Annotated in this window: 51 protein-coding genes and 1 pseudogene (2 of these 52 only partly in view); 34 read left to right on the forward strand and 18 right to left on the reverse strand. The window is 63.7% G+C overall.

Annotated elements, in window-relative coordinates; genetic code table 11:
- The 4 genes in view from BLQ58_RS21510 to BLQ58_RS21525 are tightly spaced (at most 28 nt apart) and all read left to right on the forward strand, a layout consistent with a single transcriptional unit that may run on beyond the window.
- A protein-coding gene (locus BLQ58_RS21510; RefSeq protein WP_092601932.1) for an RraA family protein crosses the window boundary here: on the forward strand, positions 1-276 show its 3' portion. It extends 423 nt beyond the left edge of the window; the window shows 276 of its 699 coding nt (coding positions 424-699); the start codon falls outside the window, past its left edge; it ends in the stop codon at positions 274-276.
- Positions 273-1,205, forward strand: a complete 933-nt coding sequence (locus BLQ58_RS21515; protein WP_092601934.1) for an NAD(P)-dependent oxidoreductase — start codon at positions 273-275, stop codon at positions 1,203-1,205. The genes BLQ58_RS21510 and BLQ58_RS21515 overlap by 4 nt, the downstream gene beginning before the upstream one ends.
- A gap of 9 nt (positions 1,206-1,214) precedes the next feature.
- On the forward strand, positions 1,215-2,285 hold the full coding sequence (locus BLQ58_RS21520) for a cyclase family protein (protein ID WP_092601936.1): 1,071 nt from the start codon (positions 1,215-1,217) through the stop codon (positions 2,283-2,285).
- Between the two features lie 28 nt (positions 2,286-2,313).
- Positions 2,314-3,279: a tripartite tricarboxylate transporter substrate binding protein gene (locus BLQ58_RS21525; protein ID WP_092601938.1), complete on the forward strand. Its 966-nt coding sequence runs from the start codon at positions 2,314-2,316 to the stop codon at positions 3,277-3,279.
- Positions 3,280-3,577: 298 nt separating this feature from the next.
- On the opposite strand, the gene BLQ58_RS21530 is transcribed toward BLQ58_RS21525, so the two are convergent.
- From BLQ58_RS21530 to BLQ58_RS21545, 4 genes are all read right to left on the reverse strand, one after another.
- Entirely contained in the window at positions 3,578-3,868 is a 291-nt protein-coding gene (locus BLQ58_RS21530; protein WP_175459964.1) for a hypothetical protein, read from the reverse strand.
- Between the two features lie 274 nt (positions 3,869-4,142).
- Complete coding sequence (locus tag BLQ58_RS21535) at positions 4,143-4,925, reverse strand: molybdopterin-dependent oxidoreductase (protein ID WP_092601940.1); 783 nt, start codon at positions 4,923-4,925, stop codon at positions 4,143-4,145.
- Positions 4,926-4,938: 13 nt separating this feature from the next.
- The gene (locus tag BLQ58_RS21540; protein WP_092601942.1) at positions 4,939-5,565 is read right to left on the reverse strand and encodes a cytochrome b/b6 domain-containing protein; all 627 of its coding nucleotides are present in this window, start codon (positions 5,563-5,565) and stop codon (positions 4,939-4,941) included.
- An 81-nt stretch (positions 5,566-5,646) separates the two neighbouring features.
- Positions 5,647-5,886: a pentapeptide MXKDX repeat protein gene (locus BLQ58_RS21545; RefSeq protein WP_092601944.1), complete on the reverse strand. Its 240-nt coding sequence runs from the start codon at positions 5,884-5,886 to the stop codon at positions 5,647-5,649.
- A gap of 270 nt (positions 5,887-6,156) precedes the next feature.
- Here BLQ58_RS21545 and BLQ58_RS21550 point away from each other — a divergent pair, with 270 nt between their 5' ends.
- Positions 6,157-6,729 carry a sigma-70 family RNA polymerase sigma factor gene (locus tag BLQ58_RS21550; RefSeq protein ID WP_092601946.1) on the forward strand — a complete coding sequence of 191 codons (573 nt, stop codon included), beginning with the start codon at positions 6,157-6,159 and terminating at the stop codon, positions 6,727-6,729.
- The gene (locus tag BLQ58_RS21555) at positions 6,726-7,367 is read left to right on the forward strand and encodes a DUF1109 domain-containing protein (RefSeq protein ID WP_092601948.1); all 642 of its coding nucleotides are present in this window, start codon (positions 6,726-6,728) and stop codon (positions 7,365-7,367) included. The genes BLQ58_RS21550 and BLQ58_RS21555 overlap by 4 nt, the downstream gene beginning before the upstream one ends.
- 109 nt (positions 7,368-7,476) lie before the next feature.
- On the opposite strand, the gene BLQ58_RS21560 is transcribed toward BLQ58_RS21555, so the two are convergent.
- Complete coding sequence (locus BLQ58_RS21560) at positions 7,477-8,232, reverse strand: SDR family NAD(P)-dependent oxidoreductase (protein ID WP_092601950.1); 756 nt, start codon at positions 8,230-8,232, stop codon at positions 7,477-7,479.
- Positions 8,233-8,400: 168 nt separating this feature from the next.
- Here BLQ58_RS21560 and BLQ58_RS21565 point away from each other — a divergent pair, with 168 nt between their 5' ends.
- Positions 8,401-9,324 (forward strand): AraC family transcriptional regulator, encoded by a 924-nt coding sequence (locus BLQ58_RS21565; RefSeq protein ID WP_092601952.1) that lies wholly within the window; start codon positions 8,401-8,403, stop codon positions 9,322-9,324.
- A gap of 67 nt (positions 9,325-9,391) precedes the next feature.
- On the opposite strand, the gene BLQ58_RS21570 is transcribed toward BLQ58_RS21565, so the two are convergent.
- On the reverse strand, positions 9,392-10,297 hold the full coding sequence (locus BLQ58_RS21570; protein ID WP_092601954.1) for a LysR family transcriptional regulator: 906 nt from the start codon (positions 10,295-10,297) through the stop codon (positions 9,392-9,394).
- Between the two features lie 114 nt (positions 10,298-10,411).
- On the opposite strand from BLQ58_RS21570, the gene BLQ58_RS21575 reads away from it, so the two are divergent.
- Genes BLQ58_RS21575 through BLQ58_RS21585 form a run of 3 tightly spaced genes read left to right on the forward strand, consistent with a single transcriptional unit; the run spans position 10,412 to position 13,236 of the window.
- Positions 10,412-11,419: a Bug family tripartite tricarboxylate transporter substrate binding protein gene (locus BLQ58_RS21575; RefSeq protein ID WP_092601956.1), complete on the forward strand. Its 1,008-nt coding sequence runs from the start codon at positions 10,412-10,414 to the stop codon at positions 11,417-11,419.
- Positions 11,420-11,439: 20 nt separating this feature from the next.
- Entirely contained in the window at positions 11,440-12,483 is a 1,044-nt protein-coding gene (locus BLQ58_RS21580) for an Ldh family oxidoreductase (RefSeq protein ID WP_092601958.1), read from the forward strand.
- Between the two features lie 21 nt (positions 12,484-12,504).
- Positions 12,505-13,236: an ABC transporter substrate-binding protein gene (locus BLQ58_RS21585; RefSeq protein WP_092602032.1), complete on the forward strand. Its 732-nt coding sequence runs from the start codon at positions 12,505-12,507 to the stop codon at positions 13,234-13,236.
- Between the two features lie 302 nt (positions 13,237-13,538).
- Here BLQ58_RS21585 and BLQ58_RS21590 read toward each other — a convergent pair whose 3' ends face one another.
- From BLQ58_RS21590 to BLQ58_RS21605, 4 genes are all read right to left on the reverse strand, one after another.
- The gene (locus BLQ58_RS21590; RefSeq protein ID WP_092601960.1) at positions 13,539-14,987 is read right to left on the reverse strand and encodes an aldehyde dehydrogenase family protein; all 1,449 of its coding nucleotides are present in this window, start codon (positions 14,985-14,987) and stop codon (positions 13,539-13,541) included.
- Positions 14,988-15,011: 24 nt separating this feature from the next.
- Entirely contained in the window at positions 15,012-16,193 is a 1,182-nt protein-coding gene (locus BLQ58_RS21595; protein ID WP_092601962.1) for a fumarylacetoacetate hydrolase family protein, read from the reverse strand.
- Positions 16,194-16,233: 40 nt separating this feature from the next.
- Entirely contained in the window at positions 16,234-18,015 is a 1,782-nt protein-coding gene (locus BLQ58_RS21600) for an IlvD/Edd family dehydratase (RefSeq protein ID WP_092601964.1), read from the reverse strand.
- Positions 18,016-18,180: 165 nt separating this feature from the next.
- Entirely contained in the window at positions 18,181-19,218 is a 1,038-nt protein-coding gene (locus BLQ58_RS21605) for a LacI family DNA-binding transcriptional regulator (protein WP_092601966.1), read from the reverse strand.
- A gap of 292 nt (positions 19,219-19,510) precedes the next feature.
- On the opposite strand from BLQ58_RS21605, the gene BLQ58_RS21610 reads away from it, so the two are divergent.
- The gene (locus tag BLQ58_RS21610; RefSeq protein ID WP_092601968.1) at positions 19,511-20,857 is read left to right on the forward strand and encodes an MFS transporter; all 1,347 of its coding nucleotides are present in this window, start codon (positions 19,511-19,513) and stop codon (positions 20,855-20,857) included.
- 272 nt (positions 20,858-21,129) lie between these two features.
- Here BLQ58_RS21610 and BLQ58_RS21615 read toward each other — a convergent pair whose 3' ends face one another.
- On the reverse strand, positions 21,130-21,744 hold the full coding sequence (locus tag BLQ58_RS21615) for a TetR/AcrR family transcriptional regulator (protein ID WP_092601970.1): 615 nt from the start codon (positions 21,742-21,744) through the stop codon (positions 21,130-21,132).
- 111 nt (positions 21,745-21,855) lie between these two features.
- Between BLQ58_RS21615 and BLQ58_RS21620 the strand changes: the two genes are divergently transcribed.
- The 10 genes from BLQ58_RS21620 to BLQ58_RS21665 all read left to right on the forward strand — a co-directional run bounded on the left by BLQ58_RS21620 (position 21,856) and on the right by BLQ58_RS21665 (position 30,800).
- On the forward strand, positions 21,856-23,148 hold the full coding sequence (locus BLQ58_RS21620; protein ID WP_092601972.1) for an NAD(P)/FAD-dependent oxidoreductase: 1,293 nt from the start codon (positions 21,856-21,858) through the stop codon (positions 23,146-23,148).
- On the forward strand, positions 23,145-23,903 hold the full coding sequence (locus BLQ58_RS21625) for a DUF1365 domain-containing protein (protein WP_092601974.1): 759 nt from the start codon (positions 23,145-23,147) through the stop codon (positions 23,901-23,903). The genes BLQ58_RS21620 and BLQ58_RS21625 overlap by 4 nt, the downstream gene beginning before the upstream one ends.
- Positions 23,904-24,017: 114 nt before the next feature.
- Complete coding sequence (locus BLQ58_RS21630) at positions 24,018-25,175, forward strand: SAM-dependent methyltransferase (RefSeq protein WP_254776055.1); 1,158 nt, start codon at positions 24,018-24,020, stop codon at positions 25,173-25,175.
- A gap of 25 nt (positions 25,176-25,200) precedes the next feature.
- Positions 25,201-25,716, forward strand: coding sequence for a chalcone isomerase family protein (locus BLQ58_RS21635; protein ID WP_254776045.1), 516 nt, complete (start codon positions 25,201-25,203; stop codon positions 25,714-25,716).
- The gene (locus tag BLQ58_RS21640; RefSeq protein WP_217636051.1) at positions 25,713-27,011 is read left to right on the forward strand and encodes an MFS transporter; all 1,299 of its coding nucleotides are present in this window, start codon (positions 25,713-25,715) and stop codon (positions 27,009-27,011) included. Before BLQ58_RS21635 ends, BLQ58_RS21640 begins: the two co-directional genes overlap by 4 nt.
- Positions 27,008-27,544, forward strand: coding sequence for a DUF3833 domain-containing protein (locus tag BLQ58_RS21645; RefSeq protein ID WP_092601980.1), 537 nt, complete (start codon positions 27,008-27,010; stop codon positions 27,542-27,544). Before BLQ58_RS21640 ends, BLQ58_RS21645 begins: the two co-directional genes overlap by 4 nt.
- 10 nt (positions 27,545-27,554) lie before the next feature.
- On the forward strand, positions 27,555-28,343 hold the full coding sequence (locus BLQ58_RS21650; protein WP_092601982.1) for an SDR family NAD(P)-dependent oxidoreductase: 789 nt from the start codon (positions 27,555-27,557) through the stop codon (positions 28,341-28,343).
- Positions 28,340-28,801, forward strand: a complete 462-nt coding sequence (locus BLQ58_RS21655; RefSeq protein WP_092601984.1) for a nuclear transport factor 2 family protein — start codon at positions 28,340-28,342, stop codon at positions 28,799-28,801. The genes BLQ58_RS21650 and BLQ58_RS21655 overlap by 4 nt, the downstream gene beginning before the upstream one ends.
- A 154-nt stretch (positions 28,802-28,955) precedes the next feature.
- Positions 28,956-30,419, forward strand: a complete 1,464-nt coding sequence (locus BLQ58_RS21660) for an ATPase domain-containing protein (RefSeq protein ID WP_092601986.1) — start codon at positions 28,956-28,958, stop codon at positions 30,417-30,419.
- Positions 30,420-30,422: 3 nt separating this feature from the next.
- Positions 30,423-30,800: a response regulator gene (locus BLQ58_RS21665; RefSeq protein ID WP_092601988.1), complete on the forward strand. Its 378-nt coding sequence runs from the start codon at positions 30,423-30,425 to the stop codon at positions 30,798-30,800.
- A gap of 181 nt (positions 30,801-30,981) precedes the next feature.
- Here BLQ58_RS21665 and BLQ58_RS21670 read toward each other — a convergent pair whose 3' ends face one another.
- Positions 30,982-32,004 carry a GlxA family transcriptional regulator gene (locus BLQ58_RS21670; RefSeq protein ID WP_092601990.1) on the reverse strand — a complete coding sequence of 341 codons (1,023 nt, stop codon included), beginning with the start codon at positions 32,002-32,004 and terminating at the stop codon, positions 30,982-30,984.
- A 49-nt stretch (positions 32,005-32,053) separates the two neighbouring features.
- Between BLQ58_RS21670 and BLQ58_RS21675 the strand changes: the two genes are divergently transcribed.
- Positions 32,054-33,148, forward strand: coding sequence for a DJ-1/PfpI family protein (locus BLQ58_RS21675; RefSeq protein WP_092601992.1), 1,095 nt, complete (start codon positions 32,054-32,056; stop codon positions 33,146-33,148).
- A gap of 131 nt (positions 33,149-33,279) precedes the next feature.
- Positions 33,280-33,529 (forward strand): annotated as a pseudogene (locus tag BLQ58_RS29550) (TrmB family transcriptional regulator); the annotation flags it as partial.
- Between the two features lie 101 nt (positions 33,530-33,630).
- Here the strand turns inward: BLQ58_RS29550 and BLQ58_RS21685 are convergent.
- Entirely contained in the window at positions 33,631-34,611 is a 981-nt protein-coding gene (locus BLQ58_RS21685) for a LysR family transcriptional regulator (protein ID WP_092601994.1), read from the reverse strand.
- 110 nt (positions 34,612-34,721) lie between these two features.
- Here BLQ58_RS21685 and BLQ58_RS21690 point away from each other — a divergent pair, with 110 nt between their 5' ends.
- The 3 genes from BLQ58_RS21690 (at position 34,722) to BLQ58_RS21700 (ending at position 37,164) form a co-directional block, all read left to right on the forward strand.
- Entirely contained in the window at positions 34,722-35,270 is a 549-nt protein-coding gene (locus BLQ58_RS21690) for a 4-hydroxylaminobenzoate lyase (RefSeq protein WP_092601996.1), read from the forward strand.
- A 3-nt stretch (positions 35,271-35,273) separates the two neighbouring features.
- On the forward strand, positions 35,274-35,996 hold the full coding sequence (locus BLQ58_RS21695) for a nitroreductase (RefSeq protein ID WP_092601998.1): 723 nt from the start codon (positions 35,274-35,276) through the stop codon (positions 35,994-35,996).
- An 85-nt stretch (positions 35,997-36,081) separates the two neighbouring features.
- Complete coding sequence (locus BLQ58_RS21700; protein ID WP_092602000.1) at positions 36,082-37,164, forward strand: MBL fold metallo-hydrolase; 1,083 nt, start codon at positions 36,082-36,084, stop codon at positions 37,162-37,164.
- A 251-nt stretch (positions 37,165-37,415) separates the two neighbouring features.
- On the opposite strand, the gene BLQ58_RS21705 is transcribed toward BLQ58_RS21700, so the two are convergent.
- Complete coding sequence (locus tag BLQ58_RS21705; protein ID WP_092602036.1) at positions 37,416-38,975, reverse strand: methyl-accepting chemotaxis protein; 1,560 nt, start codon at positions 38,973-38,975, stop codon at positions 37,416-37,418.
- Positions 38,976-39,308: 333 nt separating this feature from the next.
- Positions 39,309-40,202: an NAD(P)/FAD-dependent oxidoreductase gene (locus tag BLQ58_RS21710; RefSeq protein WP_092602002.1), complete on the reverse strand. Its 894-nt coding sequence runs from the start codon at positions 40,200-40,202 to the stop codon at positions 39,309-39,311.
- 212 nt (positions 40,203-40,414) lie between these two features.
- Here BLQ58_RS21710 and BLQ58_RS21715 point away from each other — a divergent pair, with 212 nt between their 5' ends.
- On the forward strand, positions 40,415-41,068 hold the full coding sequence (locus BLQ58_RS21715) for a TetR/AcrR family transcriptional regulator (protein WP_092602004.1): 654 nt from the start codon (positions 40,415-40,417) through the stop codon (positions 41,066-41,068).
- Between the two features lie 320 nt (positions 41,069-41,388).
- Here BLQ58_RS21715 and ycaC read toward each other — a convergent pair whose 3' ends face one another.
- The gene (ycaC, locus tag BLQ58_RS21720; RefSeq protein ID WP_092602006.1) at positions 41,389-42,012 is read right to left on the reverse strand and encodes an isochorismate family cysteine hydrolase YcaC; all 624 of its coding nucleotides are present in this window, start codon (positions 42,010-42,012) and stop codon (positions 41,389-41,391) included.
- Positions 42,013-42,186: 174 nt separating this feature from the next.
- Here ycaC and BLQ58_RS21725 point away from each other — a divergent pair, with 174 nt between their 5' ends.
- Positions 42,187-43,080, forward strand: a complete 894-nt coding sequence (locus BLQ58_RS21725) for a LysR substrate-binding domain-containing protein (protein ID WP_092602008.1) — start codon at positions 42,187-42,189, stop codon at positions 43,078-43,080.
- Between the two features lie 468 nt (positions 43,081-43,548).
- Here the strand turns inward: BLQ58_RS21725 and BLQ58_RS21730 are convergent, their stop codons facing one another.
- On the reverse strand, positions 43,549-44,568 hold the full coding sequence (locus tag BLQ58_RS21730; RefSeq protein ID WP_092602010.1) for a GlxA family transcriptional regulator: 1,020 nt from the start codon (positions 44,566-44,568) through the stop codon (positions 43,549-43,551).
- 107 nt (positions 44,569-44,675) lie between these two features.
- Between BLQ58_RS21730 and BLQ58_RS21735 the strand changes: the two genes are divergently transcribed.
- Positions 44,676-45,209, forward strand: coding sequence for a tautomerase family protein (locus tag BLQ58_RS21735; RefSeq protein ID WP_092602012.1), 534 nt, complete (start codon positions 44,676-44,678; stop codon positions 45,207-45,209).
- A 440-nt stretch (positions 45,210-45,649) separates the two neighbouring features.
- On the opposite strand, the gene BLQ58_RS21740 is transcribed toward BLQ58_RS21735, so the two are convergent.
- A complete protein-coding gene (locus BLQ58_RS21740; RefSeq protein ID WP_254776047.1) occupies positions 45,650-46,372 on the reverse strand; it encodes a porin family protein in 723 nt (240 codons plus the stop codon).
- Positions 46,373-46,630: 258 nt separating this feature from the next.
- Between BLQ58_RS21740 and BLQ58_RS21745 the strand changes: the two genes are divergently transcribed.
- The 5 genes in view from BLQ58_RS21745 to BLQ58_RS21765 are tightly spaced (at most 55 nt apart) and all read left to right on the forward strand, a layout consistent with a single transcriptional unit that may run on beyond the window.
- Positions 46,631-46,852, forward strand: a complete 222-nt coding sequence (locus tag BLQ58_RS21745) for an MbtH family protein (protein ID WP_092602014.1) — start codon at positions 46,631-46,633, stop codon at positions 46,850-46,852.
- Positions 46,853-46,854: 2 nt separating this feature from the next.
- Positions 46,855-47,613 carry a thioesterase II family protein gene (locus tag BLQ58_RS21750; protein WP_092602016.1) on the forward strand — a complete coding sequence of 253 codons (759 nt, stop codon included), beginning with the start codon at positions 46,855-46,857 and terminating at the stop codon, positions 47,611-47,613.
- A gap of 55 nt (positions 47,614-47,668) precedes the next feature.
- Positions 47,669-52,240, forward strand: a complete 4,572-nt coding sequence (locus BLQ58_RS21755) for a condensation domain-containing protein (RefSeq protein WP_092602018.1) — start codon at positions 47,669-47,671, stop codon at positions 52,238-52,240.
- A 3-nt stretch (positions 52,241-52,243) separates the two neighbouring features.
- Positions 52,244-55,381, forward strand: a complete 3,138-nt coding sequence (locus BLQ58_RS21760) for a non-ribosomal peptide synthetase family protein (protein WP_092602020.1) — start codon at positions 52,244-52,246, stop codon at positions 55,379-55,381.
- A 22-nt stretch (positions 55,382-55,403) separates the two neighbouring features.
- Positions 55,404-57,054, forward strand: the 5' end (the start) of a protein-coding gene (locus BLQ58_RS21765) for a non-ribosomal peptide synthetase (RefSeq protein WP_092602022.1). The gene runs 6,257 nt beyond the window's last position; 1,651 of the gene's 7,908 nt are visible here — the first part of the coding sequence; it begins with the start codon at positions 55,404-55,406; the stop codon falls past the right edge of the window.

Genomic DNA, 57,054 nt, shown 5'->3' on the forward strand with positions numbered 1-57,054 from the left:
AACGGACCTACCAAGTTCGTACCGGGCCGCGTAAATCATCCGATCCAATGTGGTGGCGTTACGGTGCACCCGGGCGACCTGGTCATCGGCGATGCTGACGGTGTGGTCGTCATCGAGCGCGAAAAAGCGCCGGCTCTGATCGCGGAGGCTGCAAAGAAGGTAGCGGCCGAGCGCAAGCGCATCGAAGGTATCAAATCTGGCGACGCACTGCGGCCATCCTGGCTGGACGACGCGCTGCGTGCCGCCGGTGTACTGAAGGCTGGGGAAACGCTGTGAGCGCGCCGGACAAGCCCGTAATCGTTGTGACCGCGGCGAACATTGCGCCACAGGCGGTCGCACTGCTGTCCGACTTCGAACTGGTCTATGCAGGAAAAGCCGCAACCGAAGAAGAGACCGCAGAACTTTGCCGGCGTTACGCGCCTGTGGCGATCATCGTCCGCACAAGCAAGGTCGGCGCCATGGCGCTCGATGCGGCGCCGTCGATTCGCGTTCTGTCAAAGCACGGAAGTGGCATCGACAACATCGACCAGGACGCGGCGAAGGCCCGCGGCGTCAAAGTGGTGGCGGCGACAGGCGCAAATGCGGCAGCAGTGGCCGAACAAGCGCTGGCGCTTATGCTAGCCTGCGCGAAATCGGTGGTGACACTGGACCAGCGCACGCGCAAGGGCCATTGGGACAAATCGACGCACCAAAGTCTCGAACTGCAAGGGCGCACGCTTGGCCTTATTGGCCTGGGTGCGATCGGCCGCCGCTTCGCGCGGATCGCCTGCGCCATGGATATGAAGGTTATCGGATACGACCCATATGCCGCCGACCTGCCGACGGGCATCGAGCCCGTCAGCCTTGACGAAATCTGGGAAAACTCGGATGTCATATCGTTCCATTGCCCACTGACTGCCGAGAATCGAGGACTGCTCAACCAGGCGAGCCTGGCCAAATGCAGGGACGGCGTTATCGTCGTCAATACCGCACGCGGCGGGCTCATCGAAGAAGACGCGCTTCTGGCAGCCGTTGAAAGCGGAAAAGTGGCCGCAGCAGGCCTGGATTCATTGCAGCAAGAGCCGCCACCTGCCGATCATCCCTTCTTCATAAACAGCAAGTTCATCATCAGTCCGCACATCGGCGGCGTCACGAGCGATGCCTTCGTCAACATGGGTGTAGCCGCCGCGACGAACGTGCTGGCCGAACTTGCGAAGCTGCAGTAAGGAGCCGACATGAGTGAAGCACCAAGGCGGTGGCAGCGTAAGCCGGACGGCAGCAATTGGGGGGAATTTGGTCCAAACGATCAGCGTGGGCGCATGAACCTCGTGGATCGCACCAAGGTACTGCAAGGCGTCGCGGAAGTTCGCGAAGGCATTACGTTCTGCCTTTCGCTTCCCCTCGATTATCCCGGCGGCCAAACCATGAACGCGCGTCGGCAGCCACCCCGGCGCTTCGCCGTCCTTCGGGATGGAAAGAGCGCCGGGCAGCAGGGTTTCTGCTGGTCGTATCGTTCCGAGGATCCCGATCTGACAGACGTGGTCAATGACGATGTCGTGCTCATGAGCCTGCAGTATTCAACGCAGTGGGACAGCCTGGCACACGTGGGCAGTCATTTCGATGCCGACGGAGACGGCAGCGACGAAGCCGTCTTCTACAACGGCTTTCGCGCTGGCGAGGACATCAGAGCCGGTGTCGAGACTCAAGCGCCCGAGGCGTGGGCAAGATACGAGAACCCGGAAGCGCGCGCGTTGAGTATCGCCGTCCTTGCCGAGCACGGTGCCCAAGGGCGCGGCGTCATGATCGACATCGAGCGCCACATCGGACGCAAACGACAAGCTGTGGGCTACGAACAGCTCATGCGCATTCTGGAAGCAGATAACGTCACCGTCGAGCCGGGCGATATGGTCTGTCTCCATACCGGGTTCGCTGACACGTTGCTATCGATGAACAAGTCGCCCGATCTCAAGGTACTTCACGAATCCGGAACCGGACTGGACGGCTACGACGCGAAGCTGCTCAATTGGATCACCGACTCGCGCCTGGCATGCCTGCTGGCAGACAATCCCGCCGTGGAGCTGGTTGTGCCGAAACCGCTAACGCCCTCCCCGATTCGCGGGCCACGACTGCCGCTGCACGAACATTGCCTGTTCAAGAATGGCATTCACCTCGGCGAGCTGTGGCATTTGACACCATTGGCCTACTGGCTGCGCGAGAACAATCGTAGCCGCTTCCTGCTGACAGCACCGCCTCTGCGCCTTCCCGGTGCAGTCGGGTCGCCCGCGACGCCGATCGCAACCGTCTAATACAAAACTACGGACTCCGGAGACAAGAATGTTCAAGCCAGTTATCGGCGCCATTGCCAGCCTGACACTGCTGTGTGCCACCACCTGCGCCAGCGCCGCCTATCCCGATCATCCCATTCGCCTTGTCGTCCCATATCCGGCAGGCGGGGCGGCTGATACGGTCGCCCGGATTATCGCTGCCCCTCTGGGTACCAAGCTGGGCCAAACCATTGTCGTCGACAACCGCCCCGGCGCAAGTGGAGTGATTGGTGCCGGCGCTGTCGCCAAGGCCGCGCCGGACGGTTATACCCTGCTGCTGGACGCTACCGCTCATTCGGTCAACCCTAGTCTGCAACCGAAGCTTCCTTACGATACCGCGAAGGACTTCGCTCCCATCTCACTCGTGGTACTAGTGCCCAACCTTCTGGTGGTGCCACCGAATTCTCCGTTCAACTCGCCCAAGGACATCGTGGCGCGTGCGAAGGCTACGCCTGGGAAGCTCACCTATGCGTCCGCGGGCTCGGGCACCGCTCAGCACCTGGCCGCAGAACTGTTCCGTCAACAGTCCGGGCTGAATATGCTGCACGTACCCTACAAGGGCGGTGCACCAGCGTTGAGCGACCTGATGGGCGGTCAGGTAGATATGATGTTCAGCAACATGGCGGCGTCTTACCCACTGGTCTCCGGCAAGAAGCTGAAGGTACTGGCGACCACAGGCGCGAAGCGGTCTCCCGCGCTCCCAGATGTCCCGACCATCGCTGAATCCGGGCTGCCGGGCTACCAGGTCTATGAGTGGAACGGCTTGTTCGCGCCTGCCGGCACTTCCGTCGATATCATCGACAAGATCAACAAGGCAACCATCGAGGTCCTGACACAACCCGCCGTCAAGGAACGTCTCGCGGCAATCGGCGCGGAAGCTTCTGGCGATAAGCCCCAGGAATTCCGAAAGTTCCTTGATGCGGAGCGCGAAAAATGGGCGACAGTCATTAAACAGGGCAATATTCGCGCGGAATGATGTCGGATCTGCGAAGGGCACTGCGCGGATCGCCGATGGCCGGTACGCCAGTCGTCAGGGCCATTGGGATCGTCGCTTCTTTCGCCCCGATGACATGACGCACGGATCCGGGATGAATTGACCGCGCACGCGAGCGACGTGTTTGGGGCGATGGCGTTCAGGACAGACCGCGCGGATCACGACAGCCGGAAGCAAAACAGCCGACCAATCGGTCGGCTGTTTTCTTGAGAAGCCGCGGAAGGCTTGCGGAAAGTTCGGCTCGAATGACTACCCTTCCGCCCGCCTTGCTCACGCCGCCTTACTGCTTCGTGGCGGTGGAGGCCGGCGCCACCTTCTCAGTTGCGACGGGGCTGGCCTTCGCACCGGCAGGAGCAGCAGCCTTCGCCGGGCTTGCCTTGGTGGCCTTGGCGTGCGCGGTAGCGTGCTTGTGGGTAGCGGTCTTGGCAGGAGCCTTCACAGCGGGAGCCGTAGCGGCTTGCGCAGCCGGAGCGGCAGGTGCCGGGGCCGCAGCGGGAGCCGGGGCAGCGCCTTGAGCAAAGGCGGCGCCGGTGATGGCGAGGGAGGCGATGGCGGCGGACAGCTTCTTCATGATGAATCCTTCTCTCAGGTTAGAGGCACAGCAAGTTGCCGTGCTCGCCCGTAAAAACGACCCGCGTTGATTTAGCGTTGACCAGGAGGTTGTGACAAACCGTAAGGGATGTTTCCGCAAACCCTAACCCGGGGTCGTCTGTCTCGACCCGAGAAGCATGCCGGCGTGCTGGCTTCGAAGGCGCTGCAGGGTGGCAAGATCTTGCGCGCGAAGCGCGTCCGGATAGTTCACTGTCCCTAGGGCCGGCACACCGCTGCACCGGCTGACCAGAGCGTCAGGAGCCTCCAAACCAGTTGTAACCTTGGTCTACCCAATAGCCGCCCGGAAAGGTGTTGGTCACGAACAGTTCCATGATGTGCTTGGGATTCTTGTATCCGAGCTTGGTCGGCATCCGGAGCTTCATCGGGAAGCCGTACTTTGGCGGCAGGCGCTCACCGTCGTACGTAAACGTCAGCAAAGTCTGGGGATGCAGCGCCGTGGCCATGTCGATGCTTTCGTAGTAATCATCGGCGCAGCGGAACCCTACGTACTTTGCCGTGGTATCGGCGCCGATGCGCTGCAGGAAGCCGGAAAACGGCGTGCCGCCCCAGCGCCCGATGGCGCTCCAGCCTTCCACGCAGATATGGCGCGTGATCTGTTCGGCCTGGGGCAGCGCGTAAAGCTCCTCCAGGGTCCAGCTCTTCTTGTCCTGCACCATCCCGCCGATCTTCAACCGGAAGTCGTCGCCGTTCACCACGGTAACTTCATCGATCCCGTAGAACGCGTTGAACGGGAAAGGTCGCGTGATATCAGATTCGGTATAGGTCGGCGCCAGGCGGTTGGGATCGAAGAGCCACGCCTGCACGCGGTCGTTCATGCGCGACACCCGCGACAGAAACGTTTCTACCGAGGCTTCGTCGGTCAGGCTGCAGCCAGTCAGCATGGCCAGCCCGCCAAGCGTAAGGATGCGCTTGCCGAACAGGCGCCGCGCCGGAGCGTCGAGTTCGCGCCGCACATCGATAACAAGCGACTCGCGGTCGATGGCCATGGGTCTGGAAGACTTGGGGTTCACGTTCATGCTCCAGGTTGGATCAGCGTCCGCGGATCATCGTCAGCAGGCTGCGCGGCACCAGCGCCACCATGACCATGTGCAGCACCACAAAGGCGGCAAGCAGCGCCATGGCGCAAAAATGGACCACGCGCGCGAAGTCGTAGCCGCCCATCATCTCGCGCAGCAGGGGAAACTGCACGGGCTTCCAGATCGCAATGCCCGACAGCACGAGCACCAGCAGCACCACCATCACCAGGAGATAGGCGAGCTTCTGCACCGCGTTGTAGTGGCTGAGGTCGGCGTGAGACAGGCGCCCGCGCAACGCGGCGCTCAGGTCCTCCAGCACTGCACGCGGCCCCAGTGGAAAGAACTTGCGGGCAAAGCGGCCCGTGGCGAGGTTCATCGCCAGATAAAAGATGCCGTTGAAGAACAGCAGCCACATGGCCGCGAAATGCCATTGCAGCGCGCCGCCCAGCCATCCGCCCAGCGTGATGTCGCCCGGAAAGCGAAACGGTGGGAACACCGGCGAAGCGTTGTAGATGCGCCAGCCGGACAGCATCATGACCAGGGCCGCCAGCGCATTGAGCCAGTGCGTGATACGCACCCAGCCCGGCTGGATCTTGCGTGGGGCGACGCGAGCGTTGACTGCGTCATGCGAGAGTGCCATTTCGCCCTCCTCCAGAACCTGAAACCGGGCACCGTGGGCGACTGCTTGCCGCCACCGGCGCCTGGCCGAAATTGCCCAGCGTTACTTGCCCATCTTGTCGTGCGACTTCGGCTTGGCCATCTTGTCCTTGGACATGTTGTCCTTCGCCATGCCGTCCTTGGACATCGCATCCTTCGACATTGCATCCTTCGACGTACTCTCCTTGGCCATCGAATCCTTCGACATGGCGTCCTTGGACATGGCCCCACCGGTCTGGGCGAATGCTGCCGTGCCACCCAGCATGAGCATTGCGGAAACAACGGCGATTGCGATCCTGTTCATGTTCGACTCCTCGTTACCTTGCGTTTGGACCGGGAGCGCCCCGGTTGACGAAACTCCGCGCCGCGCCGTGACCAGCGGGCACCAGATTCACACGGGATGTGTGCGTCTGGTGAGAAATTCGACGCAGTGGCGCATCCGGTTACAGCGCCCTGGAAATTTTTTCTGGCCGGGTTGGACATGACAGTGCCGAAGCGACTCGCAACACACACAAAGGCCGCCGCAGCGTAGAATTCGCGCAACTCAACGTAGCCCGTGTAACCAACGCGACCGATGGAGCGAACTGTCGAACAGGATCTGTTAAAACGGCGGGAGTCTCGCCTGCTCGACCTGTTTACAGGTGGACTGGCGGGCAACCAAGGGGCATACGCGCAATTTCTCACCGAGCTGTCCGCAATGCTGCGCGGCTATTTCCGTAATCGGCTGCCGCAGCAGGCGGGGGATGTCGAAGACCTGACCCAGGAAGTGCTGCTGGCTGTCCACAACGCGCGCCACACTTACCTGCCGGGACAGCCCCTGACGGCCTGGGTGCACGCGATTGCCCGGTACAAGCTCGCGGATCATTTTCGTGCGCATGGGCGTCAAGATGCGCTGAACGACCCGCTGGACGCAGCGCAGGACATCGCAGCGGCACCCGACCTGGAGCCGGCGCAGGCGAAGCGCGATTTGAGCCTGCTGCTGGACCAGCTGCCGGATCGTCAGCGCCTGCCGATCGTGCACGTCAAGCTGGAAGGGCTATCGGTCAGCGAAACCGCGCGGTTGACCGGCATGTCGGAATCGGCGGTAAAGGTGGGCGTGCATCGCGGGCTGAAGGCGCTCGCGGCAAAGATTCGAGGAACACGATGAACACGGACGACCTGATTTCCATGCTGGCCACCGGCGTCGCGCCAGTCGACCGACACGCGGTCGGCCGCCGTTTCGGCATCGCCCTCGCTGTAGGGGCAGCCATGGCGCTATTGCTGCTGTCCATCACGCTGCATTTCCGTGCCGACCTGGCCGAAGTCGCCGGCACGCCGCTTTTCTGGGCCAAGGTGGCACTGCCGCTGTCGCTGCTGCTGGGCGCATTGTGGATGGTGACGCGGCTCGCGCGTCCCGGCATGGGCACCGCCGCCGGCTGGCCCGGCATTTCATTGCCGTTCGCCGCGGTGTGGCTTGGTGCGGCCTATGTGCTGGCCGGCACGCCGGCTGGCGAACGCACTGCGGCAATACTCGGACAAACCTGGCGCGTCTGCCCGTTCGCGATTGCCATGCTGTCCGTGCCCGTGTTCATCGCCATCTTCTGGGCATTGCGCGGGCTGGCGCCCACGCGGCTGCGGCTGGCCGGCGCGGTGGGCGGCCTGCTGTCTGGCGCGCTCGCCACGCTGGTCTACTGCCTGCACTGCCCTGAGATGGGCGTGGCGTTCTGGGGCGTGTGGTACGTCCTCGGCATGCTGGTGCCCACCGCCATCGGCGCGTTGTTTGGGGAGCGTCTGCTTCGGTGGTAATGGAAGCTGTCGGTTCACCCAGAAACCCTGATCCCTATCCGGGCGCCCCACGCCGAGGGCCAGACGGCCATCCGATGCGCGCGCATCGCCAGGGGCGCTAGCTTGCCGCTCAGATTCCCTGTCCGCCAGACACTTCAATCCGCTGCGCATTGACCCAGCGGTTGTCCTCCGACAGCAGGCTGGCGATCATCGGACCAATGTCTTCGGCCACTCCGACGCGTCCCAACGCCGTCATCCCGGCGAAGAACTGGTTGAATGCCGGAGTGTCGCGCACTGCACCGCCGAAGAAGTCCGTTTCAATCGCACCCGGCGCTACTGCGTTGACCGTGATCCTGCGCGGGCCAAGCTCCTTCGCCATGTAGACGGTGAGCACTTCCACGGCGCCCTTGACCGCGGCGTAGGCCGACCAACCTTCGGCGGATACGCGCGTCAGCCCCGTCGAGAGATTGACAATGTGGCCGCCATCTGCAAGCAGCGGCAGCATCGTCTGCGTGAGAAAGAACACCCCCTTGAAATGCACATTGACGAGCATGTCGAACGCCGCCTCGCGCATTTCGGCGATCGGCGCTACGTCGCCATGTCCCGCGTTGTTGACAAGGTGGTCGAAGCTGTCGCGCTGCCAGGTGTGGCGCAGCACGGATCTCAGCCGTTCCGCGAAATCAGGGAACGTGGCGATATCGCCGGCATCGAGTTGCAGAGCCACCGCCTTGCGGCCCAGCTTCCCGATCTCCGTGACGACCGCGCTGGCCTCCGCTTCCCGGCTCCGGTAGGTGAGGATGACGTCCCCGCCCTTGCGGGCGATCGACAGGGCGGTGTTGCGGCCGAGGCCACGGCTGGCGCCGGTGACGAGAGAGATCGTGGTCATGAGTACACTCCTTGGCGTGTGAGGGAAACCGGTGTCCATTCTGTTGTCTGGCACGCCTGAATCGCTTGCCTGAATCTCTTTGTTCCTTGCCTTTTCCTCCAAACGTGGTGTCCCAGTCGGTGGGAACCCGCTACGATGGCAGGTGATGAATCGCCACCCTGCCCAAAGATGAGTGACCTGTTGCTTGATGCCGTGCGCCGCTATGCGGAGGTGCATGCCGGGCCCACCGGCATTGCCCCGACTCCCATTCCGGGCCTGACAGCCATCCGGGCGACGGCCCCCAGCGGCATTGACTATGCAATCTCCAGACCGCTCGCGTGCCTTGTCCTGCAAGGCAGCAAGCGGGTGGCCATGGGCAGCCAGACGTTCGACTTCAGCGCTGGCGAGTCGCTGCTGATTACCTCGGACGTGCCGACGATCAGCCAGATCACGCGCGCCAGCACTGACGCGCCGTACTATTCCCTCGTGTTGGATCTCGATGTGGCAGCTGTCGCCGAACTGGCAGCCGAGATAAAGCTCGGGCCGGTCCCCCAAGAGTCGCCTGTACAGGTCGAACCGTCGGATGCCGATGTCGCGGATGCGGCGCTGCGGCTGATGCGGCTGATTTCGCGTCCGGCGGCAATACCAGTGCTGCAGGCACAGCTCGTGCGCGAAATCCACTACTGGTTGCTGGTGGGCAAGCATGGCCCGGTGATTCGGCAGATCGGCCGTCCGCAGAGTCACGCTCAACGTCTGGCCCGCGCCGTCGCTTTGCTGCGCGCTGAGTTCGCTCAACCGCTTCCGGTTGAACGCCTCGCGTCAACCGCTGGCATGAGCGTGTCGTCCTTTTACCAGCACTTCCGCGCAGCCACATCGCTGTCGCCGCTACAGTTCCAGAAGCAGTTGCGCCTCATCGAGGCACGCCGACTCATGACGTCCGAAGGCATTTCGGCAAGCGATGCTGCGTTTTCCGTGGGTTATGAAAGTGTCCAGCAGTTTACGCGTGAGTACCGCCGGATGTTCGGTCTGCCGCCGGGAAAGGACAGGGAGGCGGCAATGCAAGGGGCCCAGCCCGACCGATCTGCAGCGCGGGGTGAGGGAATACGCGCTTAGGTGATATGTCGAAGTGCGCGCGTAGTGTCGATGGCAGTTCAAATGCGCGCATGCGCGGTATGGGGTGTCATGCGCCCGGGGATTTCGCTACGCCTCTGCGGACGAGCATGTCAAATAGCAGCTGCGCGGCCGGCGCCAACGGGCGCCCTCGGCGCGAGATCAATCCCAAGGTTCGGGTGATCGCCGGTTCGGTCAGTGGTATCGCGAGTAGCCCACTGCTGGACTTTGGCGGCAACGCCATGCGCGGTACGACACCGATTCCCAGCCCCGCCTCGACCAGGCTTACCAAGGCGGGAACATGATTGACCTCGCAGTACCAACGCGGTCTCACCTGCTGTCGCGCCAGGGCCTGGTCGATCAGTAGGCGATTGCCGCTGCCTTGCGCGAGCGTGATGTAGTCGAAATCCCCAAGGTCTTTCCAATGGACGCTTTTACGCGTGGCTAGCGGATGCCCTTTGCGACAGGCGACGACAAACGCCTCCTCAATCAACGGGCAGAATTCGATGTCAGGCTCCTGTGTCCCGATATAGGTAAGACCAAAATCCGCATCGCCTCGCGTGACGGCGAGCAGCACATCCCCAGAAGACTCATCAATGATGCGCAGGCGTATCCCCGGATATCGCTCGTGATACGGCCCCACGACAGAAGGCAGGAAATGGCCTACCGCGGAAGGCACGCAGGCTAGCGTCACCTCGCCCGACAGCCGCTCGGAAACGGTCTGAATGCCGAGCATGGCCTCTTCCAACTCATTGATCACGTTGCGTGCCTTGTGGACGAACATGCGCCCCACGGTCGTCAGCTCCACCTTCCGCGTGGTCCGTGTGAAAAGCGCGACGCCCAGCGCATCTTCCAGTTTGTCCACGCGGCGCGAAAGCGCCGACTGTGACAGGAACATCGAATCCGAGGCCGCTTTGAAGCTTCCAAGGTCGGCGACGGCCAGAAACGCCCGCAAATCCGCGAGATCGAAATTCATGTGTATAACGCAAAAATACTTGTGATTTTTGCACTTTACACTGGAATCCGGTACGCGCGATCATTCGCAGCACGGACAGCGAAGTCATGCCGTCCTGACCAAGCAGGAGACAAAATGCCCAAACAAGTACGCGAGCCGGTACGCGGCATGTCGCGCCGTGCCGCGCTTGCCGCCCTCGCGATGCCGCTAGCCACTCTGCTGATTCCCGCCCAAGCGCAGACGTGGACACCCGTCAGGCCCATCCGGCTGATCGTCCCCTACGGTCCCGGCGGAAGCTCGGACGCCATTGCACGCGTCATCGCGGCCGAAATGTCGAAGGGCCTCGGCCAACAAATCGTGGTGGACAACAAGGGCGGCGGCCAGGGTGTCATCGCGATGCAGGAAACCGCGCGCGCCGCGCCCGATGGCTACACCCTGGTTCTCGGCCACGTGGGCACGCTTGCCGTCAACCCAGCCATGATGCGCAAGCTTCCCTACGATGCCTCGAAGGACTTCGCGCCGGTAACGTTGCTCGCAAAGGTGCCGATGGTGTTCGCGGTGGGGCCGTCCGTCCATAGCGATTCCCTCAAGGCATTCATCATGAAGGCCAAGGCGAAGCCTGGCGCGATGACTTACGGCTCCGCGGGCAACGGTAGCGCTGGCAATGTCGCCTTCGAGATGCTCAAGCAGACCGCGCATATCGATCTTGTGCACGTGCCATACAAAGGTACCGGTGCCCAGATTACCGACTTGCTCGCCGGCAACATTGACGCCGCGTCGGCGGGCCTGGCGGGCATCCTGCAACACGCCAAGGCAGGCAAGCTGCGCATCCTCGCGGTTGGATCGGCAAAACGCCTTGCACCAATCCCCAACGTTCCCACTATTGCCGAGGAAGGCTACCCGGGATTCGAAAGTTCCCAGTGGTTCGGGCTGATGGCACCGGCTGGCACGCCCGCACCGGTTGTCAGCCGTCTCCATGCCGAGGCCGTAAAGGCCCTGGCTACGCCACTGGTGCGACAACGCCTTGAGGAAGACGCGAGCACGCCTGTCGGCGCCGGCAGTACCGAGTTCGCGGCATTCATTCGAACCGAGCAACAGCGCTGGGGCACTGTAGTGCGCAGCGCGGGCATCCAGGCCAACTAAATCCCTCAGAGATTTTCCGCATGCAACAAGATCGAATCACCCTATCCGAAGCCGAGCTGCGCCAACTAGGAACGCGGGCGTTCCAGGGGCTGGGCCTGACCGAAAGCGATGCCCGTGATGTCATTGACATCCTCGTGCTGGCAGACCTTTTCGGGCTGAGTACCCACGGCCTGTCCCGCATTGAATCCTATGGCGAACGCCTGCTGTCCGGCGGTATCTCGGCACGTCCCGCCATCACCATCGAGCGTGCCGCACCGGCGCTGGTAAAGGTCGATGGCGGCAACGCCGTCGGTCCGCTCGCAGGCATGAAGGCGCTGCGCGCCGCAATGGAAGTCGCCGGGCAATTCGGCATCGGCATGGCCTTCGTCCGGGGCAGCAACCACTTCGGGCCGGTTTCACCCTACAGCTATATTGCCGCGGAAGCCGGGTTCGCCAGCATGATCGGCAGCAACGCCACGACGACCATCGCGCCATGGGGCGGCAGCGATGCGCGCCTGGGCAACAGCCCGCTAGGCTTCGGCGTACCCGGGCATGACGGCCGCCACTTCCTGCTGGATATGGCCATGAGCGTGGCCGCGCGCGCCAAGATCCGCAATGCGCTCAAGGCAGGACACCCCATCCCGGATTCCTGGGCCACCGACGCGCAGGGACGACAGACTACCGACCCCAAAGCCGCTCTCGATGGCTTCCTGCTACCTATTGGCGGGCACAAGGGCTATGGGTTGGCCTTGATGGTCGACCTCTTCGCCGGATTGCTCTCGGACGCGGCGTACCTCACGCACGTCAAGTCCTGGGTCGATGCACCTGACGAACCCCAGAACCTCGGCCATTTCTTCATCCTGATAGATACCCGGCGACTGGGCTCCGCACAATGGCTGGCTGCACGAATGAAGGACTTTGCAGCCATCCTCAAGGGCAGCGCTCCGGCCGAGCCGGGCAAGCCGGTCATCGTTCCCGGGGAGATCGAGCTCGACAAGCTGACACTTCAGCGCGAAACGGGCATTGTCATGGATCCTGCCGTGAAGGCACTACTGGATCGACATGCGAATGCAAAGGCCAACTGAATGACGCACGCCGGAGACACCATGACCGATGACAATGCGCGGCGCGAGCTTGCGCCGACTGGAATCATTCGCGCGTCTATCAATGTTGGAAACCCAATCCTCGCAAACCTCGATGCCCAGGGAAATCCAGTCGGCGTTTCAGTAGACCTGGCCGGCGAGTTTGCCCGTCGTCTTGGCGTCCCGCTCGAACTTGTCGTGTTCGACTCTGCGGGAAAGTCGGTCGATGCGGTCACGGCCGGGCAGGCTGACTTCGGATTCTTTGCCATCGACCCGGTCCGAGGGGCTGGCATTGCCTTTTCCGCACCCTACGTGCTGATCGAAGGCGCATACCTGGTCAGGAACGACTCCCCGGTCAGGACGAACGATGAAGTCGACCTTCCCGGATGCAGCGTTGTGGTGGGCAAAGGTAGCGCCTACGACCTGCATCTCACGCGTGCGTTGCGACAGGCTCACATCGTGCGCGCCCCAACGTCTCCGTCCGTTGTGCAAACATTCCTGGAACAGGGCGCGGACGTGGCTGCCGGAGTTCGACAGCAATTGGAAGTCGATGCCGCGCGCACGCCAGGCCTGAGGCTGCTGCCGGGCCGCTTCATGGTCATACAGCAGGCCATGGGCCTTCCCAGGGCCCGAAGCGCTGAAGCAGTGGAACTGCTCTGGCGGTTCGTCGAGGAAATGAAGGCCTCCGGATTCGTCTCGGACGCGCTCACCCGTCACGGAATCGAAGGTGCGTCTGTCGCGCCCATGACATCATAGCGACTGACAGATTCCCCGACAGCTCGCCACCTGTAAGCGGCGATGCACGGTGCAACTCGGGGTTCGCCTACACGCCCCCCGGCGGGGGGCGTTCTGCATCCTGACTGGGAACGGCGTCGTGGGCGGCAGCTGGTACGAAGCGGCACGACGGTAATCTCGCGCAATCACGGCGTGAGATGCGCGGAATGGTAAATGACGCAAGTCCTAGAGACTCCCCTCTATGTCTGTCACTGCACCGTCTGTCAACGTCGAAACGGGCGCGCGGCACTCCCGGTCATGCGGATCGCAATTTGGGGGAGCCGTTACCCGGCAACGCATCCGGCATGGACATATGCGGTCTTTACCGTCGTGTAGAACTCGCGTGCGTAGCTGCCCTGTTCGCGTGGCCCATAGCTAGAGCCTTTTCTACCGCCAAACGGCACGTGGTAGTCAACGCCGGCCGTGGCCGTGTTGACCATGACCATGCCTGCTTGCGCATGGCGACGGAAATGGGCCGCGTACTTCAAAGACGTGGTGCAGATGCCTGCCGACAGGCCAAATCGCGTGTCATTGGCCACGGCCAGCCCTTCCTCGTAGTCCTTCACGCGAATCACCGAGGCGACCGGGCCGAACACTTCCTCCTGATTAATGCGCATGGTCGAAGTGGTGTCGACCACAAGCGCAGGCGTTAGAAAGAAGCCCGGCGCGGCAAGCTCAAGCCGCTCGCCCCCGAATACCGTACCACCCTCCTCACGCGCGATCGCGATGTAGCGTTGGTCCTGCTCGAGCTGTCGCGCGTCAACGACCGGGCCAATTTGCGTATCGGGCGCCAATGCATCGCCCACGCGCAGGGCTGCCATGCGGCTTCGCATGGCATCGACAAAGCGGTCATGGATATTCGCTGTGACGATCAGGCGGCTCGAGGCCGTGCAGCGCTGGCCGGTCGAGTAGAACGCACCATTGATGCAGGCTTCCACCGCGACATCGAGGTCGGCATCGTCGAGCACGACCATCGGATTCTTGCCGCCCATCTCGAGCTGGAATTTCTTCCCAGACGCCACGCAGCGCGCAGCAATGCCACTGCCCGTGGCGACGGAGCCGGTAAAGCTGATGGCGTCCAGGCCGCTCGATGCAACCATGGCCTCTCCGACTACCGCGCCGCGGCCCATCACCAGATTGAGCACACCCTGTGGCAAGCCTGACTCAACCAGGATATTGACGAGTTCCCACGCGCTGCCCGGCACCAGTTCCGCAGGTTTGAAGACAACGCAGTTGCCATAGGCCAGCGCGGGTGCGATCTTCCACGCGGGAATCGCCATCGGGAAGTTCCATGGGGTGATCAGCCCGATGACGCCAAGCGGCTCGCGCGTGACCTCGACGGTCATGCCGGGACGCACCGACGGCAGGATTTCGCCTCCGAGCCGCAGCGCCTCGCCAGCAAAGAACTTGAAAATCTGGCCGGCGCGCGCGACTTCCCCGATGGCTTCGGCCAGCGTCTTGCCCTCCTCACGTGCCAGCAGCCGGCCCAATTCGGCCTTGCGCGCCAGGATCGTGGTGCCAGCCTGGTCGAGCACGTCGAAGCGCTGCTGCGGCGTGGACAGCGACCACGATACAAATGCCTGGCGCGCCGCCGCGATGGCGCGCTGCGTGTCCTCGGCATCGGCCTGGGCGAAATGACCGATCACATCGTTCAAATTGGACGGATTGACGTTCGGTGCCGTGCACTGGCCGTCCACCCACTGTCCGTCAATATGGTTGGGAAACGATTTCATGGCGATTCTTGCAGGATCAGGGCATCAGGTATTGAGCAGGCCGCGGGCGGCCAGGCTGGCGTACAGCGCGCGCACGCCGAACGTCCACGGCGTAATCTCGGTACTGAGCCGCACCGTGTTCACCAACGCACCGAGCGCAGGCGTCGAAATGGTGACGCGGTCGCCAAGGTGGTGGGTAAATCCGGCGCCGGGCGCGTCACGGTCCTGGATCGGCGAGAACATCGTGCCCAGGAAGAGCATGAAGCCGTCCGGGTACTGGTGATGCGCGCCCCAGGTCTGGGCGACCAGGTCGGCGGGGTCGCGGCTGATCTCGCGCATATGGCTGACGCCGTCGAGCACAAACTGGTCGTCAGCGCCTTCCACGCGCAGAGACAGGCTGGCCCCGCGCACGCTGTCCAGCGTGAAGCCATCGTCGAACAGCCGCACGAACGGACCGATCGCGCACGAGCCGTTGTTGTCCTTGCACTTGCCGAGCAGCAGTGCCGAACGGCCTTCGATATCGCGCAGGTTCACGTCATTGCCAAGCGTGGCGCCCACGGGCGTGCCCCTGCTGTTGACGGCCAGCACGATTTCCGGCTCGGGGTTGTTCCACACCGACGCCTGCAGCAAGCCGACGTCCGCGCCAAAGCCCACCGCCGACATCGGCTGCGACTTTGAGAACACCTCGGCGTCGGGGCCAATGCCGACTTCCATGTACTGCGACCAGGCGCCGCGCCGTTCGAGCTCGGCCTTCAGCCGCATGGCGGCGTCCGAACCCGGAACGATCTTCGACAGGTCGGTGCCGATGGTGGCGGCAATTGTCTCGCGCACGGCCTTGGCCTTGGCCGGATCGCCTCCCGCCTGCTCCTCGATCACGCGTTCGATCAGGCTCACGGCGAAAGTCACGCCGCAGGCCTTGATGGCCTGCACGTCGCACGGGGCCAGCAGTTGCGCCGAGCCGGCCTGGCCATCGAGCGCGGCCTGCAGCAACGGCTCTACGCGGCCGAGCGATGCGCCGTTGGCTGTGCGCGCAATCTCGACAGCGTCGGCGCGGTCGAACAGATCGGCGGTCGTGGGAACGGTGGACGTGATGTCGAACACCTCGCCACCGCGCACGGCGACGACGCACGGGCCGGCGTGGGCACCATCGTGCCGCCAGACGCGGCCGATCAGCAGCGCCTGCGCGAGGTCCTGGGGCAGGCAGTCGGAAGGGGAAAGGGTATGCATGGTTACCTCGACGACGGTTCTGTTTGCGGATGGATGTCAGTCAGTGCGAATGACGCGGATTGCCGCGCTGTTCAATCACCTTCAAGTACAGCGTGGCCGGCTCCAGGCAGCCTCCGGTCGACAATTGGCCCACCAGTTGGCGGTAGAGTTCCTGCCAGGGCGTTTGCGCCTGCGGAACAGAAAAGCTCGCCGTCTTGCGGCGACGCGCGAGTTCGTCTTCATCGACCAGCACATTCACGCTGCGGTTGTTCAGATCCACGCGGATGCGATCGTTGGTGCGCAGCAGTGCCAGGCCGCCGCCCACGGCGGCTTCGGGGGACATGTTCAGGATCGAAGGGCTAGCCGACGTGCCGCTCTGGCGGCCGTCGCCCATGCACGGCAACGAGGTGACGCCACGGCGCACCAGCGCGGCCGGCGGCGCCATGTTGACGACCTCGGAACTGCCCGGATAGCCAACCGTCCCGCAGCCACGGATGACGAGGATGCAACGCTCGTCGATCTCCAGCGCCGGGTCGTTGATGCGAGCGTGGTAGTCCTCGGGACCATCGAACACAATGGCCCGCGCCTCGAAAGCGTTCTCGGCGCCCGGCTCGGCGAGATAGGTCTGGCGGAATGCCTCGCCCACCACCGACATCTTCATGATGGCGCTGTCGAAGAAGTTGCCGGACAGTACGATGAAACCGGCGCCGTGCTTGAGCGGCGCATCGGCGGTGCGGATGACGTCGCGGTCGGCGTCCTGCGCGGCATCCGCGATATCGCCGATGATCCTCCCCGACACCGTCAGGCAGTCACGCCGCAGGAGGCCTGAAGCATCGAGTTGGCGCAGCACCGCAGGCACCCCGCCGGCACGGTGAAAGCTCTCCCCGAGGTACTCGCCGGCCGGCATGCAGTTCACGAGCAGCGGCACCGCTTCACCGAAACGCTGCCAGTCGTCCAGACTCAGTTCCACGCCCATATGGCGCGCGATGGCAATCAGGTGCGGCGGGCAATTGCTCGATGCGCCGAGCGCGGATGCCACCACGATGGCATTCTCGAACGCCGGACGCGTCATGATCATGGAGGGGCGCAGATCTTCTCGCACCAGTTCGACCGCGCGCTTGCCGGTGGCATAGGCCATTTGGCCGCGCTCCCGATATGCCGCGGGAATGCTGGCGCACCCCGGCAGCGACATGCCCAGCGCCTCGGCCAGACTGTTCATCGACAGCGCGGTGCCCATGGTATTGCAGTGACCAATCGAAGGTGACGAAGCCGTGGTCAGCTTCATGAAACCCTCATAGTCGATATCGCCGGCCGCGAGCAGATTGCGAGCGTGCCAGATCACCGTGCCCGAGCCAACGCGTTTGCCCTCGTGCCAGCCGTCGAGCATCGGGCCACCCGACAGCACGATCGCGGGCATGTCAACCGTGGCGGCAGCCATCAGACACGCCGGAGTGGTCTTGTCGCAACCCGTGGTGAGGACAACGCCGTCCAGCGGGAAGCCGTGCAGCACTTCCACAAGCCCCAGGTAAGCCAGGTTGCGGTCGAGCGCAGCGGTGGGTCGGCGGCTCTGCTCGGCGAGCGGATGGACTGGAAATTCCATGGGGATGCCGCCTGCGTCGCGAATGCCCGCCTTGGTGCGTTCGGCCAGCTCGATGTGATGGCGATTGCACGGTGCCAGGTCGCTGCCGGTCTGCGCGATACCGATGATGGGACGTCCCGACTGCAGTTCCTCGCGCGTCAGCCCATAGTTCATGAATCGCTCGACGTAAAGCGCCGTCATGTCTGCATGAGAAGGGTCGTCAAACCATTCCTGGCTGCGCAGCCGACGAGGGACTTGTGACATGGTGAACTGTCTCCGTATGGTCTTGATCTGTAATCGTTACCCGATAGTTACCGGTAACATTCGAGCGGATGTTAGCACGGAGGATTTGCATTTAGGAAGGGGGCTGGATTGGCCGGGCCCCACCGTAGAGACACAAGGCACCTGCTGCGGCGCCCCGTGAACAGCTTACGCGCTGTCCCGCGCCACGATCGTAAAGTCGATCCGGATGCTTTGCGACTCGGCCCGCTGGCCGGCATCACGCGCCTGCAGCGCGGCCAGCAGGGCCTCGCCGGTGCGGAGGCCGATGCCATGGGCATCGACCGACACTGTCGTGATCGACGGATGGCAGCATGCCGCGATCTCGAAATTGCCGAAGCCCGCCACGGCCATGTCGCCGGGCACGGAAAGACCTCGACGGTGGCACTCCATGATGGCGCCGAATGCGGACATGTCGCTCACGCACATGACGGCGTCGGTGTCGGGCCACTGCGCCAGCAGCGCTGCCATGGCGGGGCCGCCGTGGCTCATGGTGATCGGGGATTCCCCCAGGCGTACGACGCGGGGCTCGCCAAGTTCGAGCGCCTTGATCTCGGCCTGGTAGCCCTTGAGGCGGTCCAGGCCCCGTCGGTCCAGAGCGCTCTCGCCGCCGAGGAAACCGATGCGCTGGTAGCCGCGCTCCGCAAGGTGCCGGACCATCGCGCGCGCAGCCCGCACGTTGGAAAAGCCTACCGCGGTGTCGATCGGATGCGTGGGCAAGTCCCACATCTCCACGACGGGAATCGCCGAGCGCTCAAGCAGCTTGCGGGTGGCATCGGTATGCTGCGAACCCGTCAGGGCGATGCAGCGCGGCTGGTAGCGGAGCATGGAGCGCACCAGCCGCTCTTCCCGCTCCAGGTCGTAGTCGGTGTCCCCAAGCAGCAGTTGCAGGCCATGCGGTTCCAGCGCAGCCGTCAGCCCGCGCACGGTATCGGAAAAATTGGAGCTGGACAGCGACGGCACCAGCACCGCGACGAATTCGGAGCGCCCCGACGACAGAGCGCCGGCGGCGGCATCGGCCACGTAACCGAGCTGCTCGATGGCTTTGCAAACCCGCTCGCGTGTCTCGGCGGCGACGCTGTGGCCGGCCAGCACACGGGAAACCGTCATCTTCGATACCCCGGCCACGCGGGCTACATCGGACATGCGGGGTGCTCCGGCAAGCCGGACGGCGTTGGGACTGGGCATTGGAATCGTGATCGGGGAAAGCTGGCAAAGGCCACATCATACCGGTGCTGGCCATCCGGCAAACCAACCGGCGCTGCGCCGCATGGCTGCTGCCGGCACTAGGGGAAACCCCCTGCCCGCCAGGGCTTGAACTCCAATGGCGCGCCATGCTACCTTCCGGTCCGTTACCGGTATCAAACGCCGGTTGCTCCCGTCGCCCCATCGGCGGATTTTTTTGGCCGCATGATGTTACCGGTAACTTCAACAGCGTCCGCCGATACGAAGAATATCTAAACAATCAGGAGACAAGCTGATGTCATCGCTCTCGCAGACTGCTGCCGTGCCGGCAGCGGCCGACTTATCGGAAGACGCCCTCTACCGCAAGGTGATGCGGCGCATCCTGCCGCTACTGTTGCTGTGCTACGTCGTGGCCTACCTGGACCGCGTCAACGTGGGGTTTGCCAAGCTGCAGATGCTGGACGACCTGAGCTTGAGCGACAGCGTGTACGCACTGGGGGCGAGCATCTTCTTCTGGGGCTACTTTCTGTTCGAGATGCCGAGCAACCTGCTTCTGCATCGCTACGGCGCGCGTTTCTGGATCGCCCGCATCATGATCACGTGGGGGATCGTGTCGTCGTCGATGGCCTTTGTCGTGCCGCTGGCGCAGTTCTTCAACGTACAGACATCCACGATGTTCTACACGCTGCGCTTCCTGCTCGGCCTGTGCGAAGCCGGCTTCTTTCCAGGCGTGATCCTGTACATGAACTACTGGTTTCCCGCGCGCCGGCAGAGTGTGGCGATGTCGGGCTTCCTGGTTGCGATCCCGCTGAGCCTGACGCTGGGTAGCGTCGTATCCGGCTGGCTCATGGAGCAGACGCACGGGCTGTCCGGCATGAGCGGCTGGCAGTGGATGCTGCTGCTCGAAGGCCTTCCGTCGATCGTCGTGGCATTCATCGTCCTGGCCTTCCTCGGTGACGGTCCCGACTCGGCCAAGTGGCTGTCAGCCCAGGAAAAGGCCGTGCTGTCGCGCAATCTCAAACGCGAATCCGCCCACAAGTCGCACAGCGTGGGCGCCGCGCTGCGCAGCCCGCGTGTCTGGCTCCTGACCCTGATCCTTCTTACGTTCAATACCGGCTTCTACGGTCTGGCGTTCTGGCTGCCGTCGATCATTCGGGCCTCGGGCGTGCAGAGTCCCATGCATATCGGCCTGTTGACGGCCATCCCGTACCTGACAGCCATCTTCGCGATGGTCTGGAATGCCCAGCATTCGCGCAAGACCGGCGAACGACGTCTGCACGCGGCCATTCCGGCCCTGATCGGCGGTGTCGGTCTCGTGCTGAGCGCCGCCTTCGCGCATGACGTACCGCTGTCGATTCTGTTCCTGACCATTGCCACCTGTGGCATCCTGAGCCTGATGCCGATCTATTGGACCCTCCCGGGTCAGATCCTCTCAGGCCCTGCCGCGGCCGCCGGGATTGCGTTGATCAATTCGGTGGGCAACCTGTCCGGTTTTACCGGTTCCATGATCACCGGCATCGCCAAGGAAGTGACCGGCAATATCAACAATGGCACATATGCGCTGGGGGCTTGCCTGTTGGTGAGTTGCGCGCTGATCGCGATGATCCCACGCGCGATGCTGAATCCGCCTGCGGAGCAATGATGGCCTGTGGCCGACGTGCCGGTACCCCAGCCGCACCGGCAGCACGCCGGACATGCCAGAGCGCCGGACTTACCAGAAGCAGGATGTCTTCGTGAGCGTTGGGGGGCCGGCCTGCCGCTGTGAGCAAGTGCCAGCCCCACAATGGATGCGCGACCCCTCCGCTGAAGATCTCGAAGTAGTGCCGCGCGCGCTTCGGCGTTAAGGGCGCTTTAGCCGCGCAATACTTCTTCGCGCGGCGCTTCAACTGAGGGATGTAGTGGAGATCAATAGATCTATCCACGCGCGGCGATGCCATGAAAACAGACGTCGAGCATATGGGAAACGATTTGCTCGTCGTCCAACTTGCCATATAGGCGCAAGTAGTCGACCGCCGGGTCGCAAGTACGCGAGTAATAGGAAAAAAGGATGACATCATCGGGAAGCCCCGAGTTCAAGTCGCCTGCCTTCTTTGCTTCGCCCACCAGTCCCTTCAGAACGCCGTTAAGCTTGAGCACACGTGTCACATAGTGCAAATTGCGCGTGAGCATATCGCGAACGCTCGGGCTCGTTGAAGGGAGGAACGGCAACCCGCCTTCCAGGCGGACTCGCAACGCCCACGCCAGAAGCGCACGCAAGCGCAACGCCGCAGTTTGATCTTTCGGCAATCCATCAAGAAATTCCAGCGCGCCGTCGATCAGGCGAATCATTGCCGCCCCTACAAGGTCGTCCTTTGACTTGAAGTGCTTGTAGAGGATGGGCTTTGAAATTCCCACCTCGCCCGCGACGTCGTCCATCGTCATCAGGTCGAACCCCTTCCCCGCCAGGATGCGTGTCGTGGCATCCAGAATTGCGTCCTCGCGCAACCGGAAGGTTTGGTCCTTGAAGCTGAGCTTGCCCAAAATACCCATTTGTAAATTTCGTTACTATGCAGTAACCTTCTTTCCGAGACAGTAGGGCTATGGTAGCACTCCGGTTAGACCGCGCATCAATAACTGCTAAAAAAGCTAGGAAGGTGGCTCGTGAGCGCTTTTTCAGTCACTCAGACGGGATTAAGAATTGCTGTGGTAGGCGCCGGAATCTCTGGTTTGGCGAGCGCCTGGCTGCTTGCACGGGATCACGCCGTCACGCTTTTCGAGGCAGGTAGTTATCTTGGCGGTCATTCCAACACGGTTGACGTGTCCCTAGATGGCCACCTTTGTCCGGTAGACACCGGCTTCCTCGTATTTAACGAGCGCACATACCCGAATCTGGTAGCGATGTTCGAGGCGCTTGGCGTACGGTCTCATGCGAGCGATATGTCTTTCGCCGTCTCTCTGGATGAGGGACGTCTTGAATGGGCTGGCACGAATTTACGCACTGTCTTTGCCCAACGACGCAACGCCGTTTCACCGACGTTTCTCGGCATGCTGCGCGACATCATGCGTTTTAACGGTGCAGCCCAACGCCATCTCGCGTTCGCCGAGCGCAGCGGCTGTTCAGTGGGCGACCTTTTGACGGACGGCCAATATGGACAACCCTTTCGTCAGAATTACCTGCTGCCCATGGCCTCGGCCATCTGGTCGTGCGCAACGACCGACGTCCTCCGCTTCCCGGCGGCCACCTTCCTTCGCTTCTGCTTGAATCACGCGCTTCTGCAAATTCGCAACCGCCCGCAGTGGCGTACGGTCGCCGGGGGCGCGCGCGAATATGTCAGCCGCATCGCTGCGCATCTCGACGACATCCGGCTAGGCGTTGCCGTGCGTGCGGTACGCCGGGACGAAACCGGCGTGACGGTTATGACCGACGAGGGCTCTGCGCGTTTCGATGCCATCGTGTTCGCATCGCATGCCCCGGATACCCTGAGAATGCTCGCTGATGCGACACCAGATGAAAGTGCGGTGCTCGGCAGTGTGCGCTACGCCCCAAATGTCGCCATCTTGCACACCGATGCAACGCTCTTGCCTCGGCGCTCCCGTGTATGGTCCGCCTGGAACTACCTCGGCCGCCGCCATGATCACGCCAATCGGGCAGTGTGCGTGAGCTACCTTCTCAACCAGTTACAACCCCTGCCGTTTCGCTCGCCCGTCGTGGTGACGCTCAACGCCTACCGGGACCCGGCTCCCGGCACGGAGTTGCGTCGCTTTCACTACAGCCATCCACTCTTCGACCTCGCCGCCATTGCCGCGCAACGGCAACTGCCCGCATTGCAAGGCAAACGACGGACCTGGTACGCCGGCGCCTGGACGGGCTACGGCTTTCACGAGGACGGTTTGAAATCGGCGCTGACCGTGGCCCGCGATTTTGGCGCCTTGCCGACCTGGTCAAAACTATGAAGCCCCCTGCATTGCTGTTGCGCTGCCGCGTCATGCACGACCGCCTGCGCCCCGCTCGCAACCGCTTCGTGTACCCGGTTTTCTGTCTGCGCGTCGATATCGACTCGCTCCCGGCCTTGCGACAGTGGTGGTTCGGCGTGGATCGCCGGGGACTGTTCAGCCTGCATACGCGTGACTACGGCCCGCGCGACGGCACAAGCCTGAGCAACTGGATTCGTCCGCGCCTGGCTATGCTTGGGCTGCCAGATGACGGACCGATCTGGTTGCAGACCGCACCGCGCATCCTCGGGTATGTCTTCAACCCGGTCAGCTTCTGGTATTGCTATGACAAGGCTGGCGCACTGCGTGCGCTTGTCGCCGAAGTGAACAACACGTTCGGGGATCATCACGCTTACCTTGTTACGGCGCCGGACCTCGGGGCCATTCAAGCGCGCACAGTGCTCGCTACCCGCAAGCTCCTGCATGTGTCGCCTTTTAACACGATGCAGGGCCACTACGCGTTTCAGGTGCGCGAAACCGAAAGCACTGCATATACCGCCATTGATTATTTCGACGACGGCGGCCTGTTGCTTCGCACCTCGATAGGTGGCCGCAAGCTCCCGCTCACCCTGCCGCGCATGCTGAAGGCCTTGGCAAGTCAGCCTTGGGCGGCAATCGCCGTCATCGTACGCATTCACTGGCAGGCGTTTCGCTTGTGGCGGATGTCGGTTCCCTTTCATGGCAAGCACCCGCCTTCGGTACCCCCCGTCGGTTAACTACCTGTCCCGGCAATCTCCGCTCATATGAACCGCCTTCCTGCCAACCAGCGTGCACTGCTACAACCTTGTATCCCAGCCCTGCTGCCGTCACGGACATCCGTGTTTGCCCGGATGTTCCTGGGTGCGCTCGAGCGCCTGGCCGTGGGCCATCTGGTGCTTTTACGGCCGGACGGCGAGGAGGCGATCTACGGCGATCCGCATGAAGCGCCGGGGGCTAGGATGACCTTGCGGGACTGGCGCGCATGCGAGGCCATCTTGCGCGCCGGCGACATCGGGTTCGCCGAGGCCTATCGTGCCGGCTGGATCGACACCCCCGAACTGGTCGCCCTGCTTCGCCTGGCTCTTGAGAACGAATCGGTCTTGTCAGGCGCCATTGAAGGCGCATGGCTGGGCCGCCGCTGGTATCAACTGCGACAGCTCTTTCGTAGGAACACACGGCGTGGCAGCCGGCGCAATATCCACGCCCACTACGATCTTGGCAATCCCTTCTATGCCCTATGGCTCGACGAGACGTGGAGCTATTCCGCTGCGTACTTCGACGGCCACAGCGAACGGCCCCTGGCAGAGGCACAGGAAGCCAAGTACGCGCACATCTGCGACATGCTAGGGCTGAAGCCGGGGATGCACGTCCTTGAGATTGGGTGTGGTTGGGGCGGTTTTGCCATGCACGCGGCCAAACGCGGCGTGAGGGTGCACGGCGTCACGATTTCCGCCGCCCAACTGGCGCAGGCACAGAACCACATCGAGCAGGCGGGCGTGACCGACCGTGTCAGGCTCGAGCTACGCGACTATCGCGACCTGCAAGGCACTTACGATGCCGTCGTATCCATCGAGATGTTCGAAGCGGTGGGGCAGGCCTATTGGCCCATTTATTTCGACCAACTCTACGGCAGGCTTCGACCGGGCGGCCAAGCCGTGGTACAGACGATCACCATCGACGATGCACGCTTCGATGCGTATCGGTATGGCAGCGACTTTATCCGCGAGTACATCTTTCCTGGTGGAATGCTCCCGAGCCCGGAGAGATTCGCACGCGTCGCAAGCCGATCCGGGTTCTCGAGCAGTCCGGTATTGGCCTTCGGCAAGGACTATGCCGAAACGCTTCGGCGCTGGCGCGAACGTTTCGAGGCCCAAACCGGGGCGATTCTGACACTGGGCTTCGACGAGGCATTCATACGCATGTGGCGGCTATATCTGTGCTACTGCGAGGCAGGATTCGACGCGGGTCGCATCGACGTCATGCAGTTCCTTCTCACGCGCGAGTACTAGCATGGGACGGCCCCTGGCAGCCTTGATGCTGGCACTGGCAACGCTGCCGGGTGTGGCGGCCGACGCCTGGCGCGACGCCCTCCCGCAAGCGCACATGATTGGCCAAGGTGAATACCGCTGGGTGGGGATGCGCATCTATGAAGCACAGCTATGGCGAGGCCAACCACGCATTTCCAGCGACCCAGCGGGCGTGTTCGACGCCCCATTCGCGTTGCGCCTCATCTACGCGCGAGATATTCATGCGCAACGCCTGGTGGACACCAGCATCGAGGAACTCCAACGCATCCACGGCAATTCGTTGTCCGAATCGACCATTGACCAGTGGCGACAGGTTCTTTCCCGTGTCTTGGTCGACGTGCGCGCGGGCGATCGCTTGACCGGCGTGTACGCGCCAACGCTGGGCGCGCGCTTCTTCGCCAACGACCGCGAGACGGGCCAGATCACCGATCCGGTGCTTGCCCGTGCATTCTTTTCCATCTGGCTTGGGCCGTCGGCCCGGGATCCAGCATTGCGCCAGAAGCTCCTTGGATTAGCCCGATGACGATACGCTCGACGCAGCTCATCGCCTACGGTGCCCTGGGCCTGCCGCTCGCCATGGTGGCGCTGCCAATATACGTGCAGGCCCCGGCCTACTACACCTCTCGCCTTGGCATGCCTTTGTCCACGGCTGGCCTGATCTTGTTTCTTGCCCGCCTTGTCGATACAGTACAGGACCCATTTTTCGGGCGCTGGGCAGATACTCTTGCGCGCACTGGCCGCCTCGCCGCGGCCTTGTGGATCAGTGCCTTGTGCCTTGCCACTGCCTTTGCAGCCTTGTGGCGGCCTATGGTAACCGGCTCGGCATTGACGATATGGTTCGCCGCCGCCTTGGTCGCGGTATACGCCGCGCACAGCTTCATGAACGTCGCGTACCTGGCATGGGGCGCCAAGCTTGGTGGCGATCGCGACGTATTGACCGAGGCGGCAGCCTGGCGCGAAGGCGCTGGCCTCGTGGGCGTTCTCATCGCCAGCGCCGGCCCCGCATGGCTACTGGCCAACGAAGCGTCGGCACCGCCGGACGCCATGTCTCCGTTCATCGGGCTTTTTTTCGTGCTGCTAATTGGAGCACTGTGGGGGCTCCGTTTCGCGCCGGCCTGGCAGGCAACACGCCTGTTGCGACTTAATCCCGAGCACGGGAGAGCGGACCCTTCTACTGTAAGTGTATGGAGCGCCGTGCGCGACAACGGATCGTTCCGCAAGATCCTGGTGCCCTACTTTTTGAACGGCCTATCTGCCGCCATACCCGCCTCCCTGGCAGTCTTCTTTATCGAAGACCGGTTGGGCGCCATGCATTGGGTCGCTCCCAGTCTTGGTCTTTACTTCATGGCTGCGGCCATGGGGCTGCCGTTATGGGTCCGGATATCCAGGCGCGTCGGTGCCCTGCGTGCCTGGGGCATCGCAATGATGCTGGCGATCATTGCGTTCGTGTGGACCGCGACGCTAGGGCCGGGAGACCTCGTACCGTTCCTCGTGGCATGCGTCGGATCGGGATTCGCGCTCGGGGCGGATCTTGCATTGCCGGCCGTCCTGCTGGCTCAGTGCATACCTGATCGCGAGGGGTCGGGCGCGTACTTCGGCATCTGGACCCTAACCGGCAAGCTATGCCTGGCCCTGTCGGCGCTGACGCTTCCGGGGCTAGCCTGGCTGGGCTACCAGCCGGGCGCCCCCGCCGTCGGCACACCTGGCGTCGCGCTCGCCCTTGCCTACGCTGGCCTCCCCTGCCTGCTCAAGTTCGCAGCGCTAATGGCATTGCGCTCCAGGTCGGCCACAGCAACCGTCACAGAGGAACTCCAATGAAACCGTTCGTTGCGATGATCCTTGGCGCCGCCACGATTCTCGGCACGGCATGTACGACGCCAGATGTCAGCCTGTACGCACAGGAGCAACCCGTTTTGGAGGTCACCAGGTTCTTCGCAGGAAAGACCGAAGCATGGGGAATGTTCCAGAAACGCAGTGGCGAAATCGTCAAACGATTCCATGTGGCACTCGACGGCCGCATGACGCAAGATCAATTTGTCCTGCACGAGGCGTTTCGCTATAGCGATGGCACAACACAGGAACGTACTTGGATACTCGAACGCGGGCGAGACGGCGCCTGGCGTGGCGAGGCACCCGACATCGTTGGCACGGCGAGAGGAGAATCTGCTGGCAATGTGCTCCGTTGGCGCTATACCTTGCAGCTTCCGGTCGACGGGAAGGTCTACGACGTCCAGTTCGACGACCTGATGGTCCTTATCGACCCGCAAACCATGATCAATCGTGCCCGCGTCACCAAATTTGGCTTCGAAGTCGGACAGGTGACGCTCGTTTTTCGTCGCCCGGCACCGTAGGAGCACGAACATGATCCTCGGTCTGCAGCTTAACCCCCGCTTGCGCGACTGGCATGGCAAGCGCGTCTGGCTGGTCGGCGCTTCAAGCGGGATCGGAGCAGCGCTCGCCAGGGATTTACTTTCGAAAGGGGCTTGGGTTGCAGTGTCGGCGCGTCGCGCTGGCGCATTGCTGGCGGTGGTCGAGGGCCATCCGAAGGGCGTCGTGCTGACCATGGATGTGCGCCAGCCTCAAGATTGGACAGCGACCCACGACGCGCTGTGTGAAGCATGGCAAGGGGTCGATCTGGTGGTCTTCTGCGCGGCAGATTATCGTCCCCTGAGCCCCTGGGAGTTGGATGCACGGGAAGCGCACGACACGATTGAAACCAATGTTTGCGGCGTGTATTACGGGCTGAGCGCCGTACTGCCTGCGATGCGTTCGCGGCGCTCGGGCGGTATCGCCATCGTGGCAAGCGTCGCAGGCTACGTCGGCTTGCCCAACGCGACTCTGTATGGACCGTCCAAGGCGGCCCTGATCAACCTGGCAGAGCTTTTGTACGCGGAACTCCATGCACACGGCCTCGGCGTGTATCTGATCAATCCGGGCTTCGTCAAATCGCGCCTGACGGCACGCAACGCCTTCCGAATGCCCGCGCTCATCACGCCAGAAGCCGCAGCCAAAGCGATTGTCGCGGGGCTGGAACGAGGTCGCTTCGAAATCGCATTCCCGCAGCGGTTTACGCGCGTGGTTCGCCTCGTCAGTCTACTGCCGTACCGGTTCAGCCTTGGCCTGCTTCAGCGATTAACCCGTGCATCATGAACACTTCCTCCGACATGCCCGATCAAAATACCCCGACGCCCCAAACCCTTGCCCGGCTATTGGCGTGGTACGAGGGACTGTCGCCCGTCTCGCTAGCGAGTCTGGAACATTATTACGCGCCGCAGGCGCGCTTCTGCGACCCGTTTAACGACGTCTGCGGAGTCGCCTCGATCCGCGCGATCTTTGAGCATATGTTTGAGAGTGTCGAGACGCCGAGTTTTTCGATCCAGGCACGGGCGAGCAGCGGGCGAGAAGTTTTTGTTGCCTGGAGGTTTACTGGGAAAGTGCGCCGGCATGCCTTCGACGTACCAGGCTGCACCCAGTTTTCCTTTGACGAGGACGGCCTTGTCACACACCATCAAGACTTCTGGGACGCTGCCACCCTGTGGCGTCAGTTGCCACTCATTCGCACTCCCGCCGCGTGGCTATGCAAACGCTTTTCAGCATCAATTACATAGAACATTGCCATGCGCGCCAGCCCCAGACCTCCACGCCATGACCCTTCCTGTGCGCGACTGGCTTACAATACCGGCCATGCGGGCCGAGCAGGTTCGATTTCCTCGGTATCGATTACCACCCTGACTTCGCCGCTTTGTTGTCCGAAAGCCAACTATGACAAAACAGCTCGTTCGTGTTCAAAGTGGCGTGGCCGGTCTCGACACAGTTCTCTGCGGTGGGCTGGTGCAAGGCGCCTCTTATATCGTCCAGGGTAGCCCCGGAGCAGGCAAGACGATTCTGGCGAACCAGATCGCTTTCCACCATGCCAAGGATGGAGGGAAGATCCTGTACGTAACGCTTCTTGCGGAATCTCACGATCGCCTTTTTCAGGCTCTGGACACCTTCGATTTCTACGATGCGTCAGCGGTCGGCCGGGACATCTTCTATATCAGTCTGTTCAAGGTACTCCAGGAAGAGGGGCTTGCTGCACTCGTTACCGCGTTGCGCAGCGAGCTTGCACGTCACCGTTGCACCACGCTGGTTCTAGACGGCTTACTGATTGCAAAGGACAAGGCGGAGTCCGCGCTTGACGTGAAAACGTTCGTGGCAGAACTGCAAAGCCACGCCGCGTTTACCGGTTGTACCGTTCTGTTCCTTACCAGTGCGCGCACGGACGACGTCAGCCCGGAGCACACGATGGTGGATGGCGTCATTCAGCTCAAGGAAGAACTGGCTGGCATACGGACTGTCCGCCAGCTTCGAATCTCGAAATCGCGCGGTAGTGCCGCACTGGGCGGCCTGCATCAGTACCGGATATCGTCTTTTGGCATTGACGTTTTTCCGCGACTGGAAGCGCTTCTTGGCACGCCGTCGGCGGAGGAATGGCTTGACCAGGAGCGCGTCGATGTCGGCGTTCCTGGGTTGGCGCCCCTCATCGGCGGCGGGCTTCCTCCCGCGTCCGTCACCCTGCTGATGGGTCCAGCGGGCAGTGGCAAGACAACGTTCGGGTTGAACTTTTTAGGTCGTGCCACCCCGGAGAGCCCTGCCCTCTTCTTCGGCTTTTACGAGTCGCCTCAGCGTTTGCGCGCCAAAGGTCGAGCTCTCGGGATCGATGTCGAGGGATTGGAGCGCTCCGGCGCACTGGTGGTTCTTTGGAATCCGATGACAGAGAATCTGCTGGACTCGCTCGGACACCAGCTTCTCGAGGCAGTGCGCGAACGCCGTATCCATCGGCTTTTCATCGACGGCATGACTGGATTCCAGCGGGCTGCAGTGTATCCGGCGCGTCTGATAGAGTTTTTTACCGCCCTCGCAAACGAACTGCGAGGCCATGGGGTGTCGACTATTGCCACCCTGGAGATGCGCGATCTGAATGGACTGGCGGGCACTGATCCACTCCCGGATTTGACCAGCCTGATGGACAATCTGGTGCTTTTGCGGCAGGCTGGCATGGGCGGCGAATTGCGTCGTTTCATCGGTGTAGTAAAGATGCGCGATAGCGCTTTCGACACCGCCTTCCATGACGTCGTGATAGGCGACGGGGGCTTGCAAGTGGCGAACCGTTTGATTTTGCCTGGCACAGCCGAGCGAGAACCGGTCGTACCGTCATCCGGCGTTCAGACGCCTGGCGAGTCCTGAATTATGGCCACCGTTGTTGTCATCGACGACGAGACAATGAATGCCGATGCGCTGGCCTTCATGCTTTCAGCGGAAGGCTTTTCAGTGCGCACCGCCGCGGATGGCGAAGCAGGTCTGCGTCTGGTGACTGAGGCTTTACCAGACTTAGTCATCACGGACTTTATGATGCCCGTTATGACAGGGCTAGAACTTGCACAGCAGCTACGCGCTGACGCTGCCACCGCACATATTCCCGTCGTTCTGTTGACTGCTGCTCAGGCGGAGATAGGCCGTCGCCATCCACACCTGTTCGACGTCGTCTTTGAAAAACCTTGCCTTCCATCAGACATCGTCGAAGCGGTGTCGCGACTACTGAACGGCAAAAGCAGTCGCGGATTCTAAGGCACCATTTACTCGACAGTGGCTGATGCGTGGCCAGCCCGTGGATGGCTAGCAATGAGCCATACCATCTGGATTCTTCTTGCCTCAACGTCACGTTCTGGCGTTGGGAGGCGAACGAAAAGCATGAGGCATGTCGGGCGCAAAGCCAGTTGCCGCGAATCAGCATGAAGACCTCATGCAATCAAACCGACTTTCCGCCATTCGCGCGGAACAGGTTAGGAGTGCAGCCTTTTTCTCGGCCAAACGCGCGCTGAAGGGCGTCCACTGACCGAAAGCCACTCTCCGAGGCGATTTTCTCCTGCGGCCAATCCGTTTGCAGTAGTAGGGTCGTAGCCCTTTCCAATCGCGACCGCATGACGAAGGCTGCCGGGGTGCTGCCGGTCTCCGCCAAGAACGACCGGGCCAGGCTGCGCGGGCTCATGAGGACCCTCTGCGCCATCGACTCGACCGAAAGATCGCCTGACAGGTTGTTCATGATCCAGGCCACCAGCTCTCGGACGCGCGGCGTTGCGCGCGCCTGTGCCGCCAACGTGCGACTCTCCTGCGACTCGGTGCTACCGCGCAGCATGTAGACGGCCAGATTGCGTGCGATCTCTATCGCCACGGGCTGGCCCAGGTCAGCCGCGATCATCCCGAGCGTCATGTCGAGTCCTGTGGTAACGCCAGCGGAAGTCCAGAGGCCATCGTCACACACATAGATGGGATCGTTCAGTACGTGAGCCTTCGGAAACATCGACTGCAGCATCGCGCACGCATTCCGGTGCGTCGTGCATTGCCTGCCGTCCAGGATGCCGGCAGCCGCCAAGGCAAACGCACCTGTACAAACGCTGGCCACGCGTCGAACCTCGGGGGCCATGCGCGCCACCCATTCGCTAACCCCTTGTTCGACAATGGCAGCACGCAAGGCCGGCTCATCTCCTCCTGCCACAATCAGGGTGTCGATGGGAACCGCCACTGTGCTCAGGGTTTGCGTCGCGGCAATGGTCAGGCCAGCGTTGGTTCGGACATCCCCGCCGCTCGGCGAGGCAATAGTCAATCGATAAGCGCCTGGAACGTACTCGGCTGCCTTGCTCAGTGCACTGGCCGGCCCGGCCACGTCTATGGCCTCGACACCGTCAAACGCCACCAGTACAACGTGGCGAGCGGGCACCGCCCCGGCGCCAATGGTGGCAGAAAGCGCGGCAATGTTGTCCTTGCCCGCCATCAGCGGGCTCCGTACCCTGCGGGCATGATCAGGATTTCGAGAAAATAGCGTGGCATTCCCGTTCAGGTTCGTCTCAATCGTTGTGATGGCAAGTCTGCAGATTGCCAGCAGTGCTGCAGCCCACGCCCGGAATTCTATCTCCGCCGGCGACACGTCCATCCCTCCGCCACGCCAGAAACAGGCCGTCATTGCCGTGCTTGCGCTTAACGAAGGCACGGAAACCACCGATTTTCTGGTGCCCTACGCAGTATTGCGCCGGGCGAACGTTGCCACCGTAGAGGCCGTGGCACCAAAACCGGGACGAGTGAATCTGATGCCCGCACTCGCCGTCAACCTACCCAATGACGTGGCGTCATTTGACCGCCGATATCCAAACGGCGCGGACTACGTCATCGTCCCAGCGATGCACTCCGACAACGACCCCGTTATCATCGACTGGATACGCTCACAGGCCGCGAAAGGGGCTGTAATCGTAGCGATATGCTCGGGTGCCCTGGTGGTGGGCAACGCGGGACTTCTCGATCATCGTCGATTCGCTGGGCACTGGTATGACAAGGCCACACTGGTTGCCCGACACCCGGGTGCCGTCCACGTGCCCAATCGCCGCTACGTTGCCGACCACGGCATCGTTTCGACAACGGGCGTTAGCGCATCCGTGCCGATCAGCGTGGCCATTATCGAAGCTATTGCCGGCCGGGCGCAGGCAAGATCAATAGCGGATTCGATTGGCGCGGGCAATTGGGAGACCGCCCATGATGCCACCCCATTCCGCCTTGAAGCGCGCAGCCTTCGGACGCTCGTCGTCAATACCCTCACGTTCTGGCGACACGAAACAATAGCGATTCCCGTGAAGGATGGCATCGACGACATTCAACTCGCCCTGGCGGCGGACGCCTGGTCTCGGACGTACAGGTCAACGGCCGTTGCCGTAGCTTCGCGTTCCGTACAGATGCGCAGCGGCTTGACGCTTGAGCCGGCATCGCCCGCGGCCAACGGCAGTCCCTATTGGGTACGCTTGGAAGCCGACACATTGCCGGCCAGGCAACTGCGCAGCACGTTGATCGACATCGCGCAACGCTATGGTGACGCCACGCGCAAGTTGGTCGAACTCACCATGGAGTACGATGAACGCGGCGGCTTCTGATAACGAAGGGGAGCGACTCATCCTTCCAACCCAGCAATATCCCGCCCAGGTGGTGCTGTGCGCCTGGCCGCTCTCGGCATCTCGCCGTTTCAATGTGAAACAGCCGCTTCCACGAAATCCAAGGGACCATGGTGCCTCCGTCGCAGGGGTATGAAACCCTGGCCCGCCTGGAAACGTGGGGGACCGTACTCGTTTACCACTCCGAGCCCTTGCGTTACGCGACAATTCCGCACACGGCACCGCTCGCGGAACTTCGTTCACGCGTCAACGCCGACCCCCGACGCCGCAGCCTCGGCGCTGGATCGCCTGCCGGTTCAACAAGAACCCGGGATGGTCTGGTCGTTCAGCGGCAGGGAATCGATCCTCCTGGCTATCTCGCGGAAAGGGTCTGCTGCGAAACTATCAATTGACGCACGTGGCAACGCTATACGAGCCTATCGGCCGACTACTAACCGGGCGAGCGGCAAGCGGCCGCCTTCGGGCTACTTTAACGCTGCTTCTGAGGTCTTCGCGGTCTTCGAAATCATCTCGCGCAGCCAGGCATGCCCCACATCGTCATCGTCACGGCCATGCCAGACCGCGCGCATGATTTCGGTGCGTGATGGGTAAGGGGGTGCGCGACGAGCCAGGCCTCCACGGTCTGCGAGCGCCAGGGCCAGCGACGCCGGTACGATCGACAGCATGTCCGTTTGGCGAAGCAGGGCCGGAATGGCAAGCGCGTGAGGGACCGTGACTCTCAGTCGCGGCGTCGCTCCAGAGGCAACGAGGGCTTCTTCCAACGCGCGTCGATCGAACATCTCGGACTGTCGAGCCAGCCCGCGCTCGACGATGAAACCACCTACCGCCCCTTCCTCCTGGCCACCCACTGACAGCGTGACAAGCGGGTACTTCGCCAGATCCTCGAGTCTGAGTTTTCTTCTGGAAGCCGGATGTCCCTTGCACATCAAGATTGACTCTCCGTGGGACATCAAGTCGCACGAATTCAGGCGCGGTGGAACCTGGGAGAAGATGCCGATGGCGATATCGATACGTCCCAAGTCGATCTGCTCCGCGAGATCCAGTCGTGTCGAAGGCCGAATGACGAGGTCCACGCCGGGCGCCGACTTCTGCAACTCGCGGGAAAGCGGCGCTACGATTACTTCAGTAACGTGATCATTCGCCGCAATGACAAACCTCCGCCTGGACTGACTCGGAGAAAACGGCTCCGTGCCCAAGGCGTTCTCGATACGGCGAATCGATTCCAGCAACGTTGGCGCCATCGACATGGCACGGCCCGTCGGCACCATGCCCTTGCCCCTCCGTATGAAAAGCTCGTCACCCACCAGCTCGCGCAGCCTGCGTAACGCATGACTGACCGCAGACTGAGTGAGATGCAGACGTTTGCCGGCCAGGATCAGATTCCGCTCCTCGTAGACGGCCTCGAACACCTTGAGAAGGTTCAGGTCCGTGCGTCCGATGCTCATGATGGCGCTCCCTCATTGAATGCCGTGCATTATGCAATTGCACAGACATCAATTCCATTCCATTCACTGGCGGCGCATTATGGCTCCCACTATTGGACAGGAGGCGAACCATGACTTCAGAAACGCTGGACAGCGATCGCGAAGCACTGATCGAGCGATGCATCCCCTTCCTTGAGGAAGTGAAGGACCTCACCCCCGGCACCGAGGTGGAAAGCTGGCTCAACCGAAAATACGGACCTGACAGCGAGCTCTACCGGACGTTGTCTTCGCTGGTGCGCAAGGGTGTGGAGGATGGCTGGGCGGCCAATATCGACATTGAAGGCCCAACCTATCGCCGTAGTCGCATCGCGGAGCCCTCCGCGCGTACGCTGCACTTCAGCATCACTACCGTGTATATGGACAGCGCTGGCAATGTACAGGGACATCCGGATGGTCGATTCCAAGGGCAATACCACGGCCATCCATATGGGGAGTTCAACATGGTCGTGCCGTTGAGTCCCGGTGCGGCACTCAACGGTCCGAATGGCTGGTGTACGGGTGGCTGGACCGCTCCCGCTCCTGGGAGCCATCACTACCCCGAAGCAAAAGGGGGCGCAGTGATCGCGTTGTTCTTCCTGCCTTCCGGGCGTATTTCCTATCACGAAGCCCCGCAGGAGTGAGTCATGGTCCAGACGGTTAGTAAATGGTCCCAGGACGCGATCGCGCAATGCGTCGCCTCAGCAGTCACCTCGCGGCGTTCGGTCCGCGCCTTCAAACCAAGGCCCATCCGCCAGGAAACGGTCGAGCAGATTCTGCAGGAAGCGGCCGCCGCCCCAAGCGGGGCCAACATTCAGCCCTGGCGCGTGTACGTGGTTGCAGGTACGGTCAAGGACGAACTTGCAAACATCCTGGTCGCGGCTCACAGGGCCGGGGCGGCGCCCCCTCCCACCCACTTCCCTGAGCCTTTGCCCGACCTTTTTCGCACGAGACTGATTGATTTCGGCGCACGCTACTACGCGTCGCTTGGTATCGATCGCAACGACACGGCGGCCCGCTCGCGCCAGACCGAAAAGAACTTCTCGTTCTTCGGCGCTCCGGTGGGGCTCATCATCAGCATCGACCGCAGACTGAAACCGCACAGTTGGATCGATATCGGGCTTTTCGCCCAGAACCTCATGATTGCCGCGAAGGCGCGGGGCATTGACACATGCCCCCAGGTCGCCTTCGCACCGTACCACGCGCAGATTGCATCGTACTTGAACATGCCTGCCGAGGAAGTCACTGCTTTCGGTATGTCGTTGGGCTTCGGCGATCCTGAAGCCGAGGTCAATCAGACGAGGATGCCACGCGAACGCGTGCAGGACTTCGCCCGTCTATTGGGGTTTCCCGACACGGCAAGTCGGTAATCCTGTCGCTGATTTCGCTAAATCCGTCCGAACTGGACGCCTCTCAGCCACACGTCGATGGCGACACTGCATAACACGTATCTAGATGACCGCCCTTTTCACATTCAAGAAATTCCTAACCAACGTGAACATTTTGCTCAGCCTTCTGTCGACAGGGATCAGATTCGCCGCCGTTGCGTTCACCCCCCTCGCTGCATCGGCCTCCGATTTACCCCATCAGATCGTCGCAGACGCCAAAGTGACGCAGGACGACTATTTTCATACGGGGGCCGGCGCAAGGTATTTGCGCCGTGCCGACAAGGATCTCGTTATAAAGCCCCTGCGTGGCAATATCACCGTGCTGATGGGCTCCGGCGGCAACATTACCGTGCTCGCGACTCAGGAGGGCAACTTCCTGGTCGACGCGGGCATCAGCAAGTCACAGGGAAAGCTCCAGGCAGCCTTCAAGGAAATCGGACCGCGCCCGCTGCGGTACGTCGTCAACACGCATTGGCACTGGGACCACACGGATGGCAATGCTTGGATGCACGAGGCAGGTGCTACGATCGTTGCGCAAAGGAATACCTTCAAGCACCTGACCGAAAGAACACATGTAAATGCCTGGAACTGGACGTTTGACCCGGTGCAACAATCAGCGCGCCCAACGCTGTTGATCGACGACGAGATGACGTTCAACTTTGGCGGCGCCATGATCCAAGTGGAGAACTTTGGCCAAGGTCATACGGACGGGGATCTGTGGGTCTACTTCAAGAACGCCGACGTGCTGGCGCTGGGCGACACTTTCTGGAACGGGTTTTATCCGTATATCGATAACGAAGATGGCGGTAGTATCGACGGCGCAATCAAATGGGCCAGCGAGGCGGTAGCCCGGACGACCTCCCACACGATCGTCATTCCGGGGCATGGGGCCGTGGGCACGCGCGCTCAGCTCATCGAGTTTCGCGACATGCTGGTGACTGTGCGCAACAACGTAGCCGCGCTCAAGAAGGCCGGGAAGACGCTAGAAGAGATCGTTGCAGCCAAGCCAACAGCGAACTTCGATGCCAAATGGGGAAACTTCGTGTTCAACGGAGATCAATTTACGAGAATGGTTTACGCAGGACTGCAGGCTGCTACAGATCCTCCTCCCGCATTTATCCACAATCTCTCTGAGGGGCACGTTCGTTGAAATGGTGACCACAAAGCTCCGCGCGTGGACCTTACCTTAAACAGGCAAATTGACGGACAAACTCGGGCAGATCAGAGCGCCGGACTGCGTTACATCGGCAGGAATCTACCAGCCGCTCTTTCTGGTCGGCCCCCATGGGAAAGTACCGCCATTCAGCGTTGTTGTGCCCCCGGACATCGATATTGCGAGACTTGACCTACCCCTGCGCTCCGTTCTGCCTGCACAATGTCAAGCAGCTCGCCGGCTTGCCCTTACGCGAATTGGCCCGAGGTCTTGAAATACATCACCTCTTCTTTCATACCGACCGCCTGCTCGCGCAAAGCCTGTGCTGCTGCCGAAGACTCCTCGACCAGCGCGGCATTCTGCTGAGTCGCCTGGTCAATCTGTGCAATAGCAAGGCTTACCTGCTCAAGGTTTCTGCTTTGCTCGTCGGAGGCTGCGGAAATCTCGCCAATGATGTCCGAAACGCGCTCGATTGCCGTACTAATCCGCCCCATCGCGGCACTCACGCCATCGGCCTGCTGAGCACCAACTTGCACCTTCAAAGTTGACGTCTCAATCAGCTCCTTGATTTCTTTTGCCGCGCCAGAGGCCCTTTGCGCCAGCGAGCGTACCTCGCCGGCGACAACCGCGAAGCCTCGTCCATGCTCACCCGCACGCGCCGCCTCAACCGCGGCATTCAGCGCCAGAATGTTCGTCTGAAAAGCGATGCCTTCAATCATGCCGGTGATCTCTGCGATCTTCTTGGATTCGGCGTTCACTTCCCCAACCGTCTGCACCATCGCGGCCACATCGGAACGCCCGGACTCCGTCATCTCTCTGGCACTTCCCGCGAGGGAAGTCGCCTGACGCGCATTGTCGGCATTCTGATTCACCGTTTCCGTCAGCTCGACCATACTGGCCGCAGTCTGTTCAATCGACGCAGCCTGCTCCTCGGTGCGAGAAGACAGATCCAGATTGCCGGATGCAATTTGCCCTGCGGCGCTGGCGACCGCCACACTGGCCGATCGGATATTTCCGACCGTCCCACCGAGCTTGTCATTCATGTCTTTTAGCGCTTGCAACAACTCACCGGTCTCGTCCCTCGATGTCACAACTATCTCGCTGGACAAGTCCCCATCGGCCACGCGACGCGACACGCTGACGGCCTGTGCCAGCGGACGGCTAATGCTACGGGTCAGGAAGTACGCACACATGATCCCAAGTATCAGAATGATCCCTTCGAGCACGAGCAGCAGCGCGCGGCTCTTCGCCGCAACGCCATCAATCTCCTTGGCGGTATCGTCAATGGTGCGTCTCTGCACTTCCACCAACTCGCGCATGGTGCCCTGATAGGCGTTCGCCGCCGGGGTGAACACCTTGTCCAGAATACGCGTGGCTTCATCAACATTACCGGCCGCCTTAGCCTTATTGATGTCATCGCGAGAACTCAAGTAGGCCTTCCGCGATTCGCCGATCTTGCTGAACAGCGCCCTTTCTTCTTCGGTGGAAATCAGGGCTTCCACTTTTTTCTGAAGTTCACCTGAATTCTTGGACGACGTCGCTGCTTCTTCGGCGAAATATGGGCCCAGCGCCGGATCACTACTCTTCGCGATTGCGCTAGTACGTCGGATGCCAGATGCCAGATTGGCATACCAATCGCCAATCAGTCTCTCCTTGAGGAGCGGCACCTTCATCATCTCGCGCGTCGCGGCCGCGACGTTGTCGAGCCGCCAGATGGCGATAGCGGTAATTGCAATGGAAAATGCCAGAATCAGAGAGAAGCCAAGAGCCAGCCGCTTGCCAATCTTCATGTTGCCGATGAACGCCATTTGTATCCCCATGTTCCCTACGCCCCCGGCAATAGGTCCTACTTGGTTTTTGTCTCCCCGCGGCGCGGTTGATGTGCGAGATTAAGCGCTGTCGCTTGCAGAACGGCTGCTCCGATGACATCCTGGACCCGACTTTAGTGGGGCATGGATCGCGGCCAGATGCGCGCCACGCCCCCCGGTCGCCGAACGAAAACGAGCCGGCGCATCGGGATCTGGCAGCGCGATCGACGGGACGATGCTATCTCCTGGACCCGGCGATCCGCCCTTCTCCGTGCCGATCTGCGCCAACCTTATCGAAGGCGACGACGCAACCGTAGAAAGGAGTCCGTACGCTCAAACAACCATCGACTGCTGGGCGAAGATACCCGCCATCGCGCCCTGCGAAGATGCCTGGGTGACCGAGGGCAAGAACGGCGTGGCGAGGTCGCCAGCGGCGTAGATGCCGGGAAAGCTGGTTTGGCGGCGCTCGTCGACTTTGAGGACGATGCCAGTGGGCGTATCGACCGTCTCTAGGCCCAGTGATTCATGCAGGCTTGCGGACGGCTTGTTGCTTGGATGGGCGAACAGGACGTCGACCGCCACATTGCGGCGGGTATCGAGATTGACGGGGGTGATCTGGCCCTTGTGATGGGAGATCTCGACGATCCGTCCGTCGAAGACAGGTATGTTGCGGCGTGCCAGATCGGCCCGGATTTCGGCCGCAATGTCATGGCCATCAGCGAAGACGGTCAACTTGTCAGTCCAATCGCGGAACAGCCTGGCAGACTGGTGCGACTGCGGGCCGGACCAGAGCAGGCCCCAATGCTGGCCGGCGACTTCAAAGCCGTCGCAATAGGGACAGGGCACGATGGACGTGCCCCAGCTTTCGGCAAAGCCCGGAAGTTCAGGCATCTGGTCGGCGACGCCATAGCTCAGGACGAGGCGGCGGGCCCTTAGGCTTTCTTGATCGTCAGTGACGACGCAGAAATCATCGATGGCGCCAGACACACTCTCGGCCCGCGCATCGATGAGCCTGATCGTTGGATAGCGCGCCAGTTGCTGCCGCGCCTCGGCCAGGATGTCCAGCGGCGGCTTGTGATCGTGGCCGAGCAGGCCATGCGAGTGGCCGGCAAAGCGGTTTCGCGGGCGCCCGGTATCGAGAACTGTGACCTTGCGGCGCGCACGGCCGAGCTGCAGGGCCGCCGCGAGGCCTGCAAAGCTGCCGCCGACGATGATGACGTCATTCATGGTGATGGGCTCCGTGTTGTAGCGAGGGACGCGATGGGCCTGGCGCGCTATAACGTCCGGAGATAAGTGCTTGAGACGTTAGTGCGCAGGCTCCGGCATCGGCGAGAAAGTTGCCCGACGCCGATTACCGGCCTGCCCTCGGCTTGTACATTTACGATACTGTATGGTATCGTAGTTCACGAATTTGAATACTGTCAAGTACTGGAATTGTCGTGACCGAAAACAGTCAGGGCCGGCGTGGCCGGCCCGTCAATGCGGCGCTTCGCCAAACGATAGTCGACGCTGCCTGCGAACTCTTTGTGGAATTGGGGTTTCAAGCGACCACTATGGACAAGGTCGCCCAGCGGGCGAAGATATCCAAGCTAAGCATCTATCGGCACTTCGAGAACAAGGAGGCGCTGTTCAGCGCGGCCATGGCGGCCCGCTGCGAGCAGTTTGCGCCGCAGGCCCTTTCTGAAAGTGTCGACGGTTCGGCCGAAGATCAGCTCATGGCGGTAGGGTCTTCCCTGCTTCGCACGCTGTTGAGTCCTGACGTCCGCAGTGTCGAAGCCATGGTTTTGGCCGACAAGACGAATCAAAAGTCGTTAAGCAAGCTCCATTACGAAGCCGGGCCCGCCCATGTCATCGCCCAGATCGAAGCAGTGTTGCGTCAGTTGCACGCGAACTCGATTCTGAACGTACCCGACGCTCGCCAGGCCGCCCGCTTGTTTGCCGCGCTTTTCAAAGGATCGGATCTCCTGCTTATCGCCCGTTTCGACGAGGCGAGGGCGGAGGACGACAACGAAATCGAATCCTATTGCCGGTCGGCCGTCGCCATGTTCATCGCCGCACACGGTGGCATCCAAAGACCCCATCGTGGCCGATGAAAACACGCAGCACTTTCATACGCCGGTCGCCCTGAGCAACCTTGGATGACAATCGTGCCGACATCTGGAAATGGCTGACCGTACGACCGTTGAGCAAAGCCTGGGCTGCATCACTTTTTTAGTTGCTGTTTAGCCCAGGGGTCCTCCGGCACTCCGTCACCCAGGTGGCATACGGTCTCGGGTATGACCGCCCAGCGATTCTCGACGATGTTCCGCAAGGCGCTGGGCGCGCCGCCAGCATCCCTTCTCCACGCAGCGTGTCCCCGCCGCACCGGCGAACGGTGCGGCGGGGGCATGTTGTGTGGGATGTTGCGGCCGGCTTACTTCGCGGACATGACCTTGAAGCTAGTCATCAGGTTGCGGTAGTCGGGAATGTGGTTGGCGAACAGCGTGCCGAGCCCTTCGATGTCGTTGCGCCAGTCGCGGTGCAGCTCGCAGGCCACGCCGAACCACGTCATCATCTGCGCGCCCGCATGGGCCATGCGATGCCACGCCGCGTCGCGCGTAATCGGATCGAACGTGCCCGATGCATCGCCCACGACGAACACATCGTAGCCTTCGGCCAGGGCAGACAGTGCCGGAAAGGCAACGCAGACCTCGGTGACCACACCGGCGATGATCAATTGCTTCTTGCCGGTGGCCTTGACCGCCTTCACGAAGTCTTCGTTGTCCCAGGCGTTGATCTGACCGGGACGCGGAATATACGGCGCTTCCGGAAACTGGGCCTTCAGCTCAGGCACCAGCGGGCCGTTGGGGCCCGTCTCGAAGCTGGTGGTCAGGATAGTCGGCAGCTTGAAGTACTTGGCCAGGTCGGCCAGAGCCAGGACATTGTTCTTGAACTTGTCCGGGTCGATGTCGCGCACCAGCGAAAGCAGACCGGCCTGGTGGTCCACCAGCAGTACGGCTGCGTCATTCTTGTCCAGGCGCTTGTAGGACGTTGTCATGGCTATCTCCTTGCACGGATAAGGTCACGCGTCTCGCAGACGCGTTGTTGGAAGCATCGGCCGCTCCGGCGTCAGTCGCGGTGACGGCACCGGAGCGTGGAGCCATCATAGGTTCGCGGAAACCGGCGCAGTAGTGCCGTAAGATGCCGTCTGTGTTCTATAGGAGGAACAGTCATGGACGACCTCAACGACCTCTACTACTTCGTCAAGGTCGTCGACCATGGCGGATTCACCCAGGCGGGCCTGGCACTCGGGGCGCCCAAGTCCAAGCTTAGCCGGCGCATCGCGGCGCTGGAGGCCCGGTATGGCGTCAGGCTGCTGCAGCGATCGACGCGGCACTTCTCGGTCACCGAGACCGGGCGCGAATTCTACGAACGCTGTATCGGCGTGCTGGTCGAGGCCGAAGCGGCGCGCGAGGTCATGGAGCGGGAGCGTTCCGAGCCACAGGGCATCGTGCGCATGACCTGCCCGACGACGTTGCTCGAATACCGCGTGGCCGGGCTGGTGGCGCAGTTCATGCTGGCCTATCCGAAGGTGCAGGTGCATCTGGAGGCCACCAACCGCCGCGTGGACGTGATCGGCGAACGCCTGGACCTTGCGCTGCGCGTGCGCTTTCCGCCGTTGGAAAATAGTGACCTGGTGATGCGCGTGCTGTCGGAGAGCCACCAGCGTCTGGTGGCGTGCCCCGCACTGATGGAAGGCCGCGCACCGCTACGCCATCCCGCGGAGCTGGCAGGCATGCCCAGCCTCGACTGGGGCCCGCCGCGCAGCCACGTCTGGCAACTGATCGGCCCGGAAGGACAATCGGCCGAAGTCCGGCACCAGCCCCGTTACGTCACCGACGACATGAGCGCGCTGCGCAAGGCGGCGCAGACTGGCGTCGGCATCGTCCAGTTGCCTTGCATGGTGGTGGAGGATGACCTGCGCAACGGCACGCTGATCGATGTGCTGCCCGGCTGGGCGCCGAGAGGCGGCATCATCCACGCCGTGTTCCCGTCGCGCCGGGGGTTGATGCCGAACGTGCGACTGCTGATCGACTACTTCGCCACCCACATCTACAAGGAATAGCGGCTCATCGCCAGAGCCAGAGACGTGACCACGGGATGCGAGGCGCCTCGCCATTCGCGCAAACGCACGCCTGGGATGCTGAAGGTGTAAGGGGATCGGTGGGGGAGGTATTCCGTCGACCATTTTTCCTTTCGCGGCACGAAAGCTTACCGATTCGCCCGCCCCACGACGCCGAGACCCGGACCTGTCCGTCTCCACCTGCCGCCTCGGCGGTTATGGCCTCCACGGAAGCTCCCCCGATAGCCGATTCTAGCAACGCCGCAACGTACCGCTACCCGACTGGAAAGGGGGTTTCGGCGTACGTCAGCGCACAGACATGCGGCACCGCCTTGGCCTGTGCCGCGCCGCTTCGCGTGGGCTGAGCGCCCCGTACATCAACCGATCATGCACGATGCTGTGAAGGCCTTTCCCGCCTTTGATATCAAAGGGGCTTTCCTCAAGGGCGACGCGCGCGCACCGGCCTACGTGCTAGTTGCTTTGTATGTCCGTGCTCGATCCGCCGGCAAAGCGCATTTGATACTCGCTTGGTGACAGACCCGTCTTGCGCTTGAACAACTGTCGGAAGGTACTGAGGTCAGCATAGCCGACTCGTTGACTAACCGTCTCAAGGCGAATGGGCCTTGATTCCAGCAACTGTTTGGCGACTTCGATGCGCAGATTCTGCAGATATTCCAACGGCGCAAGGCCCATCGCAAGTTTGAATCGCCGGTTAAGCGTACGTTCGCTGACCGCGAGCCACTGGGCCAGTTCGCTGAGCCGAAACCCATTTTGGAGGGTCGCTTCCATGCGCCGTTGAGCGCGTGCGACGAGCGGATCGGTATGCCCATGTTCATCGAGAAGCTTCGTGTACGGAGCTTGAGACGTCCGGTTCATATCAATCAGCAGCGCTTTGGCGGTCAACCCCGCAAGCCTCTCGCCGCCGAACATTTCGACCAGGCGCACCCCGAGATTGAGGTAAGACGTGACCGAGCCGCCGGAGACGATGCGATCTTGCGCAGTCACAACTTCAGAGGCGCGAAGCGCAACACGAGGATAGCGTCGCGCGAAATCCGCCACACTGGCCCAGTGTGTTGTGGCACCCCGGCCGTCCAGCAAGCCAGCTTCCGCAAGCAGGTAATTTCCGGTGCAGTATGCCGCCGGCACCGCGCCTGCTTCGTGTTGGCGGCGAAGCGCGGATGTCAGCGCACCGATCTCCTTCCAACCGTCGATGAGTTTTTCCATGTTGGCGAAGAAAGGGGCTGTCACCAGGATCGCGTCTGCAGGCTTGCGTGGATCGATTTTTCCATCCACCGAAATGCTCTGTCCGGATGCAGCCTTCACAGACCCTCCATCCAACGACTCCACCCGCCACGTGAACTTCGGCGCCGATTGGCGGCTATCGGAGCCTTCGCGGGCGCCCAAGTGATTGGCAGCGCTGAAGATGTCGATGGGTCCTGCGACGCCGGATGCCAAAATTCCGTCATAGACCCAGATCCGGATCATGGTCATGTTCGCGTGTCTGATGTTCCTCGAATGATGGCAATAATGCCACTTCCAAGCCTTGAGGTGAAAGCCCATGATCGGGCACACCGACACACTTGAAGAGGGTTAGCACCATGCCAATGATCGACGCACTGTGGCCGCAAGATGCCTTGACGCCTGAAGCAGAGGATCGCCTGGTTAAAGAACTGACTGACATCCTGATCGAAGCGGAGGGGTATGACCCTGACAATCCGGTTGCACAGGCGGTGACGGTGTTGCATCTCCACCGACCGGCCGCGGTATACGTTGGCGGCGAACGCTCGAAGGCCGTCCGCTACCGGATCATCCCCTCGGTGCCCGAAGGGCAATACACCGATGCCGCACGTAATGCGCTGGTCCAGGCCGTCACGGAAGCGGTGGCCCGGGCCGAGCGACGCCCACTCGACGAGGTCGCATCGCGAGTATGGGTCTTTCCGACAGAGATCGCCGACGGTACCTGGGGCAGCCGCGGAGCCATCTTTAGGCTGCCGGATATTCATGCATTGCTGGCCGGCGAGTCCGACCGAAGCACCGGAGAAGAGCGACTGGCGCGCAGCCGGCGCGAAAAGTCACGCATTACGCTGGAAGCCGCTGCATGCGCCATTGCGGATGGAGCTGCTAAGTCGTAACGCTGACTCTCCAACATGGTGGCGCTGCGGGGGCGAATGTCTGCGCCCTCGCCTCCTTCCCGCAACCGCCCATGGCGGATTGTCGCCATACGGTGTCAAGGAAGTGGGCCGTCATCACCCATAATCGGATGCTGCGATAACGCTGGAATCAGAATCGATATCCTAGGCCGGCCAGGAACACATCGGTGTCGCGGTCATATCCGGTGACGGTCCGGTTCCAAGAGACGCGTGCAAGCCACCGCTGACTGATTCGGTAGCTTGCGGACATCGTTAGCAGCCCAGACCAGCGTGAGGGCTCGCTCGTAACGTTGCGGCCGCGGTCGCTGAGGTCGATCGCATAGTACGGACCGGCGCCGACTCCAAGCGTGAGCACATCGTTGAAGAACGCCCGTTCCAGCCATAGCTGCGCGGCCACGCCGTTGCGGCGCAGCGCCGAGTTCTCACCTTCGTTGATAGCTCACGGTGCCTGACACATAGCGGGCCAGACCACGACGGTACTCGACAGCCTTGGCGAACGAGGACTGCGAGTCGAACGTATTCACGATGGTCTGCCCCAGGAACACGGTGATCTCGTTCTGCGTGACGTTGTCCAATCGGGACGGGGGTGGCACCACAGGTCCTCCCCGGTCGCCCCGGTCGAGCTGATAGCCCACGCCGATCAAAAGCGTATTCGTCTTGATGCTCGACGGCGTTTGCGTACGGTTGTACCGGGCCTGCACCATCCAAGGACCGCCGTTGACGTACCACGTGGCCGCCACGCTGGCCAGCAGGCCCCAGCCGTGATGGTTGTCCGATCCGCCATCGTCGTTGCGGTCCGTGGTATCGAAATACCGATAGGGGCCTGCGCCGATGGCGAGATTGAATCTACGGTCGGCAAATGGGTAGCGCCACCAGAGCTGGACGCTGTGTCCATCACGATGGTGATTCGTCACGTGCCCCTCGTTCAGGTACGAGAACGAGGCGTACCAGTTCTCCGCCAGATTGTGCTGGTAGCTGTAGGTGTAGCAGTAACTGGTTTCTCCCCCCGCATCGGTGCGTTGCAGGCCACCCAGAACGAGCGCTTCCTGAGCGTGCACCGAACCCATCCATGCTGCCGCGCTCATCAGCAACAAGGCCGGCATGCGCAGGCGCCGCGACAGCGAAATAGAGGAGAGGAAGGACATGGGGTATGGCCGGCAGTGGGCTGGGTCAACTTAGCAAATGGAGCCTGTGCTTGCCATTGGCCAAAAGGACAATGGCAGCGCGAAGCCGAGATGGCGCAGCCATAAAAATCAGGCACTTACCGCACCCTCCGGCGGCGCTCGCCGCCGGCCCCGCCGCCCCGGCCACTAAATAATCCCCAGCCCCTTTCGTCGAACAGGGTGATGCACCACCAAGTTTTCGTGGCGCCAGACACCACCCGTACCGAAAGGGAGCCTTTCATGAGTTTCGACCGCGACGATGCCACGTTCCTGGTTCTTGTCAATCACGAAGAGCAGTACTCGATCTGGCCCGACTACAAGCCCGTGCCCGGCGGCTGGCGCACGGCCGGCTTCAGCGGCAACAAGCAGGCTTGCCTGGACCATATCGAACGCGTCTGGACCGACATGCGCCCGCTGAGCCTGCGTCGATTCATGGAGGAGCCAACACGGGCGGACGCCTGACCATGCCCGTGCTGCAACTGTTCTGCCTGCCCCATGCCGGGGCCAGTGCCATGGCATACCTGCGCTGGCGCCGCCTGCTGCCGGCCGGTGTCGAGCTGATCGCGCTGGAGCCCCCGGGGCGCGGCGCGCGGCTTGACGAACCGATCCTGCGCGACTTCGAGCCGCTGGCCGCCGAGATGACTGACATGCTGTGCGCCGCGCGCGCAGGCACCGCCACGCCGTTCGCGATCTTCGGCCACAGCATGGGCGGCCTGCTGGGCTGGCGCGTCTGCCATCTGTTGCGCGAGCGCGGCCTGCCGCTGCCGCAGCGGCTCGTCGTATCGGGCAGCGCCGCGCCCAGCCGGCGCAATCCGCAACGGCTGGCCGCGCTGCGTGGCGACGCGGCGCTGATAGCCGACCTGCGCCGGCACGGCGGCACGCCGGATGCCGTCTTTGCCGATGCCGAACTGCTACGCCTGACGCTGTACGTGCTCGACGCCGACTACCGCGTCTGCGAGAGCTTCTGCCGCGCGGACGTCGCACCACTGCCGGTTCCGCTGCATGTATTCGCCGGCCGTGACGATCCGATCGCCCCGCCTGACCTGCACGCCTGGGCCGCAGAAACGCACGCGGGCTACTCGCTTGAATGGTTCGCGGGCGGGCATTTTTTCGTGCACGACAGCCAGGCCGATGTGGTGCGCAGCCTCGGGGCTTGCCTGATGCAGCCGCTGCTGCCCACGCGGCCCTCGCCCACTGCCGCCCCCGTACCCGCGCCGGCCTGACCCGCGCGCCGCGTCGCCTCCACCGCCAACCGCCATTCCTGGAAAGCCGATTCCAATGCAGTCCGATCCGAACGTCCCGGCCACGCTGGTGGCCCACCTCGGCCGTCTGGCCGCGCAGCGTGCCGGCGACACCGCGCTGATCACCATCGACGCCACCGGCGAAACCCGCTACGGCTACGCCGCCCTGCACGCCCGCGTGCGCAACCTGGCCGCCCAGCTCGCCCGCGCAGGCGCACCCGGCCAGCGCGCGCTGCTGCTGATGGACAGCGGCATCGACTACGTCACCGCGTTCTTCGCGTGCCTGTACGCCGGACTGACCGCCGTGCCGGCGTTCGAACCGGGCGCCGCGCGCTCCGCTCAGGTGGCACGCCTGCGCGCCATCGCCAGCGACGCCCAGCCCGCGCTGACCATCACCACCACCGCGCAGGCATCACTGCACGCCGATGCGCTGGCCGCCATTGCCACGGATGCCCGCATCGTGCTGGCCGATGGCCTCCACACTCCCGCCCCGGCCGACTGGCAACCGTACGCCGTCACGCCAGACACGCTGGCCTTCCTGCAATACACGTCGGGCTCCACCGCAGCGCCCAAGGGCGTGATGGTCACCCACGGCAACGTGATGGCGAACGAGGTGGCCATCGCCGACGGCATGGGCATCGGCCCCGGCGACGTGATCGCTACCTGGCTGCCGCTCTATCACGACATGGGCCTGATCGGCGGCCTGCTGCAGCCGGTGTACACCGGCGTGCCCGTGGTCATGATGTCGCCGCAGTTCTTCCTGGAGCGCCCGGCGCGGTGGCTGCAGGCCATCAGCCGCCATCGCGCAACGGTCTCGGGCGGTCCCGATTTCGCGTACCGGCTCTGCGTGGAGCGCGTGCGCGACAGCCACCTCGAAGGGCTCGACCTGTCCAGCTGGAAGGTCGCCTATTCGGGCGCCGAGCCCGTGCGCGCCGATACGCTGCGGGCGTTCCGCGACCGCCTTGCGCCGGCTGGCTTCAGCGCGCAGGCGCTGTATCCGTGCTATGGGCTGGCCGAGGCCACGCTGTTCGTCACCGGCGGCAAGCGCGGCGGCGGCATGCTGTGCACGACGTTCGATGCCCGCGCGCTCGCGCAGGGCCACGGCGAGGCGGTGCAAGACGGCCTGGAACTGGTCGCCTGCGGATTCCCGCGCGGCGCTCACACCGTCCGTATCGCCACCGCCGACGGCCACGCGCTGCCGGACGGCCAGGTTGGCGAAATCGAGGTAGCCGGCGCCAGCGTCACGCATGGATACTGGCGCAATGCCGACGCCACGGCCGCCACGTTCGGATCGGGCCGCGACGGCTGGCTGCGCACTGGCGACCTGGGCCTGATGCGCGATGGCCAGCTCTATATCGCCGGCCGTCGCAAGGACCTGATCATCGTGCGCGGCCAGAACCTCTATCCGCAGGACATCGAACGCGCCGTCGAACAGCACGTACCAGCCGCCCGCCGTGGCCGCGTGGCGGCGTTTCCGGTCCACACGACCGATGGCGAAGCGATCGGCATCGCCGCCGAGATTTCGCGCCCGGATCAGAAACGCGTGGGCCACGTGGCGCTGGTGCAGGCGCTGGCCGAAGCGGTTGGCAATGCGTGCGGCGCGCCGCTGGCCGTGGCGCTGCTGCTGAACCCCGGCGGCCTGCCCAAGACCACCAGCGGCAAGCTGCAGCGCAGCGCGTGCCGCCAGGGCTGGCTCGACCAGAGCATGGACGCCTGCGCCGTCTGGGCGCACGGCACATTCACGGTCGGCGGCACCACGGCTGACGGTGGAACCGGATCAGCCACCGAGCCGCCGCAGGGCAACACCGAAAACGCGCTCGCCGCGCTGTGGCAGGAACTGCTCGGCACGGCGCCGGCCGACCGGCACGCGCACTTCTTTGCCAATGGCGGCAGCTCGCTGACCGCCGCGCGACTCGTGGCGCGGCTGCGCGAGAAATTTGGCGCCGCCGTGCCGATGCGGCTGCCGTTCGACCATCCGACGCTGGCTGCCTGCGCCGCCGCACTCGAACACCTGCCGGCCCGCACCGTCCCGTCGCTGCCGCAGGCCATCGCCACGGCCCCGCGCACCGCGAAGATGCCGCTGGCGCCGGCCCAGCACCGTCTCTGGCTGGCCGACCGCATCGCCGCCCCGGCCGACCGCTGGACCTACAACATGGCCGGCGGCCTGCGCCTGCACGGCGCGCTCGACGTCGAGGCGCTGCAAGCAAGCCTGGCCGCGCTGGTGGCCCGCCACGAAATCCTGCGCACCGGCTATCCGGCGGATGCCCACGGCGAGCCGTACGCAAGCATCGCCGACGGCATCGTCATCGACCTGCCACAAAGCGATCTGTCCGCGTTGAGCGCCACCGCACGCGACGCCGCGTTGCGCGAACTGGCCGACGTGCAGGCACGCGAGCCGTTCGACCTGACTCGCCCGCCGCTGTTGCGCGCGCGGCTGGTGCGGCTGGCCGACGATGACCACGCGCTGCTGGTCACGCTGCACCATATCGTCGGCGATGGCTGGTCCATCGGCATCCTGCTCGATACGCTGGCCGCTGGCTACAACGCCGCCCGCACGGGCCAGTCCATCGACCTGCCCGCACTGCCCGTGCAGTACGCCGACTACGCACTACACCAGCAGGCCGAGGATCACGGCCCGCAAAGCGTGGCCGATACCGCCTACTGGCGCGACGCCCTCCAGGGCGCTCCGCGCCTGCCCACGCTGCCCACGCCGAACCGCCGCCCACCCGTGGCCTCGACCGCCGGCGATGCCTGCTACAGCGACCTGCCCGGCGCGCTGCTGACGCAGGCTGACGCGGTGGCGCGCCGCCACGGTGCCACGCGCTACATGGTGCTGCTGGCCGCGTTTCACGCGCTGCTGCACCGCCTGGGCGGTGCCGAAGACCAACTGGTCGGCATCGACGTGGCCGGCCGCACGCGCCGCGAACTCGAAGCGCTGATCGGCTTCTTTGTCAACGTGCTGCCGTTGCGGGCGCAGCCGCGCGCGGCGATGTCGTTTGCCGACCTGCTCGATCAGGTGCGCGGGCAGACGCTGGCCGCGTTCGACCACCAGGCACTGCCGTTCGAGCGCATCGTCGAAGCCGCCGGCGTGCCGCGCGAGCGCGCGTGGCATCCCCTGGTGCAGATGCTGTTCGTCCTGCAGAACACCCCGGCCGACGCTCGCCCGTTCGATGGCCTGCAGGCAACACGTCTGCCCACGCCGGTCCACGCGGCCAAGTTCGATCTCGCCGTGTTCCTGGCCCCTCAGCCCGACGGCCTGCGCGCCGAATGGGTGTACGCCACGGCGCTGTTTCCGCGCGCCACGGTGCAGCGCATGGCCGACGCCTACGGCGCCGTGCTGGCGCAGGCCGTGGCCGGTCCCGCCTGCCCGCTATCCGGCCTCGACGTGCCGGCCGGCCTTTGCGAACCCGCCACCGACAAGCCCGCCATGACTACCAGCCAAGTGTCCAGCCCCAGCAAACTCGACAAGCTCGCCAAACTGGGCAAGCTCTCCCGGCAGCACGCTCAAGCCTCCGAAGCCTCCGAAGCCTCCGAAGCCTCCCAAGCTGCCCAACCGCTGGCGCAGGCGCCGGCATCGCGGGTACGCACCTCGTTCCTGTCGCCGGGCCGCACCTTCCCGATCGTGATCGAGCCGGCATCGCCAGACCTCGACCCCGTGGCCTGGGCACTCGCGCATCGCCAGGACATCGAAGGCACGCTGTGCCGCCACGGCGGCATCCTGCTGCGTGGCTTCGGACTGCGCACGCCGCAGGAATTCGAAACGTTCGCGGAATCGATCGAGCCGGGCCTCTACGGCGCCTATGGCGACCTGCCCAAGAAGGAAGGCGGCCGCAACACCTACCGCTCCACGCCGTACCCGGAGCGCGAAATGATCCTGTTCCACAACGAAAGCGCGCACCTGTCGCGCTGGCCTCGCAAGCAGTGGTTCTTCTGCGAGCTGCCGTCGCCGGTCGGCGGCGCCACGCCCATCGTCGACTGCCGCGAGATGTACCGCCGCCTGCCCCGCGAGCTGGCCGCCCAGTTCGAAAGCAAGGGCCTGCGCTACGTGCGCACGTTCAATGACAAGCTCGACGTCAGCTGGCGCGACTTCTTCAAGACCGATTCGCGCGACGACGTGGAAGCGCGCCTGCGCGCTTCGGGCACCGATTTCACGTGGCTCGACGCCGACACGCTGCAGACCCGCGAACTGTGCCCGGCCGTAATCGCCCACCCCGTTACCGGCGAGCGCAGCTTCTTCAACCAGGTGCAGCTGCACCACACGGCCTGCCTGGACGCCGAAGTGCGGCGCGACCTGCTGGACATCGTCGGCCCGCAGCGCATGCCGCGCCAGGTGACGTTCGGCGACGGCAGCCCCATCGACGACACCACGATGGCGCTGATCGGCGACCTGTACGAAGCCTGCGCGGTCCGTTTCGACTGGCGCCAGGGCGACGTGGTGATGCTCGACAACATGCTGGCCGCCCACGCGCGCGACCCGTACCAGGGGCCGCGCAGGATCGTGGTGGCGATGGGCGACATGTTCGAGCGCAGCGACCTGCCCGCTCTCGACGCCGGCCCGGCAACGGCCCAACACACCAGCACCACGCTGGCCGCCACGGTGGAGGGTTGATCCATGAACGCCATCGTCCACCCCACCAACGCCGTGTTCACGCTTGCCGGCCACGCCGTGGCGCTGGGCCGTGAGCAGAGCGCCGTCGAAGCCCATTCCAGCCATCCGGTCACGCTGACCGCCGACATCGACGGCCCGCTCGACGCCGCGCGCCTGGAACGCGCGCTCGCCCGCGTGGCCGAGCGGCACCCTGCCACTGGGCTCTTTTTCGGCCGCGTCGATGGCCTGCGCGGCCTGCGGCAGCAATTTGCCGGCACGCCGCCGGTCTGGGGCGAGGCGGACAACCGGCCGACCCTGCAAGCCACCGTACGCACGCTTGATCCCCAGCGCTCGCAACTGACGCTGACCGCGCATCCGCTGGCCATCGACGGTGCCAGCCTGACCACGCTGATGCGCGAACTGGCCCAGGCCTACGCCGATGACACCGCGCCGGCCGGTGAGGCGCCGCTGTCCTACGCCGACTATCTCGACTGGACAGCGAACCTTGCGCAGGACGACAGCGCCGCTGGCCGCGACTACTGGCAGGCCCAGCGCGATCGTCTGGCCGCGCTCCACGCGCCTAGGCTGCCGTGGCGCCAGACCGAAGCTGCCACGAATGCCACGCAGACTATCACCGTCGACCTCGACGAGACCGAAGCCACCAGCGTGGCGGCCTGGACGACCTCCTTCGATTGTCCGCCGGCTCACACGCTGCAGGCCGTATGGTGGCTGCTGCTGGCCCGGATCGACGGCGCGGGCGCGTTCCGGGGCGACTGGCACAACGACTGCCGCGACGACTTCGAACCACTCGCCGGCGCCGTTGGCCGCTATGCGTCGCTGCTGCCCGTGGCAGTCCAGTACGACGCCACGGCATCGTTCGGCGATTGGCTGGCCAGCTTCGCCGCGCAACTGCAGCAACATACGGATTGGCGCGAGCACGCCCCGACGGACATCGCCACCGACGCGCCGGGCCGCATTGCGTTCGGCGTGACCGCCCCGGCCCCGGCCAACACGGCCCGCAACGGACTGCCATGGCCCCAGTGGAAAATCGGCGCACCGGTCGCCCCCCCGCCCGGCATCGAAATCGCGCTGCACGTCAGCATCGACGATGCTGGCCGGCCACGCGCGTTGGCCCTGCAGCACGATCACCGCCACGCCGCCGACGCGATGGCGTGCCTGCTCGACCAGTACCGCACGCTGCTGCAAACGCTGCGCGCGCAGCCCGATACCGCCATCGGCGCGCTGCCGCTGGCCACCGTCGCCGATCAGGCCCGCGCTGACGCGATGCACGCGCCTGCGGTCGACTTCGGCGCCGAACTGCTGCCGGAACGGCTGGCCCGCTGGGCCAGCGAGCGTCCGGATGACGTCGCGCTGTCGGCGGCCGGCCAGCGCTGGACCTACGCCGAGCTGTCGCGGCGCGTCGATGCGCTGGCAAGCCGCCTGGCCGTGCTCGGACTCCGGCCCGGTCAGCCGGTGGGCCTGCAGCTGCCGCGTTCCGCCGACCTCGTCATCGCGCTGCTGGCCGTCATGCGCGCCGGCGCGCCATACCTGCCGCTGGACCCGGCGTGGCCGGCGCAGCGCCGCGCGCAGATCCTGGCCGATGCGGGCGCCACGCTGGTGTTGTCCGATCTGGCGCAGCTGGCACCGGACGGCGGCGCCCCTGTCGCCCCCCTTGCACCCCTGCCCGATCCGCAGGCCAGCCAGCCGGCCTACGTGCTTTACACGTCGGGCTCCACCGGCACGCCCAAGGGCGTGGCCGTCACGCACGGCCAGTTGCTGAACTATGTGGCGGCGTCCGGACAGGCGCTGGGGCTGGACCGCTGCGAGCGCTTCGCGCTGACGTCCAGCGTAGCGGCCGACCTCGGCAACACCACGCTGTTCGGCGCGCTGTGGCAGGGCGCCTGCCTGTGCGTGGCCGACGACGCCGACATGCAGCATGCCGCAGGCTTTGCCGCGTTCCTCTCACGCGAGCGCGTGGACTGCATCAAGATCGTCCCATCGCATCTCGATGCGCTGATCGAAGGCGACGGCGCGCCCCTGCCACTGCCGTCGCAAGCGGTGATCGTGGTGGGCGGCGAATCGGCCTCGCCCGCGTTCCTGGCGCGCCTGCGCGAACGTGCGCCCGGCGCCCGCCTGTTCAACCACTACGGCCCGACCGAAACCACGGTCGGCATCCTGGTCCACGACGCCGGGCCGGCCTCCGATCTGTCCGGCGCTGCGCTGCCGCTGACGCGCGTGCTGGCCAACTGCGAAGCGCGCGTGCGCACGGCGGCAGGCCATCCGGCCACGGTGGGCGAAACGGGCGAGCTGTACCTGGGCGGCGCACAACTCTGCGCCGGCTACGTCAACCGCGATACCAATACCGAGGCATTCGTCGCACATCCCGCGCATGCCGGCCAACGGATGTACCGCAGCGGCGACCTCGCGCGATACCTGCCGCAGGGCGGCCTCGAACTGCTCGGCCGTGCCGACAGCCAGGTCAAGGTGCGCGGCTTCCGCGTCGAATGCGGCGAGGTGGAGCACGCACTGTCGACGCTGCCGGGCGTGCGGCAGGCCGTGGTACTGCCGCACGCGCCGGACGGCGGCGCAGCGCAACTGGCCGCGTGGCTGGTGCCCGCCGATACCAATGCCGCCCCGCTCTCGGCCGCCCGGCGTCAGGCACTGCGCCAGGCCCTGGCGGAGCGCCTGCCCGATCCGATGATCCCGACCCAGTGGTTCGCCATCGCCGAACTGCCGCGCCTGCCCAACGGCAAGCTGGACCGTCGCGCGCTGATCGCCAGCGCGGCGCTGGCGCCCGACACGTCCAGCGCGCCGCACCGCGAACCGGCCACGGCGCTCGAAGCGCTGCTCCTTGACCAGATGCGCGACCTGCTGGGCACGCCGCAGTTGGGCGTGACCGAAGACCTGTTCGAAGCAGGCGGCCATTCGCTGCTGGTCATCAAGCTGGTGGCGCGCGTGCGCAAGCTGCTCAAGCTCGACATTGCCCCGGCCGTGGTCTTCGATGCGCCCAGCGCCGCCGCGCTGGCCGCCGCGCTGCGTGCCGCCAGCTCCAACGCCGAGGGCCTGGAAACGCTGGCCGTCCTGCAACGCCAGCTCGCGGCCATGTCGCCCGAGGCACGCGCCGCGCTGCGCGCCAGCGCCGCCGTCACCGCCACCGCATAACTTCGCTTTCAGGACCCGATTCATGACGCCCCCCTCGACCTCCGATCACGCAGCGCTGCTGGCGTTGCTGCTGGAACAGGACGCCGACGCGGCGCCCGCTGCCGATTCCACCGATTCCACCGAGGAAGGGCCGCTGTCGTTCTCCCAGCAACGGCTGTGGTTCCTGCTGCAGTACGAACCGGGCAGCACCGCCTACAACCAGACCCGCGCGTTCGTGCTGCGCGGCGCGCTGGACCACGCCGCACTGGAAGCCGCGCTGCGCGCCGTGATCGCGCGCCACCCCGCGCTGCGCACGCGTTTCGTGGCCGATGCCGCCGCGCCCGGAGCATTGCCCCGGCAGGTCGTGGAGCACGCGCCGCCGTTCGCGCTGCGCCAGGCTCCGCTCGCCGCCGGCGCTGACACGCTCCACGCCTGCATCGACGCCGAAGCCGCGCGCCCGTTCGATCTGGGCCAGGCGCCGCTGCTGCGCGCCACGCTGCTGACGCGCGCCGCCGACGATCACGTGCTGTTGCTGTCGCTGCACCATATCGTCTCCGACGCGGTGTCGAACGCGATCATCGCGCGCGACCTGGCCGCGGCCTACGCCCAGGCACTGGCCGGCGACGATGCCAGCCTGCCCGCCCCGGCCGCCAGCTTTGCCACCCACGCGCGGCGTCAGCGCGACCGGCTGGACAGCGGCGCGCTCGACACCCAGCGCGACTGGTGGCAGCGCATGCTGGGCAGCCATATCCCCGCGCTGCAACTGCCGACCGATCGCCCGCACGGCAGCGATACGCCGCGCCTCGCCCGGCGCGTGGAAACCACGCTGCCCGCTGCGGTAGCCAGCGCGCTGCAAGACTTCTGCGTGGCCCACCGCAGCACGCCGTTCGTGGCGCTGCTGGCGGCATGGCAGGCGTTGCTGGCCCGCTATGCGGGCCAGGACGACTTCGCGGTGGGCGTGCCGCACGCGGGCCGCGGCGATGACGGCCTCGACGACGTGGTGGGCTTCTTCGCCAACACCCACGTCTACCGCGCGCGCACCCTGCCCGGCATGACTGGCCGCGCGCTGTGCGACGCGGTGCGCGCTGACGCGCTGGGCGCGCTGCAGCACGCCGACCTGCCCTTCGAGGTACTGCTCGACGCCATGCAGGTGCCGCGCGACGCAGGCCGCAGCCCACTGTTCCAGGTCATGTTCAATCTGCGCACCACCTCTGGCCCGACCGCGCCGGCGCTGCCCGGCCTGCAAACCGAGCCCGTCGAAGCCCGCGCCACCGGGGCCAAGTTCGACCTGATCCTCGACGTCGAGATCGACAACTTTCCCCGCGCCGGCGCGATGACGCTCCAGCTCGAATACGACAGCACGCTGTTCGACGCCGCCACTGCCCAGCGCATCCTGCGTCACTACGTGACGCAGTTGTCGGGCCTGCTGGCCCAGCCCGACCTGCCGCTGACGGCCCACTGCCTGCCCGATGCCGGCGACAACGCCTTTCTGGCCAGCCAGCAGGCCGCCGGGCGTCCGTTGCAGCGCGTGGCGTCGCCCGAACCCGTCCATCGCCAGATCCAGCGCCACGCCGCGCTGCGGCCCGACGCCATTGCGCTGCGCCTCGGCGAGACCAGCGTCAGCTACGGCGAACTGGAACGCCGCGCCAACCGGCTCGCGCACCGCCTGATCGCACTGGGTGTAGGCCCCGAGG

Source organism: Ralstonia sp. 25mfcol4.1, from assembly GCF_900104095.1.
Taxonomy (GTDB): domain Bacteria; phylum Pseudomonadota; class Gammaproteobacteria; order Burkholderiales; family Burkholderiaceae; genus Cupriavidus.

Coding starts and splice junctions, on each gene's coding strand:
- BLQ58_RS21650 (WP_092601982.1), top strand. CDS start 27,555: ATGATCCTCGGTCTGCAGCTTAACCCCCGCTTGCGCGACTGGCATGGC.
- BLQ58_RS21635 (WP_254776045.1), top strand. CDS start 25,201: ATGCTGGCACTGGCAACGCTGCCGGGTGTGGCGGCCGACGCCTGGCGC.
- BLQ58_RS21520 (WP_092601936.1), top strand. CDS start 1,215: ATGAGTGAAGCACCAAGGCGGTGGCAGCGTAAGCCGGACGGCAGCAAT.
- ycaC (WP_092602006.1), bottom strand. CDS start 42,012: ATGACAACGTCCTACAAGCGCCTGGACAAGAATGACGCAGCCGTACTG.
- BLQ58_RS21735 (WP_092602012.1), top strand. CDS start 44,676: ATGCCAATGATCGACGCACTGTGGCCGCAAGATGCCTTGACGCCTGAA.
- BLQ58_RS21725 (WP_092602008.1), top strand. CDS start 42,187: ATGGACGACCTCAACGACCTCTACTACTTCGTCAAGGTCGTCGACCAT.
- BLQ58_RS21740 (WP_254776047.1), bottom strand. CDS start 46,372: ATGTCCTTCCTCTCCTCTATTTCGCTGTCGCGGCGCCTGCGCATGCCG.
- BLQ58_RS21730 (WP_092602010.1), bottom strand. CDS start 44,568: ATGACCATGATCCGGATCTGGGTCTATGACGGAATTTTGGCATCCGGC.
- BLQ58_RS21660 (WP_092601986.1), top strand. CDS start 28,956: ATGACAAAACAGCTCGTTCGTGTTCAAAGTGGCGTGGCCGGTCTCGAC.
- BLQ58_RS21530 (WP_175459964.1), bottom strand. CDS start 3,868: ATGAAGAAGCTGTCCGCCGCCATCGCCTCCCTCGCCATCACCGGCGCC.
- BLQ58_RS21595 (WP_092601962.1), bottom strand. CDS start 16,193: ATGCATACCCTTTCCCCTTCCGACTGCCTGCCCCAGGACCTCGCGCAG.
- BLQ58_RS21705 (WP_092602036.1), bottom strand. CDS start 38,975: ATGGCGTTCATCGGCAACATGAAGATTGGCAAGCGGCTGGCTCTTGGC.
- BLQ58_RS21640 (WP_217636051.1), top strand. CDS start 25,713: ATGACGATACGCTCGACGCAGCTCATCGCCTACGGTGCCCTGGGCCTG.
- BLQ58_RS21745 (WP_092602014.1), top strand. CDS start 46,631: ATGAGTTTCGACCGCGACGATGCCACGTTCCTGGTTCTTGTCAATCAC.
- BLQ58_RS21550 (WP_092601946.1), top strand. CDS start 6,157: ATGGAGCGAACTGTCGAACAGGATCTGTTAAAACGGCGGGAGTCTCGC.
- BLQ58_RS21630 (WP_254776055.1), top strand. CDS start 24,018: ATGTTCCTGGGTGCGCTCGAGCGCCTGGCCGTGGGCCATCTGGTGCTT.
- BLQ58_RS21615 (WP_092601970.1), bottom strand. CDS start 21,744: ATGGGTATTTTGGGCAAGCTCAGCTTCAAGGACCAAACCTTCCGGTTG.
- BLQ58_RS21580 (WP_092601958.1), top strand. CDS start 11,440: ATGCAACAAGATCGAATCACCCTATCCGAAGCCGAGCTGCGCCAACTA.
- BLQ58_RS21760 (WP_092602020.1), top strand. CDS start 52,244: ATGAACGCCATCGTCCACCCCACCAACGCCGTGTTCACGCTTGCCGGC.
- BLQ58_RS21750 (WP_092602016.1), top strand. CDS start 46,855: ATGCCCGTGCTGCAACTGTTCTGCCTGCCCCATGCCGGGGCCAGTGCC.
- BLQ58_RS21755 (WP_092602018.1), top strand. CDS start 47,669: ATGCAGTCCGATCCGAACGTCCCGGCCACGCTGGTGGCCCACCTCGGC.
- BLQ58_RS21605 (WP_092601966.1), bottom strand. CDS start 19,218: ATGCCCAGTCCCAACGCCGTCCGGCTTGCCGGAGCACCCCGCATGTCC.
- BLQ58_RS21685 (WP_092601994.1), bottom strand. CDS start 34,611: ATGAGCATCGGACGCACGGACCTGAACCTTCTCAAGGTGTTCGAGGCC.
- BLQ58_RS21575 (WP_092601956.1), top strand. CDS start 10,412: ATGCCCAAACAAGTACGCGAGCCGGTACGCGGCATGTCGCGCCGTGCC.
- BLQ58_RS21590 (WP_092601960.1), bottom strand. CDS start 14,987: ATGAAATCGTTTCCCAACCATATTGACGGACAGTGGGTGGACGGCCAG.
- BLQ58_RS21690 (WP_092601996.1), top strand. CDS start 34,722: ATGACTTCAGAAACGCTGGACAGCGATCGCGAAGCACTGATCGAGCGA.
- BLQ58_RS21710 (WP_092602002.1), bottom strand. CDS start 40,202: ATGAATGACGTCATCATCGTCGGCGGCAGCTTTGCAGGCCTCGCGGCG.
- BLQ58_RS21645 (WP_092601980.1), top strand. CDS start 27,008: ATGAAACCGTTCGTTGCGATGATCCTTGGCGCCGCCACGATTCTCGGC.
- BLQ58_RS21525 (WP_092601938.1), top strand. CDS start 2,314: ATGTTCAAGCCAGTTATCGGCGCCATTGCCAGCCTGACACTGCTGTGT.
- BLQ58_RS21665 (WP_092601988.1), top strand. CDS start 30,423: ATGGCCACCGTTGTTGTCATCGACGACGAGACAATGAATGCCGATGCG.
- BLQ58_RS21555 (WP_092601948.1), top strand. CDS start 6,726: ATGAACACGGACGACCTGATTTCCATGCTGGCCACCGGCGTCGCGCCA.
- BLQ58_RS21610 (WP_092601968.1), top strand. CDS start 19,511: ATGTCATCGCTCTCGCAGACTGCTGCCGTGCCGGCAGCGGCCGACTTA.
- BLQ58_RS21585 (WP_092602032.1), top strand. CDS start 12,505: ATGACCGATGACAATGCGCGGCGCGAGCTTGCGCCGACTGGAATCATT.
- BLQ58_RS21700 (WP_092602000.1), top strand. CDS start 36,082: ATGACCGCCCTTTTCACATTCAAGAAATTCCTAACCAACGTGAACATT.
- BLQ58_RS21625 (WP_092601974.1), top strand. CDS start 23,145: ATGAAGCCCCCTGCATTGCTGTTGCGCTGCCGCGTCATGCACGACCGC.
- BLQ58_RS21540 (WP_092601942.1), bottom strand. CDS start 5,565: ATGGCACTCTCGCATGACGCAGTCAACGCTCGCGTCGCCCCACGCAAG.
- BLQ58_RS21545 (WP_092601944.1), bottom strand. CDS start 5,886: ATGAACAGGATCGCAATCGCCGTTGTTTCCGCAATGCTCATGCTGGGT.
- BLQ58_RS21600 (WP_092601964.1), bottom strand. CDS start 18,015: ATGTCACAAGTCCCTCGTCGGCTGCGCAGCCAGGAATGGTTTGACGAC.
- BLQ58_RS21570 (WP_092601954.1), bottom strand. CDS start 10,297: ATGAATTTCGATCTCGCGGATTTGCGGGCGTTTCTGGCCGTCGCCGAC.
- BLQ58_RS21695 (WP_092601998.1), top strand. CDS start 35,274: ATGGTCCAGACGGTTAGTAAATGGTCCCAGGACGCGATCGCGCAATGC.
- BLQ58_RS21535 (WP_092601940.1), bottom strand. CDS start 4,925: ATGAACGTGAACCCCAAGTCTTCCAGACCCATGGCCATCGACCGCGAG.
- BLQ58_RS21560 (WP_092601950.1), bottom strand. CDS start 8,232: ATGACCACGATCTCTCTCGTCACCGGCGCCAGCCGTGGCCTCGGCCGC.
- BLQ58_RS21565 (WP_092601952.1), top strand. CDS start 8,401: ATGAGTGACCTGTTGCTTGATGCCGTGCGCCGCTATGCGGAGGTGCAT.
- BLQ58_RS21670 (WP_092601990.1), bottom strand. CDS start 32,004: ATGGCGGGCAAGGACAACATTGCCGCGCTTTCTGCCACCATTGGCGCC.
- BLQ58_RS21655 (WP_092601984.1), top strand. CDS start 28,340: ATGAACACTTCCTCCGACATGCCCGATCAAAATACCCCGACGCCCCAA.